47 protein-coding genes, 1 tRNA gene and 1 pseudogene (1 of these 49 running past the window's edge) are annotated in these 57671 nt (G+C 70.0%); 36 read left to right on the top strand and 13 right to left on the bottom strand.

What is annotated here, in order from left to right:
* From C6N31_RS14685 to C6N31_RS14705, 5 genes and pseudogenes are all read right to left on the bottom strand, one after another.
* Window positions 1–4060, bottom strand: a pseudogene (locus tag C6N31_RS14685) (type I polyketide synthase); the annotation flags it as partial.
* Window positions 4061–4146: 86 nt separating this feature from the next.
* Window positions 4147–5424 (bottom strand): type III PLP-dependent enzyme domain-containing protein, encoded by a 1278-nt coding sequence (locus C6N31_RS14690; RefSeq protein ID WP_138355990.1) that lies wholly within the window; start codon window positions 5422–5424, stop codon window positions 4147–4149.
* On the bottom strand, window positions 5421–6953 hold the full coding sequence (locus tag C6N31_RS14695) for an AMP-binding protein (protein ID WP_381586323.1): 1533 nt from the start codon (window positions 6951–6953) through the stop codon (window positions 5421–5423). The genes C6N31_RS14690 and C6N31_RS14695 overlap by 4 nt, the downstream gene beginning before the upstream one ends.
* Before the next feature lie 22 nt (window positions 6954–6975).
* Entirely contained in the window at window positions 6976–8649 is a 1674-nt protein-coding gene (locus C6N31_RS14700) for an AMP-binding protein (RefSeq protein WP_138355988.1), read from the bottom strand.
* Between the two features lies 1 nt (window position 8650).
* Window positions 8651–9544, bottom strand: coding sequence for an ACP S-malonyltransferase (locus C6N31_RS14705; protein ID WP_232485217.1), 894 nt, complete (start codon window positions 9542–9544; stop codon window positions 8651–8653).
* Between the two features lie 294 nt (window positions 9545–9838).
* Here C6N31_RS14705 and C6N31_RS14710 point away from each other — a divergent pair, with 294 nt between their 5' ends.
* Window positions 9839–11467 carry an acyl-CoA carboxylase subunit beta gene (locus C6N31_RS14710; RefSeq protein ID WP_187145015.1) on the top strand — a complete coding sequence of 543 codons (1629 nt, stop codon included), beginning with the start codon at window positions 9839–9841 and terminating at the stop codon, window positions 11465–11467.
* Window positions 11468–11517: 50 nt separating this feature from the next.
* Window positions 11518–11724, top strand: coding sequence for an acyl-CoA carboxylase epsilon subunit (locus tag C6N31_RS14715; protein WP_164607116.1), 207 nt, complete (start codon window positions 11518–11520; stop codon window positions 11722–11724).
* 216 nt (window positions 11725–11940) lie between these two features.
* On the opposite strand, the gene C6N31_RS14720 is transcribed toward C6N31_RS14715, so the two are convergent.
* Window positions 11941–12507: a hypothetical protein gene (locus tag C6N31_RS14720; protein WP_198357670.1), complete on the bottom strand. Its 567-nt coding sequence runs from the start codon at window positions 12505–12507 to the stop codon at window positions 11941–11943.
* Between the two features lie 211 nt (window positions 12508–12718).
* Between C6N31_RS14720 and metK the strand changes: the two genes are divergently transcribed.
* The 6 genes from metK to C6N31_RS14750 all read left to right on the top strand — a co-directional run bounded on the left by metK (window position 12719) and on the right by C6N31_RS14750 (window position 22593).
* A complete protein-coding gene (gene metK, locus C6N31_RS14725) occupies window positions 12719–13918 on the top strand; it encodes a methionine adenosyltransferase (protein WP_138355984.1) in 1200 nt (399 codons plus the stop codon).
* A 41-nt stretch (window positions 13919–13959) separates the two neighbouring features.
* Window positions 13960–14952 carry a carbohydrate kinase family protein gene (locus tag C6N31_RS14730; RefSeq protein WP_138355983.1) on the top strand — a complete coding sequence of 331 codons (993 nt, stop codon included), beginning with the start codon at window positions 13960–13962 and terminating at the stop codon, window positions 14950–14952.
* Window positions 14949–18437 carry a methionine synthase gene (gene metH, locus C6N31_RS14735; protein WP_438817421.1) on the top strand — a complete coding sequence of 1163 codons (3489 nt, stop codon included), beginning with the start codon at window positions 14949–14951 and terminating at the stop codon, window positions 18435–18437. The genes C6N31_RS14730 and metH overlap by 4 nt, the downstream gene beginning before the upstream one ends.
* 17 nt (window positions 18438–18454) lie before the next feature.
* Window positions 18455–19402 carry a methylenetetrahydrofolate reductase [NAD(P)H] gene (gene metF, locus C6N31_RS14740; RefSeq protein ID WP_381586206.1) on the top strand — a complete coding sequence of 316 codons (948 nt, stop codon included), beginning with the start codon at window positions 18455–18457 and terminating at the stop codon, window positions 19400–19402.
* A complete protein-coding gene (gene ahcY / locus C6N31_RS14745; RefSeq protein ID WP_138355981.1) occupies window positions 19380–20825 on the top strand; it encodes an adenosylhomocysteinase in 1446 nt (481 codons plus the stop codon). The genes metF and ahcY overlap by 23 nt, the downstream gene beginning before the upstream one ends.
* 85 nt (window positions 20826–20910) lie before the next feature.
* Entirely contained in the window at window positions 20911–22593 is a 1683-nt protein-coding gene (locus C6N31_RS14750) for a hypothetical protein (protein ID WP_198357672.1), read from the top strand.
* Between the two features lie 216 nt (window positions 22594–22809).
* Here the strand turns inward: C6N31_RS14750 and C6N31_RS14755 are convergent.
* Window positions 22810–22881 (bottom strand) — tRNA-Arg (locus C6N31_RS14755).
* Window positions 22882–23103: 222 nt separating this feature from the next.
* On the opposite strand from C6N31_RS14755, the gene C6N31_RS14760 reads away from it, so the two are divergent.
* From C6N31_RS14760 to C6N31_RS14880, 25 genes are all read left to right on the top strand, one after another.
* Complete coding sequence (locus C6N31_RS14760) at window positions 23104–23571, top strand: response regulator (protein ID WP_244809421.1); 468 nt, start codon at window positions 23104–23106, stop codon at window positions 23569–23571.
* A 113-nt stretch (window positions 23572–23684) separates the two neighbouring features.
* Window positions 23685–24704, top strand: coding sequence for an ArgS-related anticodon-binding protein NrtL (gene nrtL, locus C6N31_RS14765; protein ID WP_138355978.1), 1020 nt, complete (start codon window positions 23685–23687; stop codon window positions 24702–24704).
* 14 nt (window positions 24705–24718) lie between these two features.
* The gene (lysA, locus tag C6N31_RS14770) at window positions 24719–26110 is read left to right on the top strand and encodes a diaminopimelate decarboxylase (protein WP_138355977.1); all 1392 of its coding nucleotides are present in this window, start codon (window positions 24719–24721) and stop codon (window positions 26108–26110) included.
* A 112-nt stretch (window positions 26111–26222) separates the two neighbouring features.
* Window positions 26223–27515 (top strand): homoserine dehydrogenase, encoded by a 1293-nt coding sequence (locus C6N31_RS14775; RefSeq protein ID WP_138355976.1) that lies wholly within the window; start codon window positions 26223–26225, stop codon window positions 27513–27515.
* Between the two features lie 6 nt (window positions 27516–27521).
* A complete protein-coding gene (gene thrC / locus C6N31_RS14780) occupies window positions 27522–28613 on the top strand; it encodes a threonine synthase (protein WP_232485219.1) in 1092 nt (363 codons plus the stop codon).
* Between the two features lie 312 nt (window positions 28614–28925).
* Window positions 28926–29849 carry a homoserine kinase gene (gene thrB, locus C6N31_RS14785; RefSeq protein WP_138355997.1) on the top strand — a complete coding sequence of 308 codons (924 nt, stop codon included), beginning with the start codon at window positions 28926–28928 and terminating at the stop codon, window positions 29847–29849.
* A gap of 373 nt (window positions 29850–30222) precedes the next feature.
* Complete coding sequence (gene rho, locus C6N31_RS14790; protein WP_187145016.1) at window positions 30223–32331, top strand: transcription termination factor Rho; 2109 nt, start codon at window positions 30223–30225, stop codon at window positions 32329–32331.
* A gap of 229 nt (window positions 32332–32560) precedes the next feature.
* On the top strand, window positions 32561–33682 hold the full coding sequence (locus C6N31_RS14795; RefSeq protein ID WP_198357673.1) for an LCP family protein: 1122 nt from the start codon (window positions 32561–32563) through the stop codon (window positions 33680–33682).
* A 201-nt stretch (window positions 33683–33883) separates the two neighbouring features.
* The gene (gene rpmE / locus C6N31_RS14800) at window positions 33884–34111 is read left to right on the top strand and encodes a 50S ribosomal protein L31 (protein WP_138355974.1); all 228 of its coding nucleotides are present in this window, start codon (window positions 33884–33886) and stop codon (window positions 34109–34111) included.
* Between the two features lie 108 nt (window positions 34112–34219).
* Complete coding sequence (prfA, locus tag C6N31_RS14805; RefSeq protein WP_138355973.1) at window positions 34220–35308, top strand: peptide chain release factor 1; 1089 nt, start codon at window positions 34220–34222, stop codon at window positions 35306–35308.
* 56 nt (window positions 35309–35364) lie between these two features.
* Window positions 35365–36210, top strand: a complete 846-nt coding sequence (gene prmC / locus C6N31_RS14810; protein WP_138355972.1) for a peptide chain release factor N(5)-glutamine methyltransferase — start codon at window positions 35365–35367, stop codon at window positions 36208–36210.
* A 58-nt stretch (window positions 36211–36268) separates the two neighbouring features.
* On the top strand, window positions 36269–36916 hold the full coding sequence (locus tag C6N31_RS14815) for an L-threonylcarbamoyladenylate synthase (RefSeq protein ID WP_138355971.1): 648 nt from the start codon (window positions 36269–36271) through the stop codon (window positions 36914–36916).
* On the top strand, window positions 36913–37551 hold the full coding sequence (locus C6N31_RS14820; RefSeq protein ID WP_138355970.1) for an arsenate reductase/protein-tyrosine-phosphatase family protein: 639 nt from the start codon (window positions 36913–36915) through the stop codon (window positions 37549–37551). Before C6N31_RS14815 ends, C6N31_RS14820 begins: the two co-directional genes overlap by 4 nt.
* Before the next feature lie 128 nt (window positions 37552–37679).
* On the top strand, window positions 37680–38981 hold the full coding sequence (gene glyA / locus C6N31_RS14825) for a serine hydroxymethyltransferase (RefSeq protein ID WP_138355969.1): 1302 nt from the start codon (window positions 37680–37682) through the stop codon (window positions 38979–38981).
* 160 nt (window positions 38982–39141) lie between these two features.
* Window positions 39142–40446: an MraY family glycosyltransferase gene (locus C6N31_RS14830; protein ID WP_138355968.1), complete on the top strand. Its 1305-nt coding sequence runs from the start codon at window positions 39142–39144 to the stop codon at window positions 40444–40446.
* A 261-nt stretch (window positions 40447–40707) separates the two neighbouring features.
* Window positions 40708–41121, top strand: a complete 414-nt coding sequence (locus C6N31_RS14835) for a Cg1360 family ATP-synthase-associated protein (RefSeq protein WP_138355967.1) — start codon at window positions 40708–40710, stop codon at window positions 41119–41121.
* Window positions 41122–41328: 207 nt separating this feature from the next.
* Entirely contained in the window at window positions 41329–42159 is an 831-nt protein-coding gene (atpB, locus tag C6N31_RS14840) for a F0F1 ATP synthase subunit A (protein ID WP_138355995.1), read from the top strand.
* A 66-nt stretch (window positions 42160–42225) separates the two neighbouring features.
* The gene (atpE, locus tag C6N31_RS14845; RefSeq protein ID WP_138355966.1) at window positions 42226–42462 is read left to right on the top strand and encodes an ATP synthase F0 subunit C; all 237 of its coding nucleotides are present in this window, start codon (window positions 42226–42228) and stop codon (window positions 42460–42462) included.
* A gap of 33 nt (window positions 42463–42495) precedes the next feature.
* On the top strand, window positions 42496–43041 hold the full coding sequence (locus C6N31_RS14850; protein WP_138355965.1) for a F0F1 ATP synthase subunit B: 546 nt from the start codon (window positions 42496–42498) through the stop codon (window positions 43039–43041).
* On the top strand, window positions 43038–43853 hold the full coding sequence (locus C6N31_RS14855; RefSeq protein WP_138355964.1) for a F0F1 ATP synthase subunit delta: 816 nt from the start codon (window positions 43038–43040) through the stop codon (window positions 43851–43853). Before C6N31_RS14850 ends, C6N31_RS14855 begins: the two co-directional genes overlap by 4 nt.
* Window positions 43854–43977: 124 nt before the next feature.
* Complete coding sequence (atpA, locus tag C6N31_RS14860; RefSeq protein WP_138355963.1) at window positions 43978–45549, top strand: F0F1 ATP synthase subunit alpha; 1572 nt, start codon at window positions 43978–43980, stop codon at window positions 45547–45549.
* Between the two features lie 2 nt (window positions 45550–45551).
* Window positions 45552–46478, top strand: a complete 927-nt coding sequence (locus tag C6N31_RS14865) for a F0F1 ATP synthase subunit gamma (RefSeq protein ID WP_138355962.1) — start codon at window positions 45552–45554, stop codon at window positions 46476–46478.
* Between the two features lie 5 nt (window positions 46479–46483).
* Window positions 46484–47926 (top strand): F0F1 ATP synthase subunit beta, encoded by a 1443-nt coding sequence (gene atpD / locus C6N31_RS14870; RefSeq protein WP_138355961.1) that lies wholly within the window; start codon window positions 46484–46486, stop codon window positions 47924–47926.
* Between the two features lie 164 nt (window positions 47927–48090).
* Window positions 48091–48465 carry a F0F1 ATP synthase subunit epsilon gene (locus C6N31_RS14875; RefSeq protein ID WP_187145018.1) on the top strand — a complete coding sequence of 125 codons (375 nt, stop codon included), beginning with the start codon at window positions 48091–48093 and terminating at the stop codon, window positions 48463–48465.
* 97 nt (window positions 48466–48562) lie between these two features.
* Window positions 48563–49015 carry a DUF2550 domain-containing protein gene (locus C6N31_RS14880; RefSeq protein ID WP_138355959.1) on the top strand — a complete coding sequence of 151 codons (453 nt, stop codon included), beginning with the start codon at window positions 48563–48565 and terminating at the stop codon, window positions 49013–49015.
* Window positions 49016–49201: 186 nt separating this feature from the next.
* On the opposite strand, the gene C6N31_RS14885 is transcribed toward C6N31_RS14880, so the two are convergent.
* From C6N31_RS14885 to C6N31_RS14895, 3 genes are all read right to left on the bottom strand, one after another.
* On the bottom strand, window positions 49202–51223 hold the full coding sequence (locus C6N31_RS14885) for a glycoside hydrolase family 18 chitinase (protein WP_198357674.1): 2022 nt from the start codon (window positions 51221–51223) through the stop codon (window positions 49202–49204).
* Between the two features lie 150 nt (window positions 51224–51373).
* On the bottom strand, window positions 51374–52024 hold the full coding sequence (locus C6N31_RS14890) for a response regulator (RefSeq protein WP_198357675.1): 651 nt from the start codon (window positions 52022–52024) through the stop codon (window positions 51374–51376).
* Window positions 52021–53232, bottom strand: a complete 1212-nt coding sequence (locus tag C6N31_RS14895) for a sensor histidine kinase (RefSeq protein WP_198357676.1) — start codon at window positions 53230–53232, stop codon at window positions 52021–52023. Before C6N31_RS14895 ends, C6N31_RS14890 begins: the two co-directional genes overlap by 4 nt.
* A 154-nt stretch (window positions 53233–53386) precedes the next feature.
* Here C6N31_RS14895 and C6N31_RS14900 point away from each other — a divergent pair, with 154 nt between their 5' ends.
* Window positions 53387–53935, top strand: coding sequence for a hypothetical protein (locus C6N31_RS14900; protein ID WP_164293371.1), 549 nt, complete (start codon window positions 53387–53389; stop codon window positions 53933–53935).
* A gap of 219 nt (window positions 53936–54154) precedes the next feature.
* On the opposite strand, the gene C6N31_RS14905 is transcribed toward C6N31_RS14900, so the two are convergent.
* The 3 genes from C6N31_RS14905 to C6N31_RS14915 are packed head-to-tail and all read right to left on the bottom strand — an operon-like array spanning window position 54155 to window position 56297.
* On the bottom strand, window positions 54155–54727 hold the full coding sequence (locus tag C6N31_RS14905) for a cob(I)yrinic acid a,c-diamide adenosyltransferase (protein WP_138355954.1): 573 nt from the start codon (window positions 54725–54727) through the stop codon (window positions 54155–54157).
* Between the two features lie 14 nt (window positions 54728–54741).
* A complete protein-coding gene (locus tag C6N31_RS14910; RefSeq protein ID WP_138355953.1) occupies window positions 54742–55551 on the bottom strand; it encodes an ABC transporter permease in 810 nt (269 codons plus the stop codon).
* A 14-nt stretch (window positions 55552–55565) separates the two neighbouring features.
* A complete protein-coding gene (locus C6N31_RS14915) occupies window positions 55566–56297 on the bottom strand; it encodes an ABC transporter ATP-binding protein (protein WP_381586219.1) in 732 nt (243 codons plus the stop codon).
* Here C6N31_RS14915 and C6N31_RS14920 point away from each other — a divergent pair.
* Complete coding sequence (locus C6N31_RS14920; protein WP_244809423.1) at window positions 56202–56747, top strand: TetR/AcrR family transcriptional regulator; 546 nt, start codon at window positions 56202–56204, stop codon at window positions 56745–56747. The genes C6N31_RS14915 and C6N31_RS14920 overlap by 96 nt on opposite strands.
* 80 nt (window positions 56748–56827) lie before the next feature.
* Window positions 56828–57671 carry the 5' portion of a 3-hydroxyacyl-CoA dehydrogenase family protein gene (locus C6N31_RS14925; RefSeq protein ID WP_138355951.1) on the top strand. It continues 5 nt past the right edge of the window, so only the first 844 of its 849 coding nucleotides appear in the window; it begins with the start codon at window positions 56828–56830; its stop codon lies beyond the right edge, outside the window.

A 57671-nucleotide genomic window follows, 5' to 3' on the forward strand; every position in this document is an offset into this window, starting at 1 on the left:
CCTCACCCGGCAGAACAGCCACCGCACCCCGCGTCACCACCACCAAACGGCGGTCGTCGTCGAGGGCCAACAGCGTTTGCAGTTCGGTGAGTACGGCCGTCAGTGTCTCGATCGGCTCGACCCGCGCGGGCACGCGCACCAGCACCGTCTCGCCGGTGGATTCCGTTCCGCCGGCCCGGGGTGCGGACCACTCCACGTGGTAGAGGTTCCGCCCGCCCGTGGACTGGGAGGCCTTCAACTCGGCGGCCACGACCGGCCGCAGCACCAGCGCGCCGACATCGGCGACCGGACCGCCCTGAACGTCGGACAGGCGGAGCGAGTAGCCGGAGCCGGCCGGGGTGACGCGGACCCGGAGGGCGGTCGCGCCGGAGGCGTGCAGGACGACGTCGGTCCAGGCGAACGGGAGCTCGGCGTTCTCGCTGGGGCGGTCGATGCCGATGGCGTGCAGGGCGGCGTCGAGCAGGGCGGGGTGCAGGGCGTAGCCGGTGGCGTCGACACCTTCGGGCAGGACGACCTCCGCGAAGACCTCCTCGCCCAGCCGCCAGGCGGCGCGCAGGCCCTGGAAGGACGGGCCGTAGCCGTATCCCTGGTCGCGCATCCGGTCGTAGGCGCCCTCGACCTCGATGGTCTTGGCTCCGGCGGGCGGCCATGCGCTGTCGGCCGCCGGGATGACGGCAGCCGTGTCCTCGGACCGCAGCAGGCCTTCGGCATGCCGCGTCCAGAGCGAGTCGTCGGCGCCGGAGGGACGGGAGAAAATGCCCAGCGGCCGCTTGCCGTCCTGACCGGGTTCCTCCACGACCAGCTGGAATTCGACCGCGCCGGAACCGTCGAGCAGCAGCGGCGCCTGGAGCGTCAGCTCCTCCAGTACGGGGCAGCCGGCGCGGTCGCCGGCCTGGACGGCCAGTTCGACGAAGCCGGTGCCGGGGAGCAGCGCGGTGTCGCCCACCGCGTGGTCCGCGAGCCAGGGGTGCGTCTGCAGCGACAGCCGGCCGGTGAGCACCAGCCGGTCGGAGCCCGCCACCGCGACGACAGCGCCGAGCAGCGGATGCGGGGTGGCCTCGATCCCGAGGGCCGAGGGGTCGGCGGAGCCCGACACGTCGTCCAGCCAGTAGCGCTCCCGCTGGAAGGCGTAGGTGGGCAGATCCAGCAGCGGGGTGGTGGCACCCGTGCCGAAGAAGGCCCGCCAGTCGACCTCCGTGCCCTGCGTGTGCAGGTCGACGACGGACGACACGAGGGCCAGCGCCTCGTCCTGGCCGCGGCGCTGCGTGGCGATGAGGACGGCGTCGGTGACGCTCTCGGCACCCATGGCGGTGAGCACCCCGTCCGGGCCGAGTTCCAGGAATGTGGTGACGCCCTGGCCCTCAAGGGTGGTGACGGCGTCGGCGAAGCGCACGGCCTCGCGCACGTGCCGGACCCAGTACTCGGGGTCGGTCAGCTCATCGGTGGTCGCGGCCTGCCCGGTCAGCGTCGACACGATCGGGATGGACGGTGCCGAATACTCCAGGATGTAGGCGAAGCGCCGGAACTCGTCGAGCATCGCCTCCATGTGGACGGAGTGGAAGGCGTGGCTGACGGTCAGCCGCTTGGTCTTCCGTCCGATGCCATCGAAGTGCGCGATCACGGCAGCCACGGCGTCTTCGTCACCTGAGACGACGATGGACGTCGGGCCGTTGACGGCCGCGATCCCCACCCTGTCGGTGAGCTGGGGCAGGACCTCGGCCTCGGTGGCCTGGATCGCCGCCATCGCACCACCGGCGGGAAGTTGCTGCATCAGGCGGCCACGAGCCGCGACGAGCAGCGCCGCATCCTCCAGCGACCAGACACCCGCCACATGCGCTGCAGCCAACTCCCCGATGGAGTGGCCCGCCAGCACCTGCGGACGGATGCCCCACGACGTGAGCAGCCGGAACAGTGCGACTTCCAGCGCGAAGAGCGCGGGCTGGGTGCAGCCCGTCTCGTTCAGCCGGCTGTCGTCCGCAAAAAGGACATCCAGCAGCGGACGGTCCAGGTGCTCGTCGAACGCTTCCGCGACGGCGTCCAGTGCCTCCGCGAACACGGGGAACGCGGCGTAGAGCTCGCTTCCCATCCCGGCGCGCTGGCTGCCCTGGCCGGTGAAGAGGAACGCCAGGTCACCGGAGCCGGCCACAGCGGTCTTGGCCTCGCCGTCAACGACCGCGTCCAGAGCGTTCAGCAGGCCTTCACGGTCCGCCGCCACCACACCCGCACGTTGCGCGAAGCCCGCACGCGTGGTCGCCAGCGCCGAACCCACCGACACCGGATCCAGACCCGCATCGGCCAGCACGAACTCCCGCAACCGGGCCGCCTGAGCCTTCAACGCCTCCGGCGTCTTGCCCGACAGCACCCACGGCACCACCGGCAGCTCAACCGAAGCAACCGCATCCGTCACGACCTCGGCCGGAGCCTCTTCCACGATCACATGCGCGTTCGTCCCACTGATCCCGAACGACGACACACCCGCACGACGCGGACGCTCCCGCACCGGCCACGGCCGCGCCTCCGTCAACAACTCAACAGACCCCGCCGACCAGTCCACATGCGGTGTCGGTGTATCGACATTGAGGGTGGGCGGCAGCGTCTCGTGCCGCATCGCCTGCACCATCTTGATGATCCCCGCAACGCCCGCGGCGGCGGCCGTGTGGCCGATGTTGGACTTCACCGAGCCCAGCCACAGCGGGTGGTCGGCGTCGTGGCCCTGCCCGTACGTGGCGATCAGGGCCTGGGCCTCGATGGGGTCGCCGAGCTTCGTTCCGGTGCCGTGCGCCTCGACGGCGTCCACGTCGGCGGCGGTGAGCCCGCCGCTCGCCAGGGCCTGCTGGATGAGGCGCTGCTGGGACGGGCCGTTGGGGGCGGTGAGACCGTTGCTCGCGCCGTCCTGGTTGATCGCGCTACTGCGCACGACCGCCAGCACCCGGTGGCCGTTGCGCTGCGCGTCGGAGAGCCGTTCGACGACGAGGACGCCGACGCCCTCGCCCCAGCACGTTCCGTCGGCGGCCTCGGCGAACGGCTTGCAGTGTCCGTCCGGCGCGAGTCCGCGCTGCCGGCTGAACGCGGTGAAGGCGCCGGGGCTGGACATCACGGCGACGCCGCTCGCGAGCGCGAGCGAGCACTCGCCGGCGCGCAGCGACTGGACCGCGAGGTGCAGGGCGACGAGCGACGCGGAGCAGGCGGTGTCGACCGTCAGCGTCGGGCCTTCCAGGCCCAGGGTGTAAGCGACGCGCCCCGAGATCACGCTGGTGGCGCTGCCGGTGAGCAGATAGCCCTCGTAGCCCTCGGGCGCCTGGTGTAGCCGGGGCCCGTACTCCTGCGGTTCGGCCCCGACGAAGACGCCGGTCGCCGATCCCCGCAGCCCGGCCGGGTCGATGCCGGCCCGCTCGAACGCCTCCCAGGAGGTCTCCAGGGTGAGGCGCTGCTGCGGGTCCATGGAGGCGGCCTCGCGCGGGCTGATGCCGAAGAAGTCGGCGTCGAACTCGGCCGCTCCGTAAAGGAAACCGCCTTCCCGCGTGTACGTCTTGCCAGGCGCGTCCGGATCCGGGTCGTAGAGGCCCTCCACGTCCCAGCCGCGGTCGGTGGGCAGCGTGCCGATGGCGTCCCGGCCCGACACCACCAGGTCCCACAGCTGTTCGGGCGAGCTGATGCCGCCCGGGTAGCGGCACGCCATCCCGACGATCGCGATCGGCTCGTCGAAACCGGAGCCGGAAGCCGAGCCCACAGCAGGGTCGGCCTGACGCGAAGCGACCTCGCCCGCCGTACGGCCGTCGAACCGGACGCCGAAGATCTCCCACATCAGCTGCCTGGCCAGCGCGGTCGGCGTCGGGTGGTCGAAGGCGATGGTGATCGGCAGGTCGAGACCCGTCGCGTCGCTGAGCCGGCGGTGCAGATCGACGACGGCCAGCGAGTCGAAGCCGAGCTGCAGGAACGGCTGCGACAGGTCGAGAGGGAACTGCCCCTCCCGACCGGCCTTGCGCAGCGCCGCTTCCGCCTCCCTTCGGACCACCGCGAGAAGGCGTCGGTACTGCTCCGCCTCGGCCAGGCCGGCCAGTGCGGCCAGATCGACCAGCTCGGCCCGGTCGGCCGGATCGACGGCGGAGCCGTCTGCGGTGGACTCGTGGGATGCGGACTCGCTCATCACTGAACTCCAGTGTCGATTTCTGCGCGGGAAGAGATCAGGCGCGATGCCGACGTCACTTCACCGGCTCTGAGCAGGATTTCGGCCGGCGCGGGACGGCCGAGGAACAGCAGCAGGCTCGCGGTGGGCCCGTACGCGCCCACGTTGGGTACGGCGATCACGTCGCCGGGCCGCGGGAGGGGCATGCGGGCGGACCGGGAGAGCAGGTCACCGGGGGTGCACAGCGGCCCGGCGAGGGTCACGACGGTCTCCTCCGCCGCTTCGCCGCCGCCGTCCCGCCGGCCGGCCTTGGGCTCGACCGAGAGCGGTAGCAGCCGCCCCAGACCGGCCATGCCGCCGAGGGTGTTGATGCCCGCGTCCAGCACCGCGAAGGTCCGGCCGCGGCTCTGCTTGACGTTGGTGACCGTGGTCAGCAGCCGGCCGCTGTCGCCGACCAGATAGCGCCCCGACTCGCAGGCGATCTCCGGGACGCCCTGCCGCCACCGCGGGAAGTGCTCGTCGAGGGTCTCCTCCAGTGCGGCGCGCAGATTCCCGTAGACGGGCCGGCTCCCGGGCACCGAGTACGGGGCGGCGAAGCCCCCGCCGATGTCCAACAGGCTCAGTGGCGTGCCGAGTTCGGCCTCCAGGCGGGCCGCTCCGCGGATGGTCTCCTGGAACTCGGCGATGAGACTCGCCTCGTCCTTGGAGTTGCTGAGGGGGAAGAAGTGCGCGCCCGCGACACGGATCCCCTCCACCGCGCGGATCTCCGGCAGCAGGTCGGAGAGACCTTCCGCGTCGAAGCCGAACTGGGAGGGCGTACCGGTCATCCGGATGCTGGTGGTGGCCGCGGCCGCCGCGCTGTTGACGCGGATCAGGGCGTCGGCGGTGGTGCCGTGGAGTACCGCCTGCGCGCCCAGTCGTTGCAGGTCGCCGAGCGACTCGACGGAGAAGGTGCGGACGCCCGCGGTCAGCGCGACGGAGATCTCTTCCGCCGTCTTGCCGGGACCGGAGTAGAGGATCCGGTCGGCGCGGTGACCGGCTTCGAGCGCGGACGCCAGCTCGCCGGTCGAGCACACCTCGGCGCGGCACGCCCCGTCGCCCTCGCCGAGGGCGCGGACCAGCCCGGGGTGCGGGTTGGCCTTCAGGGAGTAGAAGAGGGTGAACTGCTCCGGCAGGGCGGCCCGCAGATCGTCGCGGGCGGCGATGACCCGGTCCAGGTCGTAGACGTAGAGCGGTGATCCGTAGCGCGCGACCAGCACCTCGTCCGTCACAACGGCCGTGGCCTCGGTGATGGTCATCCTGCGGCCAGCTCTTCCGCCACGAGCAGCGCCTCGAGCTGCTGCTTGGCGTTCTTGCCGTTGGCGGTCAGCGGGAAGTCGTCGATGACCTTGCACAGCGACGGGACCTTGACGGCCTCGAGCCGCTGCGCCAGCTCGCGCAGCACGGTCTGCGGCGGCAGGTCGGCGGCGACGAACAGCAGCAGGTCGCGGTCGGCGGTCGGCTTGAGGGCCGCGGCGTTCCGCACCCCCGGGATGTCCATGGCGGCGGCTTCGATCTCGATGGTGCTGACCCGCATGCCCTTGCGCTTGAACATGTCGTCGCGGCGGCCCTCGAAGTACAGATAGCCGTCCGCGTCCAGCGAGCCGTAGTCACCGGTGTGCAGGCGGGTGACGCCCGTCTCCGGGTCGGTGCGGAAGGTGCGGGCGGTGATCTCGGGCAGCCGCCAGTAGCCGGCCATGACGTTCGGTCCGGTGACGGTGATCTCGCCGCTGCCGCCGGCCGGGACCTCGTTGCCCTCCTCGTCGAGGATGGTCACCTGGGTGCCCGGGAGCGGGCGGCCGGACGAGCCGGGCCGCGTACGGTCCTCGTCGGGCGGCATGACGGTGATCCGCTTGCACTCGGAGATGCCGTACATCCGGACGACGCGGGCGTCGGGGAAGCAGCGCCACAGCCCGTCGATGATCCGCTGCTCCAGCGCGGCGCCGGTGCTGGTGAACATCCGCAGCTTGGTCGGGCGCGGGTCGCGCTCGGCGAGCCGGATCAGCGGGCCGCCGAGCGAGGGGACGAGCGGCAGGATGGTCGCGCCGGTCTCGCGGATCAGGATGTGCAGCTTGGGGTCGGCCTCCCCGTCGGCGAGGACGAGTTCGGCGCCGGACAGGCAGGTCAGCAGCACCTGGAACAGGCCGTAGTCGAAGGAGAGCGGGACGCGGCAGAAGACGACGTCGTCCCCGCGGTAGCCGAGCACCTGGTTGATGGCGTCGGCGGCGAAGGACATCTGCGCGTGCGGGCAGACGATGCCCTTCGGGGTGGCGGTGCTGCCCGAGGTGTAGATGAGGACGGCGGGGGAGTCGACCGATGTCGCCTCGGACGTGACGCGCACCTCCGTGTCGGTGGCGGCGGCCCAGAGGGCGCCCACCTCGTGCACGGGCACCTCCGTCAACGCCTGCACACCCTCGGCCAGGCCGTCCACGACCACGACCACGCGGGGCTCGCAGTTGGCGATGACGGCCTTGAGGTGGAACTCCTTCATCTCCGCGCTGATCGGCACGAGGGCCGCCCCGACGCGGGAGGCGGCGTAGAGCAGCGCCACCATCTCGCGGACGTTCGGCAGCCGGACGACGATACGGTCGCCCGGGCCCACCCCCTGCTCGCGCAGCCAGCCGGCCACGGTGTGGCTCTGCTGGACCAGGTTCTCCCAGGTCCAGGCGTCCCTGGAGTCGCGTACGGCGATGTTCCGGGGCCGCAGGGCCGCCGTCGTGTCCAGCAGTTCGTGCAGCAGCCGCCGGGTGTCGGCGGCGCGGTCGGTGTGGTCGCTCACGGTGTCCACGGTGGTCACGGTCATCTCCTTGTCAGCTGCGAATCCGGCCGCGGTCCAGCAGCGCCTCGGCGCGGGACCTGAGAGTGGACCGGTCGATCTTCCGGTTGGGGTTCATCGGGAACTCCTCCAGGTGCTGGAAGAGCCGGGGGACCATCGCCTTCGGCAGGTCCGCGGTCAACCGGCGGGCCAGGTCGGCCGATGCGGCGGGCTCACCGGTGTAGAACGTGACGAGCTCATGGCTGCCTCCGACGGCCGCGGCCACCGTGACGGCGTCCTCGACCCCCGGCAGCCGGCGCACGCTGTGGCTGACCTCGGAGAGCTCCACCCGCCAGCCCTGCACCTGCACCTGGTCGTCGGCCCGCCCCACGTAGGCGATCTCGCCGTCCGGGTACCGGCGTACGCGGTCCCCGGTCCGGTACCAGCGCCGTCCGTCGTGCTCCAGGAAGCGGCCCTTGTCCTCGGCAGGGTCGAGGTAGCCGGAGAACATCTGCGGCCCGGTGATGCACAGTTCGCCCTCAGCGGCCTCGCTCCCGCCACCGTCGGTTCCGGCGTCCACCGATCCGTCCGGAGCGAGCAGCAGCCGGCCGAGCGATTCGTGCACCGGGCCGATCGGGACGACGCCGTTGACGTACCGCTCGTCCGGGGTCCCGGGCGACAGCCGGTGCGCGGTGACGGTGATCGTCAGCTCCGTCGGCCCGTACAGGTTCTCGACCACGGACTGCGGTGCGGCCCGCAGCCAGTCCTCCGCGTCCTGCCGGTGCAGCGGCTCGCCCGCGAACAGGCTCCAGCGCAGCCCGGGCAGCGCGCCCGGCGACAGGGCGCCGGTGCGGCGGGCCAGCGCGATGCCGCCGGGGGTCGAGAACCACACCGTCATCCGCTGCTCGGCCAGGAACTCCGGCAGGTCCCGGTACGCCTGCATCGGGATCGGGACGACACAGCCGCCCGCGCCCCAGGCGCAGAACAGGTCGAACATGGCGCAGTCGAAGGTCAGGTCGAAGGTCTGCGAGAACACGTCGTCGGGTCCGAAGCCGTACCGCGCGTCCAGCGTGCGGAAGTAGCTGTCGGCCGCGCGGTGGCTGGTGGGCACGCCCTTCGGGCGGCCGGTCGAGCCGGACGTGAACAGGATGTACGCGGTGTCCTCGGCGTCGGCCGGCAGCGGCGCCGCGAGGGCGGTCTCCCGCGGGGTGGCCGTGATGACGTCCGGGCGCGGTTCCGCGCCCGGGACGAGCACGAGCAGCGGGCCGTCCGCGGCGTCGCGGTCGTCCTGGTCCGCCGTCAGGACGTCGAGGGCGGCCAGTCCGCGCCGGTCGGTGATCACCGCGTCGACGCCGGCCGCCGTGAGGATCGAACGGTTGCGGGCGGCGGGGAAGTCCGGGTTCACCGGGACGGCCACGGCGCCCAGGTAGAGGGCGGCCAGCAGTCCGATGTAGGCCTCAGGGGTCTTGGTGGCCAGGATGGCGACGACGCGCGGTCCTCCGGATCCAGCGGGAGCCGCGTGCCGGAGGGCACCCGCCCAGGCGAGGGCGCGCTCGTGGGCCTCGGTGTAGCTGACGTCCACGCCGCCGACCCGGAAGGCCGGGCGGTCGGGGGCGATCGCGAGGCCGCGCAGGAACCGGCCGTGCAGGGTGTGGTCGAGGGCGGCCGCCGTCGGTCCGGTGGATTCCGCCGCTGCGGTCGTCGATCCCGTCTCCGTGATGACGCTCATGTCAGACACCTGCCTTGGGACGCATCGCGTGCTTCGGATCGGCCAGGACGACGTCGAAGTTGCGCACCGCGCACTCGACCCGGCTGAACAGGGCGTCGGGGCCGGCCACCACGAGCCGCGTCACCCCGCGCCGGCCCAGCTCGGCGAGGACCGCCGGCCAGTCGACCGGCTTCACGAAGTGGTCCCGGAGCATCGTCCTGAGCCCCTCGGCGGTGTCGATGAGCCGGCCGTCCTGGTCGGCGAGCACCGGCAGATCGGGGTCGCGCAGCGGCAGGGCGTCGATGACCTCGACGGCCGCCCGGTCGCGCAGCCCGGTGAAGAGCGAGGAGTGCATCGGCGGGCGCATCGCGTACAGCGGCAGCGAACCGATCTTCCGCAACCGTCCGGTGAACGCCTCCAGATGCTCCTCGCGCAGCGAGATCATCTCGAAGCCCTTGTCCAGGCGGCAGGACAGGTCGTACCACTCGCCCCGCTCGTCCATCCCGGCGAGCAGCTCACGCAGCCCGTCGACGGGGGCCCGGACGAAGGACTGGGTGACCACGTCCCGGTGCTCGGTGGCGAAGTAGTCGGCGGTGCAACGGGCCAGCCGGGCCGTCATCACCACCGCGTCGGGGAAGTCCAGCGCACCGCAGAACGCCATCAGCGGCTTCTCGCCGAAGCTGGGTCCCGCGCAGATCTCGGCCTCGGCGCCCAGTTCGGCGCGGGCCCACTGGGCGAGCGCCGTGGAGGCAACCATGAAGGCGACCTGCGCCGCCTCCGAATAATCCTCGCCGGACTCGCGGAACCGGTCGAACACCGAGTAGCCCAGGGCCTCGTCGGCGATCGGCAGCAGATCTCGGGCAAAGGTATTCAGAAGCAGAAACCTGCCCAGGTCGGAGAAACGGGTGGGACCCATTCCTGGAAACACCATTGCCGTAGTCATCGCTGAAACCCGCCTTGTCGCGAACTGGCCTCGTCCGGTCTTTTCTACGGGCTGTCGCAAGGGGGAGTAACCCCTATGTCTCCCCGCCCGCGCCCCTTAGCAACACCCATACCGGACTGGGAATAGGGGTGGGCGGGCAGAGGGTAGGGGGTCGACGCTGTGGCACCTGCTTCGAAGCCACGGCTTCAATGAGGTTCAGGCTGTTTCCGAAATCGCTTCGATCGCCTGACCGAGTGGACCTGACCGAGTGGATGGGTGAACCGAACCATGACCATTGCCGAGGACATGACCTCGACCCGGCCGCAGACGCTGGCCCCGGTGACGGGACAGCTCCCGCCACCCCGCCAGGACCCGCGGTCCCGGGTCGCGCTGCTCAACCTGGTCAAACAGACGGTCAGGGACGGACCGGGCCCGCGTGCCACGGAGCAGCAGTGGGCCAAGGGCAAGCTGACCGTCCACGAGCGGCTGGAACTGCTCTTCGACGAGGGCACGTTCACCGAGATCGAACCGCTGCGCCGGCACCGTGCCACCGGCTTCGGCCTGGAGAACAAGCGCCCTTACACCGACGGTGTGGTGACCGGCTGGGGCGAGGTCATGGGCCGCACGGTCTTCGTCTACGCCCATGACTTCCGGATCTTCGGCGGCTCGCTGGGCGAGGCCCACGCCGAGAAGATCCACAAGGTGATGGACCTGGCCGAATCGGCCGGCGCACCACTGGTCAGCCTCAGCGACGGCGCCGGGGCCCGGATCCAGGAAGGCGTCACCGCACTCGCCGGATACGGCGGCATCTTCCGCCGCAACGTCCGCTCGTCGGGTGTCATCCCGCAGATCAGCGTGATGCTCGGCCCGTGCGCGGGCGGCGCCACCTACTCGCCGGCGCTCACCGACTTCGTCTTCATGGTGCGCGGCACCTCGCAGATGTACATCACCGGGCCCGATGTGGTGCAGGCCGTCACCGGCGAGAAGATCTCCCACGACCAGCTCGGCGGCGCCGACGTGCACGCGTCGATCTCCGGCGCGGCGCAGTTCGTCTACGAGGACGAGGCCGAGTGCCTCGCCGAAGTCCGCTATCTGCTCTCGCTGCTGCCCTCGAACAACCGGGAACTGCCGCCGGCCGTCGCGACGGCCGACCCGGCCGACCGCCGCAACGAGTCGCTGCTGGAACTGGTGCCGGCCGACGCCAACCGCGCCTACGACATCCGGCCGGTGATCGAGGAGATCGTCGACGACGGCGACTTCTTCGAGGTGCACGCCGCCTGGGCCACCAACATCGTCTGTGCGCTGGCGCGGCTGGACGGCCAGGTGGTCGGCATCGTGGCCAACCAGCCGGCTTCACTGGCGGGCGTCCTGGACATCAACGCGTCGGAAAAGGCCGCACGCTTCGTCCAGATGTGCGACTCGTTCAGCATTCCGCTGGTCACCCTCGTCGACGTGCCGGGCTTCCTGCCCGGCAGCGCGCAGGAGCACGGCGGCATCATCCGGCACGGCGCGAAGCTGCTGTACGCGTACTGCAACGCCACCGTGCCGCGCATCCAGGTCATCCTCCGCAAGGCCTACGGCGGTTCGTACATCGTCATGGACTCACGGTCCATCGGCACCGACCTGTCCTTCGCCTGGCCGACCAACGAGATCGCGGTCATGGGTGCGGAGGGCGCCGCCAACGTCGTCTTCCGGCGCGAGATCGCCGCGGCCGACGACCCGGACGCGGTCCGCGCCGAGCGCATCAAGCAGTACCAGGAGGAACTGATGCACCCCTACTACGCGGCGGAGCGCGGCCTCGTCGACGACGTCATCGACCCGGCGGAGACCCGTTCCGTGCTGATCCGCTCGCTGGCGATGCTCCGCACGAAGCACGCCACGCTCCCGTCCCGCAAGCACGGAAACCCGCCGGTGTGACGGCGATGACGACACCGGGCGCACCGGCCGCAGAGGAGCCGGCAGCAGACGTGGCCGCGGACGAACTGCTCATCCAGTTCGTCCGCGGCGAGCCGGACGACGAACAGGTGGCCGCCGCGACGGTCGCCCTGCTCGCGGTCCTCCGGCAGAAGGCCGTGGCCGACGACGACCAGGGCGGGCGCGGCGGCCAGAGCAGCCGGCCGCCGCGCTGGACCCCCGACAGCTACAGCCCGCCGGGCGCCTGGGCCTACGGCTGACAGCCACGAACTCTCCGCCTGTGCCCCGGATCCGCTGCGGATCCGGGGCACAGCCGTATGTCCACCGTATGGGTCCGCAGCGTGCGGTCCGCAGCGCTGAACTGCTGGGCCGGGCAACGGGCGGGCAAGGGCGGGCAACGGGCGGGCAACACTGAACCCACCGCCTCACTCACTGAGGCGGTGGGACGGTGGGGGGAGCGTTGGCGCGGGTTGGGGTCAGGCCGTCTGGTGCGCTCGGCGCGCGGCGACGGCTTTGGGGTAGCGGATCGTGAAGAGCACGGGAATCACGAAGCTGGCGACCTTGACGACGATCATGGGCGTCGTCGCGTGCGCGTCGGCGTGGATGATGAAGGCCAGCACGACGGCGGCGGCCGCGAAGGCGAGCCCCCACACCTGCGTGATGACGGCGTTGGTCCGGTAGAACGCCTCCGTGCGGGCGACCTTCTCCGGTACGAGTTTGCGTGCGATGCCGAGGGTGAACGGCCGACGGATGAGCAGCGAGCCCCAGGCGGTCAGGGCGAGCCATGCGTCGACAAGAGCCGGCCCGTAACGGACCAGATCCGAGTCCGGTTGCGCGTAGGACAGCCAGGCGATCCCCGCGAAGAACACGAACGCGCTGGTCTCGATCACCATCTCGTCCCAGTTCTTGCCGGACTTGCGATCGCGCCAGATCACCACTGTGGCGATCCCGAGCCCGACCAGTGCACCCTTGCGCCAGTCATCGCTTGTGGCGACGAAGGCATAGGCGATCCACGGGAGGAAGCTGATGAGGTAGCGGGTCATGGATAGCTCCTTTCTCGCATCCATTGCGACAGGCGGGACTAAAGCGCCCCTAAAGCGATCCACAGCCCGCAAGGGCATCAAAAAAGGCTACCCCCGTCGGGCGGGCCGTGCACAGGTTTCGCTTTAGCCGTCCGCAAGGAGCCGATCGCACGCTCTCGTGGATATCGCTCCACGGTCCACCGGAGCGTTGGATACGCATCTGGAGGAATCCATGGCCCGCCGCCTTTTCACGTCGGAATCGGTTACCGAGGGACACCCCGACAAAATCGCCGACCAGATCAGTGACTCCGTCCTCGACGCACTCCTCGGGCAGGACCGCACCGCCCGGGTCGCCGTCGAAACCCTGATCACGACCGGTCAGGTACATATTGCCGGTGAGGTCACCACGTCCGCGTATGCCGATATCCCGGCGATCGTGCGGCAGACGGTGCTGGATATCGGGTACGACTCCTCCGCGAAGGGGTTCGACGGGGCTTCGTGCGGTGTGTCCGTCTCGATCGGTGCACAGTCCCCGGACATCGCGCAGGGCGTCGACACCGCGTACGAGTCGCGGGTGGAGGGCGGCGAGGACGACCTCGACCGCCAGGGCGCCGGTGACCAGGGCCTGATGTTCGGCTACGCGTGCGACGACACCCCCGAGCTGATGCCGCTGCCCATCGCCCTCGCCCACCGCCTCTCCCGCCGGCTCTCCGCGGTTCGCAAGAGCGGCCGGCTGGCGTATCTGCGCCCGGACGGCAAGACCCAGGTCACCATCGAGTACGACGGCAGCAAGGCCGTCCGCCTCGACACCGTCGTGATCTCCAGCCAGCACGCGCCCGACATCAGCCTGGACTCCCTGCTCGCCCCGGACATCCGGGAGTTCGTCGTCGAGCCCGAGCTGGAAGCCCTCGGCCTCACGCTGTCGACGGAGGGCTACCGGCTCCTCGTCAACCCGACCGGACGGTTCGAGGTCGGCGGTCCGATGGGTGACGCCGGGCTGACCGGCCGGAAGATCATCGTCGACACGTACGGCGGGATGGCCCGGCACGGTGGCGGCGCGTTCTCCGGCAAGGACCCGTCCAAGGTGGACCGTTCCGCCGCCTACGCGATGCGCTGGGTCGCCAAGAACGTCGTCGCCGCCGATCTGGCGACGCGCTGCGAGGTGCAGGTCGCCTACGCCATCGGCAAGGCCGCCCCCGTCGGGCTGTTCGTCGAGACGTTCGGCACCGAGACCATCCCCGTGGCCCGCATCCAGGACGCCGTCAGCCAGGTCTTCGACCTGCGCCCGGCCGCCATCGTGCGTGACCTCGACCTGCTGCGGCCCATCTACGCGCAGACCGCCGCCTACGGCCACTTCGGCCGGACGGACGCCGACTTCACCTGGGAGTCCACCGACCGGGCGGCCAAACTCCGCCAGGCCGCCGGTCTCTGACAGCCGGCCGAGGAAGAGCACCGGAGGAGTGAGTGACTGAGATGCGCACCGCCATCACAGGATCCATCGCAACCGACCATCTGATGGTCTTCCCCGGTCGGTTCACCGACCACCTGGTCGCCGACCAGCTCCAGAACGTGTCCCTGTCCTTCCTCGCCGACACCCTGGAGGTCCGGCGGGGAGGGGTGGCGGCCAACATCGCCTTCGGCATGGGGCAGCTCGGCCTCGCCCCGGTGCTGGTCGGCGCGGTCGGCCCGGACTTCGCCGACTACCAGGTCTGGCTCAAGCAGCACGGCGTCGACACCGACTCCGTCCAGGTCTCCCACGAGCACCAGACGGCCCGCTTCGTCTGCACCACCGACTCGGTGCAGAACCAGATCGCCACGTTCTACGCGGGCGCCATGGCCGAGGCCCGCCGGATCGCCCTCGCCCCCGTCACGGAACGCGCCGGCGCCCTCGACCTGGTCGTCGTCGCGCCCAACGACCCCGAGGCGATGCTCCGGCACACCGCAGAATGCCGTGAGCTGGGCATTCCCTTCGCGGCCGATCCTTCGCAGCAACTCGCCCGGCTGGACGGGGAGCCGGTACGGCTGCTCCTCGATGGCCCACGCTTCCTCTTCAGCAACGAGTACGAGGCGGCGCTCCTCCAGGAACGCACCGGCTGGAGCGCCGACCAGGTGCTCCAGCACGTCGGCACCTGGATCACCACGCTCGGCGCCAAGGGTGTCCGCATCGAGCGCGCGGGCGAGGCACCGCTCCTCGTACCGGCCGCCCCGACCACCGGCGCCACCGAACCCACCGGGGTCGGCGACGCCTTCCGCGCCGGGTTCCTGGCCGGCGTCACCTGGGATCTCACCCTCCGGCGCTCGGCCGAACTGGGCTGCGCCCTGGCCACCGTCGTCCTCGAATCGGTCGGCACCCAGGAGTACCACCTGGACCGCACCGACCTCCTCACCCGGCTGCGGACCGGCTACGGCACCGAGTCCGCCACCGAGCTCGAACCGCGGCTGTCCTACCTGGCGAGGTCCCTGTGAGCGTGAGCCAGGAGAGGGTGCGGCTGCTGCGGGACGCGTTCGCGTCGCGGGTGGTGGTGGGCGACGGCGCCATGGGCACGATGCTCCAGGCGCAGGACCCGTCGATGGACGACTTCGAGAACCTGGAGGGGTGCAACGAGGTTCTGAACGTCACCCGGCCGGACATCGTCCGGTCGGTGCACGAGGAGTACTTCGCGGCGGGTGTCGACTGCGTCGAGACCAACACCTTCGGGGCGAACCTGGCGGCACTGGGGGAGTACGACATCCCCGGCCGCATTCATGAACTCTCGGTCTCCGGTGCCCGGTTGGCCCGCGAGGTGGCGGACGGCTTCGCCACGCCCGACCGGCCGCGCTGGGTGCTCGGCTCCGTCGGGCCGGGCACCAAGCTCCCGACCCTCGGCCACGCCCCCTACGCACTGCTGCGGGACGGCTACGAGGAGAACGTCGCCGGCCTCATCGAGGGCGGCGCGGACGCGATCCTGGTGGAGACCACCCAGGACCTGCTCCAGACCAAGGCCGCCATCGTCGGCGCCCGGCGGGCGATGAGCTCCGCGGGCATCCACCTGCCGCTGATCTGCCAGGTCACGGTGGAGACGACGGGCACGATGCTGCTCGGCTCCGAGATCGGCGCGGCGCTGACGGCGCTGGAGCCGCTCGGCATCGACATGATCGGGCTGAACTGCGCCACCGGCCCCGCCGAGATGAGCGAGCACCTGCGGTATCTTGCCCGGCACGCCCGTATCGCCGTCTCCTGCATGCCGAACGCCGGCCTGCCGGTGCTGGGCAAGGACGGTGCGCACTACCCGCTGTCGCCGGAGGAACTGGCGGACGCGCACGAGACGTTCGTGGGCGAGTACGGGTTGTCGCTGGTCGGCGGCTGCTGCGGCACCACCCCCGAGCACCTGCGCCAGGTCGTGGAGCGGGTGCGGGGCCTGGATGTCGTGCAGCGCAGCCCGCGCCCCGAGCCGGGCGCCGCCTCGCTCTACCAGACCGTCCCGTTCCGGCAGGACACCTCGTACCTCGCCATCGGTGAGCGGACGAACGCCAACGGGTCGAAGAAGTTCCGTGAGGCCATGCTCGAAGGGCGCTGGGACGACTGCGTCGAGATGGCCCGCGACCAGATCCGCGAGGGCGCGCACCTGCTGGACCTGTGCGTGGACTACGTCGGGCGTGACGGGGTCGCGGACATGGCCGAGGTCGCGGGCCGTTTCGCGACGGCGTCGACGCTGCCGATCGTGCTGGACTCCACCGAGGTCCCGGTGCTGCGGGCGGGGTTGGAGAAGCTGGGTGGTCGGGCGGTCATCAACTCCGTGAACTACGAGGACGGTGACGGTCCCGAGTCCCGGTTCGCGCAGATCACGGCGCTGGCGGCCGAACATGGTGCCGCGCTGATCGCGCTGACGATCGACGAGGAGGGCCAGGCCCGCACCCCGGAGCACAAGGTCGCCATCGCGGAGCGGCTCATCGAGGACCTGACCACCAACTGGGGCATCCTTGAATCGGACATCCTCGTCGACTGTCTGACCTTCACGATCGCGACCGGTCAGGAGGAGTCCCGCAAGGACGGGATCTCGACGATCGAGGCGATCCGTGAGCTGAAGCGCCGCCATCCGATGGTGCAGACGACGCTGGGTCTGTCGAACATCTCCTTCGGCCTGAATCCGGCCGCCCGTGTCGTGCTGAACTCGGTCTTCCTGAACGAGTGTGTGGACGCCGGCCTGGACTCCGCGATCGTGCACGCCAGCAAGATCGTGCCGAGCGCCCGCATTCCTGAGGAGCAGCGGGAGATCGCGCTGGATCTGGTCCATGACCGGCGTCGTGAGGGTTATGACCCGTTGCAGGCTTTCCTGGCGGCGTTCGAGGGCGTCGACATGAAGTCCGTCAAGGCCGGCCGTGCGGAGGAACTGGCTGCGCTGCCGCTGGACGAGCGGTTGCAGCGGCGGATCATCGACGGGGAGAAGAACGGTCTGGAGCAGGATCTCGATGAGGCGCTGACCGTTCAGTCGGCTCTGCGGATCGTCAATGACACGTTGTTGGAGGGTATGAAGGTCGTCGGTGAGCTGTTCGGTTCGGGTCAGATGCAGCTGCCGTTCGTGCTGCAGTCCGCGGAGGTCATGAAGACCGCGGTCGCCTACCTCGAACCGCACATGGAGAAGTCCGACGCCGACGGCAAGGGCACCATCGTGCTGGCCACGGTCCGTGGCGACGTCCATGACATCGGCAAGAACCTGGTCGACATCATCCTGTCCAACAACGGCTACAACGTCGTGAACCTCGGCATCAAGCAGCCGGTGGCGGCGATCCTGGACGCGGCGACCGAGCACAAGGCCGATGTGATCGGGATGTCGGGTCTCCTGGTGAAATCCACCGTGATCATGAAGGAGAACCTGCAGGAGCTCAACCAGCGCAAGATGGCCGCCGACTACCCCGTCATTCTGGGTGGCGCAGCATTGACCCGCGCCTATGTCGAGCAGGACCTGCACGAGATCTACGAGGGCGAGGTCCGCTACGCGCGGGACGCGTTCGAAGGCCTGCGGCTGATGGACGCGCTGATCGCCGTCAAGCGCGGCGTCCCCGGCGCCACCCTCCCGCCGCTCAAGCAGCGCCGCGTCGCCGCCGTGGACCGTCCCGCACGCGGCCCGGTGGCCCCGGAACCGCTGCCCGCCCGCTCCGACGTGGCCGCCGACAACCCCGTCCCGAAGGCGCCGTTCCTGGGGACGCGGATTGTGAAGGGCATTCCGCTCGCGGAGTACTCCTCCTGGCTGGACGAGCGGGCCACGTTCATGGGCCAGTGGGGCCTGAAGTCCGGCCGTGGCGGCGGGCCTTCGTACGAGGAGCTGGTCGAGACGGAGGGCCGGCCGCGGCTGCGGATGTGGCTGGACCGGCTGCACACCGAGAACATGCTGGAGGCGGCCGTGGTCTACGGCTACTTCCCCTGCGTGTCCAAGGGCGACGACCTGATCATCCTGGACGAGAAGACCGGCGGCGAGAGCCACCGCTTCACGTTCCCCCGCCAGCACCGCGACCGGCACCTCTGCCTGTCGGACTTCTTCCGCCCCGAGGGCAGCGGTGAGCCCGATGTCATCGCGCTCACCGTCGTGACCATGGGGAACAGGGTCTCCGAGGTGGCGAACGAGCTGTTCGCCGCCAACGCCTACCGCGACTATCTCGAACTGCACGGTCTCTCCGTCCAGTTGACCGAGGCGCTGGCCGAGTACTGGCACGCCCGGATCCGCACCGAACTGGGGATCGCGGGCGCCGACCCGGACAACCTGGACGCGATGTTCCGCACCGAGTACCAGGGCTGCCGCTACTCGCTCGGCTACCCGGCCTGCCCGGACCTGGAGGACCGCGCCAAGATCATGGACCTTCTCAAGCCGGAACGTATCGGCGTCGTCCTGTCCGAGGAGTTCCAGCTGCACCCGGAGCAGTCCACCGACGCGATCGTCATCCACCACCCGGAAGCCAGCTACTACAAGGCGTGAGGAGGACCGTCCCCGCTATGACCACCGCATTGACCACCGCTATGACCCCCGTTGTGAATGCGCCGACGACCAGTAACAACCTGCGCGATGTCCTCGCCGCCGGGCAGCGCACGTTCTCGTTCGAGTTCTTCCCTCCGAAGACGGACGCGGGCGAGCGCGTCCTGTGGGACGCGGTCCGCCGTATCGAGGCCGTCGGTCCCACCTTCGTGTCCGTCACCTACGGCGCCGGCGGCTCCTCGCGCGACCGGACCGTGGACGTCACCCGGCGGATCGCCACCGAGACGACGCTGCGCCCGGTCGCCCATCTGACCGCGGTCGGCCACACGGTGGCGGAGCTGCGGCAGATCGTCGGCCGGTACGCGGACGCCGGGATCCGCGACGTCCTCGTCCTGCGCGGCGACCCGCCGGGCGACCCGCGCGGCCCGTGGCAGCGGCATCCCGGAGGCCTGGACCACGCGGCGGACCTCGTCGAACTCGTCCGTTCCATCGGCGACTTCAGCATCGGCGTGGCGGCCTTCCCCGAACGCCACCCCCGCTCCCTGAACTGGGACGACGACATCCGGCACTTCGTCGACAAGTGCCGGGCGGGCGCCGACTACGCCATCACCCAGATGTTCTTCGACGCGGACGACTACCTGCGGCTGCGCGACCGGGTGGCCGCCGCGGGATGCGACACCCCGATCATCCCGGAGATCATGCCCGCCACCGACGTCCGGCAGATCCGGCGCTTCGCGGAGCTGAGCGACGCGACCTTCCCGCCGGCGCTGGCCGAGCAGCTGGCGGCGGCGCAGGACGCCCCGGCGACCGCCCACCGGATCGGGGTGGACCACGCGACGCGGCTGGCCCAGCGCCTGCTCGACGCCGGTGCCCCCGGCCTGCACTACATCACCCTCAACCGGTCCACCGCGACGCTTGAGATCCACCAGAACACAAGGAGCGCAGATGCCGTCCCTCACCGCCGCTGATTTCAAGGTCGCGGACCTCTCCCTCGCCGCTTACGGCCGCAAGGAGATCATCATGGCCGAGCACGAGATGCCCGGTCTGATGTCGATCCGCGCCGAGTACGCGGCGTCCAAGCCGCTGGCCGGCGCGCGGATCACCGGCTCGCTGCACATGACGATCCAGACCGCCGTCCTCATCGAGACCCTGGTCGCGCTGGGTGCGGAGGTCCGCTGGGCGTCGTGCAACATCTTCTCCACCCAGGACCACGCGGCGGCGGCGGTCGCGGTCGGCCCGACCGGCACGCCCGAGGACCCGCAGGGCACCTCCGTCTTCGCCTGGAAGGGCGAGACGATGGAGGAGTACTGGTGGTGTGCCGAGCAGGCCGTCACCTGGCCCGACGGCGGCCTGAACATGATCCTGGACGACGGCGGCGACGTCACGCTGCTGATCCACAAGGGCGTCGAGTTCGAGAAGGCCGGCGCGGTCCCGGACTCCGCCGAGGGCGACTCCGAGGAGTACGGCTACATCCTCGACCTGCTGCGCCGCACCCAGGCGGAGAGCCCCGGCAAGTGGACCACCACGGCGGCCCTCATCAAGGGCGTCACCGAGGAGACCACGACCGGCGTCCACCGGCTCTACGAGATGCGGCGCGACGGCGGCCTGCTCTTCCCCGCGATCAACGTCAACGACTCCGTCACCAAGTCGAAGTTCGACAACAAGTACGGCTGCCGCCACTCGCTCATCGACGGCCTCAACCGTGCCACGGACGTGCTGATCGGCGGCAAGGTCGCCGTCGTCCTCGGCTACGGCGACGTCGGCAAGGGCTGTGCGGAGTCGCTGCGCGGCCAGGGCGCCCGGGTGATCGTCACCGAGATCGACCCGATCTGCGCACTGCAGGCGGCGATGGACGGTTACCAGGTCACGACCCTGGAGGAGGTCGTCTCCGAGGGTGACATCTTCGTGACGACGACCGGCAACAAGGACATCATCATGGCCGCCGACATGGCGAAGATGAAGCACCAGGCCATCGTCAGCAACATCGGCCACTTCGACAACGAGATCGACATGGCGGGCCTCGCCAAGGTCCCCGGCATCGTCAAGGACGAGGTCAAGCCCCAGGTCCACACCTGGAAGTTCCCCGACGGGCACACCATCATCGTGCTGTCCGAGGGCCGCCTGATGAACCTCGGCAACGCGACCGGCCACCCGTCCTTCGTGATGTCGAACTCCTTCGCCAACCAGACGATCGCCCAGATCGAACTCTTCACCAAGACCGCCGATTACCCCATCGGTGTCTATGTGCTCCCCAAGCACCTGGACGAGAAGGTCGCCCGCCTCCACCTCGACGCCCTCGGGGTGAAGCTCACCGCCCTGCGCCCGGAGCAGGCCGCCTACCTCGGCGTCCCGGTCGAAGGCCCGTACAAGGCGGACCACTACCGCTACTGACACCACTCCTGATATCGCCACTGATCCACCCGGTACCGGTGGGTGGAGGGCGTGACGTGACGGGCGCTGCGGGGTTCATCTCCATGTGAACGGAACCTCGCAGTCCTGGCTGCCGCGCTTCAACCTCCTCGTCCCTCTCGTGAGGTCGCTCGCCGATCCGGCCGCGGTCCTGGCGGGCGCCGTCCTCGTCGGGGTGCAGGCGCTGCGGCTCGGGCAGTGGATCGTCGACGACGCGGCCATCACGTACGCCTACGCGCGCAGCATCGACGAGGGGTACGGCCCGGCCCAGCAGGCCGGTGCCCCGCCGGTGGAGGGGTACTCCAACCCGGCGTGGCTGGCGCTGCTGGTGGCCGGGCGGCGGCTGCGGCTGTTCGACCACGGGGCGCTGTTCGGGGTCTCGGACCTCGTGTGGTTCCCCAAAGCGCTGGCGCTGCTGTGCGTGATCGGCATGCTGGCCGCGGTTTCGTTCGCGGCGCGGGCGGTGCTGCCGGGGCGGGGGTGGACCGTGACGCTGCTCGCCGGTGCGGCGATGGCCGGGAACGTCTCGCTGGTGGTCTGGCTGTTCTCCGGACTGGAGAACCCGCTGTACGGCCTCGCCGTCACGACCCTCGCGGCCCTGCTGGCCCGGTCCGTCGCCCGCGACGCCCTGCTGCGGCCGGGCACCGCCGTCGTGGCCGGCCTCCTCGCGCTGCTCGCCGCGCTCACCCGCCCGGACGGCATCATCTACGCGGCCGCGTACCCCCTGACGACGCTGCTGCTCGCGCGCCGGCGGCGCATGGCTCGTGCGATCGCTTTGTCGACAGCGACCATCGCTCTCCCTTACGCGACTCATCTGCTCTGGAGGCATGCGGAGTTCGGCCGCTGGGTCCCCAACACCGCGGTCGCGAAGGCCCAGCGGGCACCGGACCTGGCCGGCCTCGCCCGCACCACCGAGCTGCTCTCCTTCGCGGGCTGGACCCTGGTCCTCGCCGCGCTGGGCTGCACGGCCGCCGCACTCGCCCGCCCGGGTCCGGGCCGCCGAGCGCTGCTCGCCGTGCTCGTCCCGCTCGCCCTTGCCCTGACCGCCTACGGGACGCTGCAGCGCGACTGGATGGCCCTCTACCGCTTCGCGACCCCGGTATGGACGCTCGCGGCCTTCGCCGGCGCGCTGGCCGCCGTCACCGTATGGGACCGTGAACGGCCGCGCGGACGCGCGGTCCTGGCGTCGGCGCTCCTCGTCGGATCCGTCCTGTCACTGGCCGGACAGCGGCCCCGCGCGGCGGAGTTCCAGGCCGACCCGACGCTGTCGATGTGCTACGTCGCCGACCGCTACGGACGGTTGTTCAACACCTACGCAGACCGGCTCGCCCTGCCACCCGACGCCGGCCTCCTGCTCCCCGACCTCGGCGGCACCCTCCTGACCAGCCGGCTCCGCATCACCGACCTCGCGGGCCTCACCGACCCGGCCATCGCGGACGCCTACGCGGCGAACGACACGAGCCGCCTGCGCAGCTACGTCTTCGACACCGTGCGCCCCACGTTCATCCACGTCCACCACCCCTGGCCGGCCATCTCCGGCCTCACCCCCGCAGCCCTCACCGCCCACGGCTACGTGCCGCTCTCCACCCGGACGGACACCGGCGACTGGATCCGCCGCGCCGCCGTCCCCGACCCCACCCGCCTCACGGCCCTCCAACACACCACCCTCCCCGCCATCCCCCGCTCCACCCACCTCCGCGCCACCACCCCCACCCACCCCTGCGGCCCCCGCCTCACTCCGACGCCCTGACCATGAACACCCAGGCCCCGACGGCTCCCGCCGGACATCCGGAATGCCGATCGCTATCCGCCTCCTGGCGCCGCCCGCATGACGCAACGACAGCTCGCCCGCTGGCGACACAGGTCTGCCCGGAAGGGCGTTCGGCGGGATACGGCTGGGGATACGCGAAGACCCCGTCCCCAGCGTTTCCGCTGGTTACGGGGTCCTCGGACACTTCTTGCGAAGTGCCCCCGGCAGGATTCGAACCTGCGCACCCGGCTCCGGAGGCCGATGCTCTATCCCCTGAGCTACGGGGGCGTGTCGTCCGCAGTAGCGGTGACGGGTGAAACCCTACCAGCTTGTGCATGGTGCCTGGGTACAGGGTTTTGGGGTGTTGGCCCGAAGGGGGTGGGGGTCGTAGGGGAGGGCTTTAGCGCATGGGGTGCGGTGGGCGGGGGCGGGTTCGGAAAGCTCCCTCTCACGGGGAAGAAGTGGGCAAAACGCGGACGGATCGCGATGGCCCCGCCTACTCTTCGAGATGTGCCGGGCGTGTCCGGCCGGGTCCTTGTGGTCGACGACAACAAGGTCATCCGGCAGCTGATCAGGGTCAATCTCGAGCTGGAGGGCTTCGAGGTCGTGACCGCGGCTGATGGTGCCGAATGCCTGGACATCGTCCACCGGGTGCAGCCCGATGTGATCACGCTCGATGTGGTGATGCCGCGGCTGGACGGACTGCGTACGGCGGCCCGGCTGCGGTCCGACGCGCGGACACGGGACATACGGATCGCGATCGTCAGCGCGTGCACCCAGCTCGAGGTCGAGCGCGGCGTGGCGGCCGGGGTGGACGCGTTCCTGGGGAAGCCGTTCGAGCCCTCCGATCTGGTGAACATGGTGCGGCGGCTGGCCCATGGCGCACCGGGCGCCCCCGGCGCTCCCGGTGGTGAATCGTCCGCCGGCGCGCCCACCGAGGGCCAGGCGGCCGCGGCCCCCGGTACCGGTTGCGGCTGACGTTGCGGGTGGGGTGACGCCCGCCCCGTCCGGCGCCTTCACCGCTCGCGAAAGAGTGGAGGGCGGCGAAACCCGGTCGCATGGGCACCCCCCTCCTCGCCTACCCTTTCCGTGTGACCCCCGCTGAGCTCTCCCGTGCTGTTCTGAGCACGGTTCGCCGCGCCGTCGCGGCCGATGAGCTGCGGGTGACGGTGCCGGACCGGATCAGCGTGCAGCGTCCACCCCGGCCCGGGTGCGGCGACTACGCGACGAATGTCGCGCTGCAGCTCGCGGGCGCCGCGGGGTGCCCCCCGCGGGAGGTCGCGGAGGTGCTGCGCAAGCGGCTGGCGACGGAACCCGGTATCGCTCAGGTGGTGATCGCGGGCCCCGGCTTCCTGAACATCACGCTCGACGCGGCGGCCTACGGGGACGTGGTGCGCAAGGTGCTGGAGCGGGGCGCGGCCTACGGCCACGGCGACTCCCTCGCCGGCACGAACGTGACACCCGTCCATGACGGCGAGCCCCGCGCGGCGGTCACCGCCGAGGCGCTGGAGCGGCTGCTGCGTTCCTGCGGTGCCAATACCGGGGCTGAAGGCCCCACCGAACCCGCACCCCCCGAACCCGTCTCCGTCCGTCCCGCCGGCGCCACCGCCGCCCAGCTCTGCGAGCTCCTCGGCCCCGACGCCGCCCGCTGGGCGCTACTGCGCCCCCCGGCCGACGACACACCGTCCCTGGATCCCGCCGTCCTGCTCTCTCAGCGCTCCGGCAATCCGCTCTTCCGGGTCCGTTACGCGCACGCCCGCAGCCGGGCACTGCTCCGCAACGCCCACGATCTGGGCATCGAACCCTCCTCAGACGCTTCGGACGGTACGTTTCACCATCCCGCGGAGACGGACCTCCTCGGCCTGATCGCCGACTACCCCCGTGTCGTAGAGACCGCTGCCCGGCACCGCGCCCCCGATCGGGTCGCCCGCCATCTGGAACGGCTCGCCGACGCTTTCCTCCGCTTCCACGACGAGTGCCCGCCGCTGCCGCGCGGCGACGAGAAACCCTTGGCCGCCCACCGTGTCCGGCTGTCGCTCGCCGAAGCGACCGGCACGGTGCTGGCAGGCGGCCTGGACCTGCTCGGCATCAGCGCGCCAGAACACCTCTGAGGAGACAGAGCCCCGTGAGTAGATCCGCCCACCCCGCCGGGCCCCGCTACGCCGACGTCATGCCCGAGGGGCATTACACCGCGCCCCCCGCCGACCTGAACGTCCTCGATCCGCGCGTGTGGGCCCGTACGGTCACCCGCAACACGGACGGTGCGGCCGAGGTCGGCGGCCTGGACGTGCGCGATCTCGCCGAGGAGTTCGGCACGCCCGCCTACTTCCTCGACGAGGAGGACTTCCGGGCCCGCTGCCACGCCTGGCGCGACGCGTTCGGCGAGGGCGCGGACGTGTTCTACGCGGGGAAGGCGTTCCTGTCGCGGGCGGTCGTGAAGTGGCTGTTCGAGGAGGGGCTCAACCTCGACGTGTGTTCCGGCGGCGAGCTGGCGGTGGCGCTGTCGGCGGGGATGCCGGCCGACCGCATCGCGCTGCACGGCAACAACAAGTCGCTGGAGGAGATCGAGCGCGCCATCGAGGTGGGTGTCGGGCGGATCGTCCTGGACTCGTTCCAGGAGATCGTCCGGGTCGCGCACGTCGCCGAGCGGCTCGGAAAGCGCCAGCGGGTGCAGATCCGGGTGACCGTCGGTGTCGAGGCGCACACGCACGAGTTCATCGCGACGGCGCACGAGGACCAGAAGTTCGGGCTGGCGCTCGCCGGCGGGCAGGCGGCCGAGGCGGTGCGCCGGGTCCTGAAGCTCGACGCGCTGGACCTGGTCGGCATCCACTCGCACATCGGATCGCAGATCTTCGACATGGCCGGCTTCGAGGTCGCCGCGCGCCGCGTGGTGTCGCTGCTCGCCGAGGTCCGTGACGAGCACGGTGTGGAGCTGCCCGAGATCGACCTGGGCGGCGGCCTCGGCATCGCCTACACCTCGGAGGACGACCCGGCCGAGCCGCACGACATCGCCAGGGCGCTGCGGGAGATCGTCACCCGTGAGTGCGAGGCGAACCGGCTGGGCGTGCCGCGGCTGTCCGTGGAGCCGGGCCGGGCGATCGTCGGCCCGACGGCGTTCACGCTGTACGAGGTGGGCACCGTGAAGCCGCTGGAGGGTCTGCGGACGTATGTGAGCGTGGACGGCGGGATGTCCGACAACATCCGCACCGCGCTGTACGACGCCGAGTACAGCGTCTCCCTGGTGTCCAGGACGTCCACGGCCGAGCCGATGCTCGCGCGGGTCGTCGGCAAGCACTGCGAGTCCGGCGACATCGTCGTCAAGGACGCGTTCCTGCCCGCCGACCTCGCGCCCGGCGATCTGCTCGCGGTTCCGGCGACCGGGGCGTACTGCCGTTCCATGGCGAGCAATTACAACCATGCTCTGCGGCCGCCCGTGGTGGCCGTGAATGATGGCGGGGCGCGGGTGATCGTGCGACGGGAGACGGAGGACGATCTCCTGCGTCTTGACGTCGGCTGACGTGAAATCTCAAAAATAGCGGGGCTGATCTCACACACCGGACACGGGATGGATTCTCGCGTCCGGTGCGTGAGACTGGTCCCACCCCGAGAGCTGTGAGAAACGAGGTCGGATGATGCGTACGCGTCCGCTGAAGGTGGCGCTGCTGGGCTGTGGTGTGGTCGGCTCAGAGGTGACGCGCATCATGACGACGCAGGGCGCCGATCTCGCCGCGCGGATCGGAGCCCCGGTCGAGCTGGCCGGCATCGCGGTGCGGCGCCCCAACCGGGTGCGCGCCGGAGTGCCCGCCGAGCTGCTCACCACCGACGCCACCGCCCTGGTCAAACGGGGCGACATCGACGTCGTCATCGAGGTGATCGGCGGCATCGAACCGGTCCGCACCCTCATCACCACCGCCTTCGAGCACGGCGCGTCCGTGGTCAGCGCCAACAAGGCGCTGCTCGCCGCGGACGGCGCGACGCTGCACGCCGCCGCCGCCGCGCACAAGGTCGACCTCTACTACGAGGCCGCCGTGGCCGGTGCCATCCCGCTGATCCGCCCGCTGCGCGAGTCGCTGGCCGGCGACAAGATCAACCGGGTGATGGGCATCGTCAACGGCACGACGAACTTCATCCTCGACAAGATGGACTCCAGCGGCGCCGGCTACTCCGAGGCGCTCGACGAGGCCACCGCACTCGGCTACGCCGAGGCCGACCCGACCGCCGACGTGGAGGGCTTCGACGCCGCCGCCAAGGCCGCGATCCTGGCCGGGATCGCCTTCCACACCCGCGTGACCATGGACGATGTGTATCGCGAGGGCCTCACCGAGGTCACCGCCGCCGATATCGCGTCCGCCAAGCGGATGGGCTGCACCGTCAAGCTGCTGGCCATCTGCGAGCGCAGCGTCGACGGCAGGTCCGTCACCGCCCGGGTCCACCCGGCGATGATCCCGCTCAGCCACCCGCTGGCGAGCGTCCGTGAGGCGTACAACGCGGTCTTCGTCGAGGCGGAGGCCGCGGGTCAGCTCATGTTCTACGGTCCCGGCGCGGGCGGCGCACCCACCGCCTCCGCCGTACTCGGCGACCTCGTGGCCGCCTGCCGCAACAAACTGGCAGGCACCACAGGCGCCGGCGAGTCCGCGTACACGCAACTGCCGGTGAGCCCGATGGGCGATGTGGTCACCCGCTACCACATCAGCCTTGACGTGGCGGACAAACCGGGTGTTCTCGCCCAGGTCGCCACCGTTTTCGCGGAACACGACGTGTCGATCGACACGGTCCGCCAGCAGGGCAAGGACGGCGAAGCGTCCCTCGTCGTCGTCACTCACCGTGCGCCCGACGCCGCCCTGTCGGCGACCGTCGGAGCACTGCGGAAGCTCGACACCGTGCGCGGTGTCGCCAGCATCATGCGCGTGGAAGGGGAGTAACCCACTATGAACGCTGTCACCGACCACCCCCGAATGTCCGGCACCCACCAGTGGCGCGGCATCATCGAGGAGTACCGCAGCCGGCTGCCGGTCTCGGCGGACTCCCCGGTCGTCACGCTCCTGGAGGGTGGCACTCCGCTCGTTCCCGCCCAGCTGCTCTCCGAGCTGACCGGCTGCGACGTGTTCCTCAAGGTCGAGGGCGCCAACCCCACCGGCTCCTTCAAGGACCGCGGGATGACCATGGCGATCACCCGGGCCAAGGAGGAGGGTGCCAAGGCCGTCATCTGCGCCTCCACCGGCAACACCTCCGCCTCGGCGGCCGCCTACGCGGTGCGCGCCGGAATGGTCTGCGCGGTCCTGGTGCCGCAGGGCAAGATCGCACTCGGCAAGATGGGCCAGGCGCTGATCCACGGCGCGAAGATCCTGCAGGTCGACGGCAACTTCGACGACTGCCTGGACCTGGCCCGCGGACTGTCGGAGAAGTACCCGGTGGCGCTGGTCAATTCGGTCAACCCGGTACGTATCGAGGGCCAGAAGACAGCGGCGTTCGAGATCGTTGACGCGCTCGGCGACGCGCCCGACATTCACCTGCTTCCGGTGGGCAACGCGGGCAACATCACGGCGTACTGGCGCGGCTACCGCGAGTACGCGGCCGACGGCATCTCCACCCGCAAGCCGCGCATGTGGGGCTTCCAGGCGTCCGGTTCCGCTCCGATCGTCAACGGCGCTCCGGTGCGCAGCCCGCAGACCATCGCGACCGCGATCCGGATCGGCAACCCCGCCTCCTGGCAGTTCGCCGAGGAGGCGCGGGACGAGTCCGGCGGTCTGATCGAAGCGGTGACCGACCGTCAGATCCTCTCCGCGTACCGACTGTTGGCCGCCAAGGAGGGCGTCTTCGTGGAGCCCGCCTCGGCCGCTTCCGTCGCGGGTCTGCTCAAGGCGCTCGAAGAAGGCAAGGTCGACCCGGGTCAGCGGATCGTCTGCACCGTGACCGGCAACGGCCTCAAGGACCCGGACTGGGCGGTCGCCGGAGCGCCCCAGCCGGTCACCGTGGCGGTCGACGCCGACGCCGCGGCCGAGAAGCTCGGGCTGGTCTGACGCGGCGCCGTGGCGAAGGGGCGCACGAAGAAGCTCGCGACACGCATCACGCGCTGTTCGTGCGCCCTATGTCGCAGCAGAACCTTCCTTCGATAGGCTGACCCCAGCGGCGCCGCAGTGCGCCGATCCGGCTCATGCCACAGGCATTGCCGCTCCTGCCGCACACCGCAGCCCCGCCGTACACCGCCGATGGCTGGCATTCCGGGGCAGAACCGCCCTTCGCACCGGAACAAGCACCTGCACAACAGGCACCAGCGCAACGAGCACCACCTGCACCAGAACAAGCACCAGCACAAGGAGAATCGTCGAACGATGGCCGGTCCCGCGTTCCGCGCCGCCGCGGTCCGAGTGCGCGTCCCCGCGACCAGCGCCAACCTCGGGCCCGGCTTTGACGCCTTCGGCCTGGCGCTGGGCCTGTACGACGATGTCGTGGTCCGGGTCGCCGACTCCGGGCTGCATGTCGACATCGCCGGCGAGGGCGCCGAGAATCTGGCCCGCGACGAGAAGCACTTGGTCGTGCGCTCGATGCGGACCGCCTTCGATCTGCTCGGCGGACAGCCGCGCGGCCTCGAGGTGGTCTGCGCCAACCGCATCCCGCACGGCCGCGGCCTGGGCTCCTCGTCCGCCGCGATCTGCGCCGGGATCATGGCCGCCCGCGCCGTGACGATAGGCGGCCCCGAGCGTCTCGACGACGCCGCGCTGCTGGAACTGGCCACCGAGATCGAGGGCCACCCCGACAACGTCGCCGCCTGTCTGCTCGGCGGCTTCACCCTCGCCTGGACCGAGTCCGGTGCCGCCCGCGCGATCCGGATGGATCCGGCGGCCTCCGTCGTCCCGGTGGTGTTCGTACCGTCCAAGCCGGTACTGACCGAGGTCGCCCGCGGCCTCCTGCCGCGCACCGTCCCGCATGTGGACGCCGCGGTGAACGCGGGCCGCGCGGCGCTGCTGGTGGAGGCGCTCACCCGCCGTCCCGAGCTATTGCTGCCCGCCACCGAGGACCGGCTGCACCAGGACTACCGTGCTCCCGCCATGCCCGAAAGTGTGGCTCTGGTGAACCGGCTGCGTGCCGACGGCGTCCCTTCAGTCATCTCGGGAGCGGGGCCCACGGTCCTCGCGCTCACCGAGGAAGGCGCCGCGGACAAAGTCTCCCGGCTCGCGGGCGAGGGGTGGGCGGCGAACCGTCTGGCCCTCGACGCGGCAGGGGCCTGTGTACTGCCCCTGGCAGTGGGGCAGTGACACGATTGCCGGTTGGAGAGAGGGGGAATGTTTGTTGGATCCGGTAGTGTTAATGTCAAGCCTGCACTCGACGGCCCATGCATACGAATGGTGCCGAAGTGCACGCAGAAGTGATCTGTGTCCCTTCTGGGGACCGCCACTCTTCCGGGAGCCTCCCACACTGCCTGAGCATCCTGCCTAAGCAGTGTCGAGCACGCTCCGGAGTCGGCGCGAATTATCTCCTTGAACCTTCGCGCCGGAACCATGTAGGTATTTCTGCCGCCATCAGGCGGACCATCGCCCCGGCTCTGAGCAGCGGAAACGCCCAGATCCGGACAGCACAACCGGTCGCCGAGCCAGACAGGCCGACGTCCGCTCCAGGGAAGGACCCTTCGTGAGCGACACCACCGATCTGATGGGCGTGCGTGCAGACGCCGCGCCCGCTCCGGACGCCGCTGCCGCGCCTGCCACCGGTGCTGCCCCCAAGCGCCGCCGGTCGGGGACCGGCCTCGACGGCATGGTCCTGGCAGAGCTGCAGCAGCTTGCCTCCGGTCTCGGTATCAAGGGCACCGCGCGGATGCGCAAGAGCCAGCTGATCGAGACGATCAAGGAGACGCAGGCCGGCAAGGGTGCGGCCACCAGCGCTCCCAAGGCCGCCGCGGTAGCCGGGACGGCGACCGCCGAGCCCGTTGCCGAGAAGCCGAAGCGCCGGGCGACCTCCCGGGCCCGCACGGTGGAGAGCTCCGAGCCCGCTGTCGCGGCTCCGGCCGCCGCCGCGCCGTCCGAGGCGAAGCAGATCGAAATTCCCGGCCAGCCCGCCGGTGAGCAGCCCAAGGCTGCCAGGAACGAGCGGGCCGGCGAGCGCGCCGAGGCCGCAGTTGACGGTGCCGAGGGCAAGCCCGCCGCCGACGGCAGGACCGCGGCCGGCGAGGAGCGCCAGGACCGCCAGCGCGGCCAGCGCGGCGACCGGCAGAACGACCGCCGCGAGCGGCAGGAGCGGCAGCGCGAGCGCCGCAACAACCGTGGCGACGAGAACGGCGCGGCCGCCGCGGGCGGCGGCGCGGAGGGCGGCAACCGCCAGAACCGCGGCAACCAGGGCGGCGGCCAGGGCCAGAGCCCGCAGGGCCAGAGCCAGGGCGGCCAGAACCAGGGCCAGGGCCGCGACCAGGGCCAGGGCCGCGACCAGGGCCAGGGCGGCCAGGGTCAGGGCCGTGACCAGAGCCAGGGTCAGAACGCGCAGGACGACGACGAGTTCGGTGACGGCCGCGGCCGCCGTCGGGGCCGTTACCGCGACCGCCGCGGGCGGGGCAGCAACCGCCGCGATGAGCAGCAGCAGTTCGGCAACGAGCCGACGGTCAACGACGACGACGTCCTGATCCCCGTCGCGGGCATCCTGGACATTCTCGACAACTACGCGTTCATCAGGACGTCCGGCTACCTGCCGGGTCCGAACGACGTGTACGTCTCGCTCGCCCAGGTCCGCAAGAACGGTCTGCGCAAGGGTGATCACGTCACCGGCGCCGTCCGCCAGCCCAAGGACGGCGAGCGCCGCGAGAAGTTCAACGCGCTGGTCCGGCTGGACTCGGCGAACGGCATGGCGGCGGACTCCGGCCGCGGCCGTCCGGAGTTCCAGAAGCTGACCCCGCTGTACCCGCAGGACCGGCTCCGCCTGGAGACCGACCCGGGTGTGCTGACGACCCGGATCATCGACCTGGTCGCGCCGATCGGCAAGGGCCAGCGTGGTCTGATCGTGGCCCCGCCGAAGACCGGTAAGACCATGATCATGCAGGCGATCGCCAACGCGATCACCGTGAACAACCCCGAGTGCCACCTGATGGTCGTCCTGGTCGACGAGCGTCCGGAAGAGGTCACCGACATGCAGCGGTCGGTGAAGGGCGAGGTCATCTCCTCGACCTTCGACCGTCCCGCCGAGGACCACACCACCGTCGCCGAGCTGGCCATCGAGCGCGCCAAGCGTCTCGTCGAGCTGGGTCACGACGTGGTCGTCCTGCTGGACTCGATCACCCGTCTGGGCCGCGCGTACAACCTCGCGGCGCCGGCCTCCGGCCGCATCCTGTCCGGTGGTGTCGACTCGACCGCGCTCTACCCGCCGAAGCGCTTCTTCGGTGCGGCGCGCAACATCGAGGACGGCGGCTCGCTGACCATCCTGGCCACCGCGCTGGTCGAGACCGGCTCGCGCATGGACGAGGTGATCTTCGAGGAGTTCAAGGGCACCGGCAACATGGAGCTCAAGCTCGACCGCAAGCTCGCCGACAAGCGCATCTTCCCCGCGGTGGACGTCGACCCGTCCGGTACCCGTAAGGAAGAGATCCTGCTCGACCGCGACGAGCTCGCGATCGTCTGGAAGCTCCGCCGGGTGCTGCACGCGCTCGACTCGCAGCAGGCGATCGAGCTGCTGCTGGACAAGATGAAGCAGACGAAGTCGAACGCCGAGTTCCTGATGCAGATCGCCAAGACGACCCCGGGCAACAGCAACGACTGACCCGGGCTCGGGACCCTTCCGAGACGTATGTCACAGAAGGGCCTCAGGAGGCTCGGAACGGGCTCTCAGGCTCCCCGGAAGGGGTCCCTGGGAGCCCGTTCTTATGTGCGGCGTGCACACTCGCCAGGAACCGCGTCGGGCGGTTCGCCGTCTGACATACAAGACAAGCCACGCCTGAGCGACACAGCTGGGGGTAGCAGCACACCGACGACGGACGAGGACTGAGGCCATGGCGGACGACACGAGCGATACGCGGGGGACGAACGGCGGCTCCCAGCACGCCTCCGGCCGCCGCCGGCGGACGGCCCCGCGCCGCCGCCTGCTGCGAATAGCCGTCTGGGCCGTGGCGGGACTGGTCGTCGTGGGCGGTGCGGGCGCCGGTTACCTGTACTTCAAGCTCAACGGCAACATCAAGGGCGTCAACATCAACCAGGCGCTCGGTGACGACCGGCCGGAGCAGGTCGACAACGGCTCGGAGGACATACTCGTCCTCGGTTCCGACTCCCGCGCCGGCGCGAACGACAAGTACGGCACGGACGAGGGCAGCGCCCGCTCCGACACCGCGATGATCGTGCACCTCTACGAGGGCCACAAGACGGCCAGCGTGGTGAGCATCCCGCGCGACACCCTGATCACCCGCCCGGAGTGCGCCAGGACCGGCGGCGGCACCTCGCCCGAGGTGAACAAGGTGATGTTCAACGAGTCGTACTCGGTCGGTGGCCCCGCGTGCGCGGTCAAGACCGTCGAGTCCATGACCGGGATCCGCATGGACCACTACATCGAGGTCGACTTCACCGGCTTCAAGGGCCTGATCGACGCCCTGGGCGGGGTCCCCGTCACCACGAGCAAGGCGATCCACGACACGTCCAGCCACCTGGACCTCGCGGCCGGCACCCACACGCTCAACGGCGAGCAGTCGCTCGGCCTGGTCCGCACCCGGCACGCGGTGGCCGACGGCAGCGACCTGGGCCGCATACAGCTGCAGCAGGCGTTCATGAAGGCGCTCATGGACCGGGTGAACGGCCTGGGCCTGCTGTCGAGCCCCACGCGGCTCTACAAGGTCGCGGACAAGGCCACGAAGGCCATCACCACGGACTCGGACCTGGCCTCCATCAGTGGTCTGAAGAGCCTGGCGGGGAGCCTCAAGGGCCTGAAGTCCGAGAACATCAACATGGTGACGCTGCCGGTCCAGTACGCCAAGAGCGACGCGAACCGCGTCGAGCCGATGGACTCGCAGGCCGCCCTGGTCTGGCAGGCGCTCAAGGCGGACCTGCCGATACCGGCCGCCGCCACCAAGGGCTCCGCCGCCGACGAGACCGATGCCAAGGGCGTCGTCGGAACCGGTTCCTGAAGCCGTTCCCGAACCCCTCGAACGGGTTCCCGCACCGGTTCCGGGCCTTTTCCGGACCGTGCGGGGCCGTCGGGAATGAAATCCGGCCGCCTCTCGTTTTGGGAGATGCGGCCGGTGCTGGCAGACTGGACCGCTGGCCCCGGTTCACGTGACGCAAACCCGCTCCACGACCCGGCGCCCTCCCGAACCTAGGAGCGTCCCTTGAAGCGCGAAATCCACCCCGAGTACGTCGAGACCCAGGTCACCTGCACCTGTGGCGCGTCGTTCACGACCCGCAGCACCGAGAAGAGCGGCGTGATTCGCGCCGACGTCTGCTCCGCGTGCCACCCGTTCTACACGGGCAAGCAGAAGATCCTCGACACCGGTGGCCGCGTGGCCCGCTTCGAGGCCCGCTTCGGCAAGAAGGCCGCCGGGTCCGCCCAGAAGTAGCGACCCGAAAGCGCCGGTTCTCGGTCTCCCGACACCTCGGGGGACCGGACCGGCGCTTTGTCGTCCGGTACCGATAGCAGTCCAGGGTTGTTCAGGAGAGGCACAGCAATGTTCGAGGCAGTCGAGGAACTGATCGGCGAGCACGCCGACCTCGAGAAGCGGCTCGCCGATCCCGCGGTGCACGCGGATCAGGCCAATGCCCGCAAGCTCAACAAGCGCTACGCCGAACTGACGCCGATCATCGGCACCTACCGCTCCTGGAAGCTGACCGGCGAGGACATCGAGACCGCCCGTGAGTTCGCCCAGGACGATCCGGACTTCGCGGCCGAGCTCAAGCTGCTGGACAAGCAGCGCGCCGAGCTGACCGAGAAACTGCGGCTGCTGCTCGTACCGCGCGACCCGCACGACGAGAAGGACGTCATCCTCGAGGTCAAGGCCGGAGAGGGCGGCGAGGAGTCCGCGCTGTTCGCCGGCGACCTGCTGCGGATGTATCTGCGGTACGCCGAGCGCGTCGGCTGGAAGACCGAGATCATCGAGGCGAACGAGTCCGACCTCGGCGGCTACAAGGACGTCCAGGTCGCGGTGAAGACCAAGGGCGGCAACGGTGCCACCGAGCCCGGCCAGGGCGTCTGGGCCCGGCTGAAGTACGAGGGCGGCGTGCACCGCGTGCAGCGGGTGCCCGCCACCGAGTCGCAGGGCCGGATCCACACCTCCGCGGCCGGCGTGCTCGTCACGCCCGAGGCCGAGGAGGTCGAGGTCGAGATCGGCCCGAACGATCTGCGCATCGACGTGTACCGCTCGTCGGGCCCCGGCGGCCAGTCCGTCAACACCACCGACTCCGCGGTGCGCATCACGCACCTGCCGTCCGGTCTGGTCGTCTCCTGCCAGAACGAGAAGAGCCAGCTCCAGAACAAGGAGTCGGCGATGCGTATCCTGCGTTCCAGGCTGCTCGCCGCCGCGCAGGAGGAAGCCGACCAGGAGGCCTCCGACGCGCGCCGCAGCCAGGTCCGCACGGTGGACCGCTCCGAGCGGATCCGGACGTACAACTACCCCGAGAACCGCATCTCGGACCACCGCGTCGGCTTCAAGGCGTACAACTTGGACCAGGTCCTCGACGGGGACCTCGACGCGATGATCCAGGCGTGTGTCGATGCCGACTCCGCCGCCAAGCTGGCCGCGGCCGGCGACGCCGGCTGACACCAGCCGAAGCGCCGGCTGACCAGCCACAGCGCGAGCTAACAGGAGGGCAATCAGTGAACGTGCTGCTCGCCGAGGTGGCGCAGGCCGCCCAGCGGCTGGCCGACGCCGGCGTGCCGTCCCCGCGTTTCGACGCGGAGGAACTGGCCGCGTACGTGCACGGCGTCAAGCGCGGCGAGCTGCACTCGGTCGCCGACTCCGAATTCGACGCCCGTTACTGGGAGGCGGTCGCCCGCCGCGAGGCCCGCGAACCGCTCCAGCACATCACCGGGCGCGCCTTCTTCCGGTATCTGGAGCTCCAGGTCGGGCCGGGCGTCTTCGTCCCCCGCCCCGAGACGGAGTCGGTCGTCGGCTGGGCGATAGACGCCGTACGGGCCATGGACGTGGCCGAGCCGCTGATCGTCGACCTGTGCACCGGCTCCGGCGCCATCGCGCTGGCCCTGGCCCAGGAGGTGCCGCGGTCGCGCGTGCACGCCGTGGAGCTGTCGGAGAAGGCCCTGGAATGGGCCCGCAAGAACATCGAAGGAAGCAAGGTCCAGCTGGAGCACGGCGACGCGCTCAGCGCGTTCCCCGAGCTCAACGGCCAGGTGGACCTCGTCATCAGCAATCCGCCGTACATCCCGCTCACCGAGTGGGAGTACGTACAGCCCGAAGCGCGTGACCACGACCCCGAACTTGCCCTCTTCTCGGGTGAGGACGGCCTCGACACCATCCGCGGCATCGAGCGCACGGCGCACCGGCTGCTGCGGCCGGGCGGCGTCGTCGTGATCGAGCACGCGGACTCCCAGGGCGGTCAGGTTCCGTGGATCTTCAAGGAGGACGCCGGCTGGGCCGACGCCGCCGACCACCCCGACCTGAACAACCGGCCCCGCTTCACCACGGCCCGCAAGGCGACGCCATGATGACGCGGGTCAACTGCACGCACGGCGCCGCAGCGGCGCACAGCCTGGAGGTCAGCTAATGGCACGGCGTTACGACTGCTCGGACGCGACCGACCGCGCCGCCGGACTGCGCGAAGCGACGTCCGCCATCAAGCGTGGTGAGCTCGTCGTGCTGCCCACCGACACCCTGTACGGCATCGGCGCGGACGCGTTCGACGCACAGGCCGTCGGCGATCTGCTGGAGGCCAAGGGCCGGGGCCGCAACATGCCCTCCCCGGTGCTGGTCGGCTCCCCGAACACGCTGCACGGCCTGGTCACGGACTTCTCCGAGCAGGCTTGGGAGCTCGTCGACGCCTTCTGGCCCGGCGCGCTCACCCTCGTCGCCAAGCACCAGCCGTCCCTGAACTGGGACCTCGGCGACACCCGCGGCACCGTCGCGGTCCGGATGCCGCTGCACCCCGTCGCGATCGAACTGCTGACCGCCACCGGCCCGCTCGCGGTGTCCAGCGCCAATCTGACCGGCCACCGTTCCCCCGAGGACTGCGACGCCGCCCAGGAGATGCTCGGCGACTCCGTCGCGGTGTACCTGGACGCCGGGCCGACGCCCGCCACCGTCCCGTCGTCCATCGTCGACGTGACCGGCAAGATCCCGGTGCTGCTGCGGGCCGGCGCGATCAGCGCCGACCAGCTCCGAGAGGTCGTACCCGACCTGGAGGAGCGCAATTGACCGCGCCCGAAAGGCGTGGCATACCGGGTCAGCGCGATGACCGCTTCCGCATCCTCCACGTCTGCACCGGCAATGTCTGCCGCTCGCCGATCGCCGAGCGGCTGACCCGCCATGAGCTGACGCTGCGCCTCGGTGACGGTGCCGACGGGATCCTCGTCGAGTCCGCCGGCACCTGGGGGCACGAAGGCGCGCCCATGGAGGCGCACGCCGCCGCCGTCCTCACCGAGTACGGCGCCGACGCGTCCGGGTTCATCGGCCGTGAGCTGCTCGACGACCACGTCATCGACGCCGACCTGGTGCTGACCGCGACCCGCGACCACCGCGCGCAGGTCATCTCGATGGGGCACGCGGCGGGGCTGCGCACCTTCACGCTGAAGGAGTTCACCCGGCTGGTGCGGGCGATAGATCCCGCGACCCTCCCCGAGGGCAGTGTGTCCGACCGTGCCCGCGCGCTGGTCCGTGCCGCCGCCGCGCTGCGCGGCTGGCTGCTGGCCCCGAGCGCCGAGGCCGACGAGGTCTACGACCCCTACGGCGCCCCGATCGGGTTCTTCCGCAGCATCGGCGAGGAGATCCACAGCTCCCTCGACCCGGTCGTCACCGCGCTGACCGGAATCCGTACCCCGACCCCCCGGTAGGGCCCCGAGCCCCCCGGCAGGCCGGGCGCGGCCGGATCCGGCACGTGATGCTCCGCTCGCCGGGCGCCGCGGCGGCGGCGCCCCTACAGTTGGGTGCAGTAACCCGACCCTCCTGCGGGAGTCCAGCCATGCCGGTCGCCGAAACGACTTCACCCACCCCGCTGCGGCCCGCCGCCCAGACGTGGCAACCGGACTTCGACGCGCTGCGTCGGCAGGACCCGGAGCTGGCGGGTGTGCTGCTCGCCGAGCTGGAACGGCAGAGCACCACGCTGCAGTTGATCGCGGGGGAGAACTTCACCTCGTCCGCCGTCCTCGCCGCGCTCGGCTCGCCGCTCGCCAACAAGTACGCCGAGGGTTATCCCTCCCGCCGTCACCATTCCGGGTGCGAACTGGTCGACGTGGCGGAGCGGCTGGCGGTGGAGCGTGCCACCGGCCTGTTCGGCGCCGCGCACGCCAACGTGCAGCCGTACTCCGGGTCCTCGGCCGTCCTGGCCGCGTACGCGGCGCTGCTGGTCCCCGGTGACAAGGTGCTCGCGATGGCGCTGCCGCACGGCGGCCACCTCACGCACGGCTCGCAGGCGAACTTCTCCGGCCGCTGGTTCCGCTTCGTCGGCTACGGGGTGACGCCGCCCGGTGCCCCGGACGGCGGCGGACTGATCGACTACGACCAGGTACGGGCGCTGGCCCGGGAGCACCGTCCCAAGGCGATCGTGTGCGGCGCCATCGCGTACCCCCGGCACATCGACTACCGGACGTTCCGGGAGATCGCCGACGAGGTCGACGCGTATCTGATCGTGGACGCCGCGCACACCCTGGGCCTGGTCGCCGGCGGTGCCGCGCCCAGCCCCGTGCCGTACGCGGACGTGGTGTGCGCCACCACCCACAAGGTGCTGCGCGGACCGCGCGGCGGGCTGATCCTGTGCGGCGCCGATCTCGCCCAGCGCATCGACCGGGCGGTCTTCCCGTTCTCGCAGGGCGGCCCGCATCTGCACTCCATCGCCGCGAAGGCGGCGGCCTTCGCCGAGGCCGCGACCCCGGCGTTCGCCGCGTACGCCCACCAGGTCGTCGCCAACGCGCGGCTGCTGGCCGACGCGCTCGCCGCCGAGGGGATGACGATCACCACCGGCGGTACCGACACCCATCTGATCACCGCCGATGTCACTCCGCTGGGTGTCACCGGAGTACAGGCGCGAGGACGCTGCGCCGCCGCCGGAATCGTCCTCGACAAGTACGCGCTGCCGTACGATCCGCAGCCGTCCGACATCGCGTCCGGCATCCGGATCGGTACCGCCGCGGTGACCACCCAGGGCATGGCGGAACCGGAGATGTCGCAGGTCGCACCCCTGATCGCCCGGGCGCTGCGCGAGGAGCAGGGGCTCGCCGCCGAGGTCGCGCAGTTCGTCGGAGGCTTCCCGCCGTACCCGGCGTGACCGGCCGTCCCGCGACACTGGAACCGCGGGCCGGTATCTGTGAGTCTTCGCAGATGTTCGCAGCTGGGAGTACGACGCCACTAAGGTGTGACGCTGTGAGGACCTGCCCGACGCCCCTGAAGCACCGCTTCGTCCGGCCGACCCTGCCGGAGGCAGCCCTGTGCGCGAGTATCTGCTGACGCTTTGTGTGACCGCCGCCGTTACGTATCTGCTGACGGGCCCGGTGCGGAAGTTCGCGATCGCGGCCGGCGCCATGCCGGAGATCCGTGAGCGGGACGTGCACCGGGAGCCGACACCCAGGCTCGGCGGGATCGCGATGTTCGGCGGGCTGTGCGCGGGTCTGCTGGTCTCCTCCCATCTGTGGAACCTCAGCAGCGTCTTCGAGCTGTCCAACGAGCCGCGGGCGCTGCTCTCCGGAGCGGGCCTGATCTGGCTGCTGGGCGTGCTGGACGACAAGTGGGGCGTGGACGCGCTGATCAAGCTCGGCGCCCAGATGATCGCCGCGGGCGTCATGGTGCTGCAGGGTCTGACGATCCTGTGGCTGCCGGTCCCCGGTGTGGGCACCGTCTCACTCTCGCCGATCCAGTCCACGCTGCTCACCGTCGCGCTGGTCGTGATCACCATCAACGCCGTCAACTTCGTCGACGGCCTCGACGGCCTGGCGTCCGGCATGGTCGCCATCGCCGCCATCGCGTTCTTCATGTACGCCTACCGCATGTGGTACGGCTACGGCGTCGAGGCGGCCGCCCCCGCGACGCTGTTCAGCGCGATCCTCATCGGGATGTGCCTGGGCTTCCTGCCGCACAACCTGCACCCGGCCCGGATCTTCATGGGCGACTCCGGCTCGATGCTGATCGGCCTGGTCCTCGCCTCGTCCGCGATCTCCATCACCGGCCAGGTGGACCCGGACGCCATCACCGACATGACGGGGTCCACCCGGGAGACCGTGCACTTCATGGTGCCGGTCTACATGCCGCTGCTGCTGCCGCTCACCCTGATCGCGATCCCGGCCGCGGACCTGGTGCTGGCCATCGTGCGCCGCACCTGGAACGGGCAGTCGCCGTTCGCCGCCGACCGCGGACATCTGCACCACCGGCTGCTGGAGATCGGCCACTCGCACAGCCGGGCCGTGCTGATCATGTACTTCTGGTCGGCGTTGATCGCGTTCGGCGCGGTCGCCTTCTCGCTCAACTCCTCCAGCCTGTGGATCGTGCTGGTGATCATGGTCCTCAGCGCCGTCGGCCTGGTCGTGCTGCTGCTGCCGCGGTTCCGGCCGCGCGCACCGCGCTGGGCCGAGGCGTTCGTGCCGCCGCGCTACCGCCGCAAGCGCCGGACGACGCAGGCCGCGCAGCTCGCCGCCGAGCAGCTGATCCGCGCCGGCGGAGCGGCCGGCGTGCACGGTTCGACGGCCATCGGCGACCGCTCCCGGCTGCCCGACCGACGCCCGGTCGACAGCCGCAGGTAATCGGCTGTGCGCCTCTACCAGACGCCGAGTTGGACGTCAGCCGGACGACACGCCGACTACTCCTTCCGTGTGACAGGCAGCACACTTACAAGGTAAAGACCGCATCAAATACTTTGTGATACCGTTCACGAAACCCGGGAAACAAGCCGAAAGACCCTAGTGCGACGGTCTTCCGGCGTGAGGCACGTCCTCGGTCCGGGTCTACGCTCGTCTCCGACGACCAGCCGCTTTCCCCCAACTCCCGCCGGAGGAGCTGCCACCATGCAGTCCAACGACGTCCGAACGTTCCTTCACTGCGCTGTCCCCACCGTTGCGGCCGGCGTCATCGCTGTCGCTGTCGGTGGCATGGTCACCGGTGGCAAAGGAGCGATCGGCGGCGCCCTCGGTGCTGTGATCGTCATGATCTTCATGGGTATTGGCTTGTTCGCGCTGCAGCGGACCGCGAGGTCCCTGCCACATCTGTTCCAGGCCATGGGCCTGATGCTCTACACGACTCAGCTGTTGGTGCTCGCGATCATCCTTGCGCTGTTCAAGCACACCACGCTGTTCGACCTGCCGACTTTCGCCTTCTCGGTGCTCGCTGCGTCCCTGGTCTGGATCCTTGCCCAGGCTCGCGCTCATATGAAGGCCAAGATCTTCTACGTGGACCCGGATTCCGCAGGGTCCACGTCGTGAATGGTAGGGGCGCGGTAAAGGCGTCGCCGCTCATTTGCTATCGTCCGGTCTCAACTGCGGCAGAGCTGGCGCGGGCGGCGAGATTGCCTGCTCAGCCTCTCGGCTCGAAGCCGATGCGCCGCCCCCACATCTGCAAGACCAGTCCAGTGCCGTTCCGTGGCTGCACGCCGCGCCGACACATCGAGGTTGCCCTACCCATGTGCCACGCTGAAGGAGCTCGCGGTGAGTGCTGACCAGGTTCTCGCCTTCGAGACCGACTGCCACATCTTCGACTCGAGCCACTGCGGCTTCCCCTCCCCGGGTCTGCACTCCTTCGTCTTCGAACCGATCTTCAGTATCGGCAGCTTCGACTTCAACAAGCCGATGCTGCTTGCTCTGCTGAGCACGGTCGTCGTCGTCGGATTCTTCTGGGCGGCCTTCAACCGGCCGAAGCTGGTCCCGGGCAAGCTGCAGATGATCGGCGAGGCCGGATACGACTTCGTGCGTCGCGGGATCGTCTACGAGTCGCTCGGCAAGAAGCAGGGCGAGAAGTACGTTCCGCTGCTGGTCTCGCTGTTCTTCATGGTCTGGATCATGAACCTGTGGTCGATCGTTCCGGTCGCCCAGTTCCCGGTGACATCGATCATCGCCTTCCCCGCAGGGATGGCAGCGATCGTCTACGTCACCTGGATGACGCTGACCTTCAAGACGCACGGCTTCGTCGGCGGACTGAAGAACATCACCGGCTACGACAAGTCGCTCGGCGCGGTGCTCCCCATGGCCGTCGGCATCGAGTTCTTCTCGAACGTCCTTGTGCGTCCTTTCACGCACACGGTCCGGCTCTTCGCGAACATGTTCGCCGGCCACCTGCTGCTGCTGATGTTCACCATTGCCAGCTGGTACCTGCTCAACGATGTCGGTATCGCCTACGCCGGTGTCTCGTTCGTGATGGTGATCGTGCTGACCGCCTTCGAGCTCTTCATCCAGGCAGTCCAGGCCTACGTCTTCGTCGTCCTGGCCGCCAACTACATCCAGGGCGCGCTCGCCGAGCACCACTGAGCCCATCCCACCCAGACGTCCGGTGGCCAACCCCCACCGGCTTGTGAAAGAGAAGGAAGAAACAGCATGTCCGCTGTGGAGAACCTCGCTGCCGTCTCCGGCTCCCTCGGCTCGATCGGCTACGGCCTCGCGGCCATCGGCCCCGGCATTGGTATCGGCATCATCTTCGGTAACGGCACGCAGGCCCTGGCCCGCCAGCCCGAGGCCGCCGGCCTGATCCGTCAGAACCAGATCCTCGGCTTCGCGTTCTGTGAGGCACTCGCGCTGATCGGCATCGTCATGCCGTTCGTGTTCGGCAAGTAATCAGCCGACGCATCTTCGACGAAAGGCACTGATGTGAACCCCCTGGTTCAGCTCGCTGCGGAGGAGGCGGAAAACCCCCTCATCCCGCCGATCCCCGAGCTCATCATCGGGCTGATCGCCTTCGCCATCGTCTTCATTTTCCTTGCCAAGAAGCTCCTCCCGAACATCAACAAGGTTCTGGACGAGCGCCGCGAGGCCATCGAAGGCGGCATGGAGAAGGCCGAGGCCACCCAGGCCGAGGCGCAGCAGACGCTCGAGCAGTACCGCGAGCAGCTCTCCGAGGCCCGGCACGAAGCCGCGCGACTGCGCCAGGAGGCGCAGGAGCAGGGCGCCGCGCTCATCGCCGAGATGCGCGCGGAAGGCCAGCGGCAGCGCGAGGACATCGTCACGGCCGGCCACGCGCAGATCGCGGCCGACCGCAAGGCCGCCGCGCAGGCGCTGCGCCAGGACGTGGGCAAGCTCGCCACCGACCTGGCCGGCAAGCTCGTCGGCGAGTCCCTCGAGGACACCGCCCGGCAGAGCCGCACCATCGACCGTTTCCTCGACGAGCTCGAGGAGAAGGCCGAGGCCACGCGATGAACGGCGCGAGCCGCGAGGCACTGGCCGCCGGACGCGAGCAGCTCGACGCGCTGACGGACAACACGTCCGTCGACGCGGCGAAGCTCGGGGAAGAGCTGGCCTCCGTCACGGGGCTGCTCGACCGCGAGGGATCGCTGCGGCGTGCCCTGACCGACCCGGCGAAGACCGGCGAGGCCAAGGCAGGACTGGCCGAGCAACTGCTCGGCGGCCAGATCGGCGGAGAGACCCTCGACCTCGTGTCGGGCCTGGTCCGCTCCCGCTGGTCCCGGTCGCGTGACCTGACGGACGCGGTGGAGGAGCTTTCCTACGCCGCGGACCTGGTCGCCGCCCAGCGCGCGGGCGCTCTCGACGACGTCGAGGACGAGCTGTTCCGCTTCGGCCGGATCGTCTCCGGCAGCAGCGAGCTGCGGGCCGCGCTGACCGACAAGGTCGTGGTGACCTCGGCCAAGGCCGAGCTGCTGCGCTCACTGCTCGACGGCCGGGTCAGCCCGGTCACCGAGCGACTGGTCGCCCGGCTTGTCACCCACCCGCGGGGACGTAGCCTGGAAGCAGGGCTCGAAGCCCTGTCCAAGCTGGCAGCCGCCCGCCGTAATCGGATGGTCGCGGTGGTGGTCTCGGCCGTACCGCTGACCGACCAGCAGAAGCAGCGCCTCGGCGCCGCGCTGGCCAAGCTGTACGGCCGGCAGGTGCACCTGAACCTCGACGTGGACCCCACGGTCCTCGGCGGGATCACGGTGCGCGTAGGCGAAGAGGTCATCAACGGCACCATCGCCGACCGTCTCGAAGAGGCGGCCCGGCGGATGGCCGGCTGAGACCAGCCACCAACTCAAGAGCATGACCGCGGCCCGAGTTGGGCCGTAGCGAGGTGCCTGCCGGGGACGACCCCCAGGCACCCGCAGGAAACTTCGGGCCCAACAAGGAGAGCAGGGAACCCAGATGGCGGAGCTCACGATCCGGCCGGAGGAGATCCGGGACGCGCTGGAGACCTTTGTCCAGTCGTACCAGCCGGACGCCGCCTCGCGCGAGGAGGTCGGCACGGTCAGCGAGGCCGGTGACGGCATCGCGAAGGTCGAGGGTCTTCCCTCGGCCATGGCGAACGAACTGCTGAAGTTCGAGGACGGGACCCTCGGTCTCGCGCTGAACCTCGAAGAGCGCGAGATCGGCGCTATCGTCCTCGGCGAGTTCAGCGGTATCGAGGAGGGCCAGCCGGTGCGACGCACCGGAGAGGTCCTGTCCGTCGCAGTCGGCGAGGGTTACCTGGGCCGGGTCGTCGACCCGCTCGGCAACCCGATCGACGGCCTCGGCGAGATCGAGACGGACGCCCGTCGCGCCCTGGAGCTGCAGGCTCCCGGCGTCATGGCGCGTAAGTCGGTGCACGAGCCGATGCAGACCGGCCTCAAGGCCGTCGACGCGATGGTGCCGATCGGCCGCGGTCAGCGTCAGCTGATCATCGGCGACCGCCAGACGGGCAAGACCGCCCTGGCTGTCGACACGATCATCAACCAGCGTGACAACTGGCGTTCCGGCGACCCGAAGAAGCAGGTCCGCTGCATCTACGTCGCCATCGGCCAGAAGGGCTCCACCATCGCGTCCGTGCGCGGTGCGCTGGAGGAGGCGGGCGCTCTCGAGTACACGACGATCGTCGCGGCTCCGGCGTCCGACCCGGCCGGCTTCAAGTACCTCGCCCCGTACACCGGCTCGGCCATCGGCCAGCACTGGATGTACCAGGGCAAGCACGTCCTGATCGTCTTCGACGACCTGTCGAAGCAGGCCGACGCCTACCGCGCCGTCTCCCTGCTGCTCCGCCGCCCGCCGGGCCGCGAGGCGTACCCGGGTGACGTGTTCTACCTGCACTCGCGTCTGCTGGAGCGTTGCGCGAAGCTCTCCGACGAGATGGGCGCCGGTTCGATGACCGGTCTGCCGATCGTCGAGACCAAGGCGAACGACGTGTCGGCGTTCATTCCGACCAACGTCATCTCCATCACCGACGGCCAGTGCTTCCTGGAGTCCGACCTGTTCAACGCGGGCCAGCGCCCGGCGCTGAACGTCGGTATCTCGGTCTCGCGAGTCGGCGGCAGCGCGCAGCACAAGGCCATGAAGCAGGTTTCCGGCCGACTGCGCGTGGACCTCGCCCAGTACCGTGAGCTGGAGGCGTTCGCCGCCTTCGGTTCCGACCTGGACGCGGCGTCGAAGAGCATGCTGGAGCGCGGCAAGCGCATGGTCGAGCTGCTGAAGCAGGGCCAGTACGCGCCGTACCCGGTCGAGGACCAGATCGTCTCCGTCTGGGCCGGCACCACCGGCAAGATGGACGACGTCCCGGTCGAGGACATCCGCCGCTTCGAGCGGGAGCTCCTCGACTACATGGGCCGCGAGCACAAGGGCCTGATGAACAGCATCGTCGAGGGCGGCAAGATGTCCGACGACACGCTGCAGGCGCTTGCCGAGTCCGTTGCCACCTTCAAGCAGCAGTTTGAGACGTCGGACGGCAAGCTCCTGGGTGAGGGCTGAGCATGGGAGCCCAGCTCAGGGTCTACAAGCGTCGCATCAAGTCGGTAACCGCGACCAAGAAGATCACCAAGGCGATGGAGATGATCGCCGCCTCGCGCATCGTCAAGGCGCAGCGTCAGGTGGCGGCATCGGGTCCGTACGCGACCGAGCTCACCCGCGCGGTGACCGCGGTCGCCACGGGCTCCAACACCAAGCACGCCCTGACCACCGAGGTCGAGTCGCCCACCCGGGTCGCGGTTCTGCTCATCACGAGCGACCGCGGCCTGGCCGGCGGGTACTCGTCCAACGCGATCAAGGCTGCGGACCGGCTCACCGAGCGGCTTCGCTCGGAGGGCAAGGAGGTCGACTCGTACCTCGTCGGCCGTAAGGCCGTCGCGTACTACAACTTCCGTGAGCGGAAGGTCGTGGAGTCCTGGACGGGCTTCACCGACCAGCCGTCCTACGGGGACGCCAAGGCGATCGCCGCACCGCTGATCGCGGCGGTGCAGCAGGACACGGCCGAGGGCGGTGTGGACGAGATCCACATCGTGTTCACCGAGTTCGTCTCGATGATGCTGCAGTCGCCGGTGGAGAACCGCCTGCTTCCGCTCAGCCTCGACACGGAGGCGCTGAAGGCGCAGGAGGAGTCGCACGGCAAGGGAGAGATCCTGCCGCTGTACGACTTCGAGCCGTCGGCCGAGGGCGTCCTCGACGCCCTGCTGCCGCGGTACGTCGAGAGCCGGATCTACAACGCACTGCTGCAGGCCGCCGCTTCCGAGCACGCTGCCCGCCGTCGCGCGATGAAGTCGGCGACCGACAACGCCGGAGACCTCGTCAAGAAGCTCTCCCGGCTTGCCAACGCGGCCCGCCAGGCCGAAATCACCCAGGAAATCAGCGAGATCGTCGGTGGCGCGAGCGCCCTCGCCGACGCTAGCGCGGGGAGTGACTAACCACTATGACCACCACTGTTGAAACGGCCACGGCTACTGGCCGCGTCGCTCGGGTCATCGGCCCGGTCGTCGACGTGGAATTCCCCGTCGACGCGATGCCGGAGATCTACAACGCTCTGCACGTCACGGTCGCTGACCCGGCCGAGGACGGCAAGCTGAAGACGCTGACCCTGGAAGTCGCCCAGCACCTGGGTGACGGCCTGGTCCGCACCATCTCGATGCAGCCCACCGACGGTCTGGTCCGCCAGTCCCCGGTGATTAACACGGGCTCGGGCATCACCGTCCCCGTCGGCGACGTCACCAAGGGCAAGGTGTTCAACACCCTCGGTGAGATCCTGAACGTGGACCCGTCCACGGTCGAGATCACGGAGCGCTGGCCGATCCACCGCAAGGCCCCGGCCTTCGACCAGCTCGAGTCCAAGACCGAGATGTTCGAGACCGGCGTCAAGGTCATCGACCTGCTGACCCCGTACGTCAAGGGCGGCAAGATCGGTCTGTTCGGTGGTGCCGGTGTCGGCAAGACCGTGCTGATCCAGGAAATGATCTACCGCGTCGCCAACAACCACGACGGTGTGTCGGTGTTCGCGGGTGTCGGTGAGCGTACCCGTGAGGGCAACGACCTCATCGAGGAGATGACCGAGTCCGGCGTCATCGACAAGACCGCGCTGGTCTTCGGCCAGATGGACGAGCCCCCGGGCACCCGTCTTCGCGTGGCGCTTGCCGGTCTGACCATGGCGGAGTACTTCCGCGATGTTCAGGGCCAGGACGTGCTCTTCTTCATCGACAACATCTTCCGGTACACCCAGGCGGGCTCGGAGGTGTCCACCCTGCTCGGCCGTATGCCGTCCGCGGTGGGTTACCAGCCGAACCTGGCCGACGAGATGGGCATCCTGCAGGAGCGCATCACGTCGACCCGCGGTCACTCGATCACCTCGATGCAGGCGATCTACGTCCCCGCGGACGACCTGACCGACCCGGCCCCGGCGACGACCTTCGCCCACCTGGACGCGACGACCGTTCTGTCGCGTCCGATCTCGGAGAAGGGCATCTACCCGGCGGTCGACCCGCTGGACTCGACGTCCCGGATCCTGGACCCGCGCTACATCGCGCAGGACCACTACGACTGCGCCATGCGCGTCAAGGGAATCCTGCAGAAGTACAAGGACCTCCAGGACATCATCGCGATCCTCGGCATCGACGAGCTGGGTGAAGAAGACAAGCTCACCGTCTTCCGCGCCCGTCGGATCGAGCGCTTCCTGTCGCAGAACACCCACGTGGCGAAGCAGTTCACCGGTGTGGACGGCTCCGACGTGTCGCTCGAGGAGTCGATCACGGCGTTCAACGCCATCGCCGATGGTGATTACGACCACTTCCCCGAGCAGGCGTTCTTCATGTGCGGCGGTATCGAGGACCTGGTGCGCAACGCCAAGGAGCTCGGCGTCAGCTGAGTCCGGCGGCACGACGCGCGGGGGGTGGACGGTGCGTACGACAGCACCTTTCACCCCCTGCGCACCCGCGGGAGCGGGTCCTTGGCGGTAACGCCGGGGAAACCTCCACTATTCTTTGACCCAACACCCGCCGGAAGCGGTGGGTGCCGAACCGAGGAGCCGTCTTGGCTGAGCTGCACGTCGAGCTGGTCGCAGCGGACCGCAGTGTCTGGTCCGGCGAAGCCACCATGGTCATCGCGCGCACGCCGTCCGGTGACATCGGCGTCATGCCGGGACACCAGCCGCTGCTGGGTGTGCTGCTGTCCGGTCCCGTGACGATCCGTACGAGCGACGGTGGCACCGTGGTCGCCGCCGTACACGGTGGATTCCTCTCCTTCGCCGACAACAAGCTCTCGGTGCTCGCCGAGATCGCGGAGCTCGCCGACGAGATCGATGTCGCGCGTGCCGAGCGGGCTCTGGAGCGTTCCAAGGCCGACACCGACGCAGCCGCCGAAAGGCGCGCCGAGGTCCGGCTGGCCGCCGTTTCGAGCGGTCACTGAGCGGATATACCTGGATGCCGCGGACAGCCCATGGGGCGGTCCGCGGCTCCGGCACAGTAAGGGCAGTAGCCATTCCTAGGCGAGGAGGTCGGTGGGCGTGATCCTCGCTTTTCAGGTGTGTGGCGGGATTGTGGCAGCGGCGCTGCTGGGACTGTTCGTCTTCGGGCTCCGCCGGCGGCTGATCCAGCGCCCCGGCGGCACCTTCGACTGCAGTCTGCGACCGGCCCCGGCCGACGGGGAAGAGGTCGAGTCCACCGGCAAGGGCTGGGTCTACGGTGTGGCCCGGTACAGCGGTGACCGGATCGAGTGGTTCCGGGTCTTCTCGTACTCGCCGCGGCCGCGGCGCGTGCTGGACCGTCCCGCGATCGAGGTGCTCAGCCGTCGGCCCCCGCAGGGCCAGGAGGAGCTGGCACTGCTCTCCGACGCCACCGTGCTGCTGTGCGCGCACCGCGGCACCCGGCTGCAGCTGGCGATGAGCGAGGACGCCCTGACGGGCTTCCTGGCCTGGCTGGAGGCCGCACCTCCCGGCCAGCGAGTCAATGTGGCTTAAATAGAGGGGCCTCGCTGTATGGGGGCACCCCCGGACGGAGTCTGGGGGAGGGTCAATGTGGCTTAGTGCTTTTGCCCTCGAGCGCCGGGCGGGCTGAATGATCAGCCCGCCCGGCGCTTGAGGGTTTTTCTGTGTGTCCCCGGCCGGGGACGACGGGCGGCGTGTCGGGCCCCGGCCGGGGGGCTTCTACTTGAGCCCGCTGTCCACGGACGTCATGAGGGTTCCGGTGTCACCGGACATCTCCCAGATCATCGCGCCGAGCAGGTTCTTGGACTTGATCCAGGCGCTCTTCTTGCCGATCGACCAGGTGTCGTCGAAACTCCACCACTGGCCGTTGGCGCCGGTGTAGCCGTACGTCGCCACGGACTGTTCGTCGTGGTAGACGGTGAGGCCGCCGACCGAGGCGATCAGGTTGCTGTAGCCGCGGGTGCCGGACTCCTCGGGGAACTGGCCGGGCGCGGCCCCGTTGGCCGCCTGCCATTCACCGTGCACGCCACCGTCGGTGACCTGCTGCCAGCCGCGCCCGTAGAAGGCGAGGCCGATGGTGAGCTGGCGCGGGCTGACGCCGGCGCCGAGGTACTTGTTGACGGCGCCCTCGACGCTGAAGTGCGTGGTGTACGGGTCCTGGGTGTCGGGATAGAGGTTGGCCTGGTGGCCGGTGCGGAGCGGTTCCCAGCTGTTGTCGCTGCCGGAGCCGTGGAAGTCGTACCCCTGGACGTTGGCGAAGTCCATCGACTTGAAGATGCCGTTGGCGCTGATGTCCCAGCCGAGGTCGACCTTGGCCGGGTCGGCCGGGGTGAACGCGGTGAGCAGGTACTTCTTCCCGGTGGTCGTGGTGAGCGCGTTCATCTGGGTGCGGAACTCGGCCAGCAGAGCGGTGAGGTTGGCCTTGTCCGCGGTGGAGTAGTGGTTGCCGGGGTGCCCGTCGGGCGAGCCCGGCCACTCCCAGTCGATGTCCACGCCGTCGAAGACACCGGCCGCGGAGCCGGGGCCGCCGCGTCCGTTGCTGACGGGCAGATTGCCCTTGAGGTACATGTCGATGCAGGACTGCACGAACTTCTGCCGCGAGGCCGCGGTCCTGGCGGCGTCCGAGAAGTACTTGCTGTAGGTCCAGCCGCCGATCGAGATGTTGACCTTGAGGTTCGGGTACTTGGCCTTGAGCTGCTTGATCTGGTTGAAGTTGCCGGCCAGCGGCTGGTCCCAGGTGTCGGTGCTGCCGTTGACGGACTCGCCGGCGCTGAAGCCCTTCTCGTAGTCCGCCCAGGAGTCACCGGCGCCGTCCCCCTGGTTGGGGTCCTCCGGGTTGCTGGTGGTGGCCTTGGTGACGCCGTTCATGCAGGTCAGGTTGGTCGGGTCGATGTTGGAGAAGGCGTAGTTGATGTGCGTGAGCTTCGCCGCCGCGCCCGTGCTGACCAGGGACTTCACGGTGTAGCCGCGGCCGTAGATGCCCCACTGCACGAAGTAGCCGACCTTGGCGTACGTGCTGCCGGGGTCGCCGCCGCCTCCGCCGGTGGTGTGCACGATGGTCGCGTTGCCGGCCGGGCCGGTCTGGTCGATGGTGTCGCGGGCCTTGACGGTGTAGATGTAGTCGGTGCCCGCGGTCAGACCGGTGTTGGTGTAGGTGAGGCCGGTGACGGTCGCCACGGTGGTGCCGTCGCGGATGACGTCGTAGTTCTTGACGCCCTTGTCGTCGGTCGCCGCCGTCCAGGACAGGGTGGCGGAGGTGTTGGTGATGCCGCTGGCCGTGGGGGCGCCAGGGGCGGAGGGCGGGTTGTCGCCCGGCACCGTACCGCCGTCACAGGAACCGCCGTTGACCTTGCAGCCGCTCGGGCTGCCGGAGCCCGCGCCGTTGAAGCCGAAGCTCGCGCTGGCGCCGGGGGCGAGGGTGCCGTTCCAGCCCACGTTCTTGGCGGTCCAGTGGTTGGCGGTGTGGGTGACGGTCGCGTCCCAGAAGGAGGTGACCGAGGTGCCGGTCGGGTAGTCCCATTCGACGGTCCAGGAGGTGATCGTCGTCGTGCCGGTGTTCTTGATGGTCCAGCCGGCACCGAATCCGGTGCCCCAGTCGGACGATTTGGCGTAGGTCGCGGTGGCGGCCGCGGCCGCGCTCGCCTGGGTGGCCAGGCCCACGATCGCGGCCAGCGGGAGCAGCAGCGCGGTGGCGACCGCCGCTGATCTGCGCCGGATGAGCTGTGCGGTTCCTGTTCTCAAGGGTGCTCCTCGAGGTTGGGGGGAAGGGGGGAACCTGCGCCGCCCGGAGAGCACGCCCGACAGTCATTCCGACGGTGTTTCATCGCGTGATTGTCATGGTCCGCTCACCATCTGTTGTGTGAGTGAGCGTAGAAAGGTCTGGACCATAGGTCAAGAGGTCTGGACCATACCCAACTCCTGTGCCAGTACCGCCGCTTGGACCCGGCTGCGCATCTCCAGCTTCGCCAGGATCCGGCTGACGTGCGTCTTCGTCGTCGCCTCGGCCATCTCCAGCCGCACCGCGATCTCGGCGTTCGACTGCCCGCTGCCGAGACACGCCAGCACCTCGCGCTCACGGGGGGTCAGAACGTCCAGAACGGCGGGGTCGACGGACCGCTTCGCCGGTTGCCCGGCGAACGCTCCGATGAGTCGCCGGGTGACCGCCGGGGCGATCATCCCATCGCCGCGCGCCACCAGCCGCACCCCCTCCAGCAGCCGCTCCGCGTCGGTGTCCTTGAGCAGGAAGCCGGCGGCGCCCGCGCGCAGCGCTCCGAAGACGTACTCGTCCAGGTCGAAGGTGGTCAGCACCAGGACGTCCGCGAGCTGCTCGGCGACCACCCGCCGAGTGGCCTCGACGCCGTCGAGACGTGGCATCTGGATGTCCATCAGCACCACGTCAGGGCGCAGTTCACGGGCCAGCAGCACCGCTTCCTCGCCGTCGGCGGCTTCGCCGACCACCTCGATGTCGGGGGCGGAGCGCAGGATCATCACCAGCCCGGCGCGCACGGCACTCTGGTCCTCGGCGACCACCACACGGATCATCCTGCTCGTCCCCCGCCGTCGAAGGGCAGGACCGCCCGCACCCGCCACACCTTGCCGTCACTGTCCGCGGCCTGCTCCAGGCCCGCCTCGAAGGAGCCGCCGAGCAGCTCCGCCCGCTCCCGCATACCGATCAGACCCGAACCGGAACCGGGCGCGCGCGGACCGTCCCGGTCGCCGAACGGGCTGCTGACGGTGGCGGTGAGGGCCCGTTCGTCCTGCTCCAGCACGACCAGGACCTCGCCGGGCGCCGCGTGCTTGAGCGCGTTGGTCAGCGACTCCTGCACGATCCGGTACGCCGCCAGCTCGACGGGGGTCGACAGCGGGGGAGCGTCGTGCGGGCGGTCGTCCCGCAGGGCGAACGTCTGCCCGCTCTCGGCGCCGCCCACGCGGGCGTGTTCCAGCAGCGCGTCCAGCGCCTTCAGCGTGGGCGCGGCGGCCGGCGCCGCGTCCCCCTCGGTGTCCCGGAGCAGCCCGATCAGCCGGCGCATCTCGGAGAGTCCCTGGACGCTGTTCTCCCGGATCACCCCGAGCGCGTCACGCGCCGGGCCCTCGCGCTTGTCGATCGACAGCGCGGCCGTGGAGTGGATGGCGATCGCGGAGAGGTGGTTGGCGACCATGTCGTGCAGCTCCCGCGCCATCCGGGCGCGCTCCGCCGTCACCGCCTGCTGCCGGTCCAGCTCGGCCAGCAGCGTCGTCTGCTCGGCCCGCAGCGTCGCCGCGTCCGCGGTGTCGCGGTGCTGGCGGACGATGATCCCGCTCCAGGCCGGGGCCACCGAGATCAGCGCGCAGATCAGGCCGCCGGAGAGCGCCTGCGCGTTGCGCTGGGTCAGCGCGAGGGTGATGGTGATCGCCGTCGTGATGACGATGCTCACGGCGGGCACCGACCGCGTCATGCGCTTCGGGCCGTACAGCACGGCCGCGTAGACGACGTCGGTGAACATCAGCACCGTGACCAGCAGCGAACCGATGATTATGTCGGCGGTCAGGGCGACGACGCCGGTGATGATCGCCACCAGCGGGGCGACCCGGCGCAGCAGTTCGCAGCCGGCCATGAGCGCCAGCGGCAGCAACGTCCCCCAGGCCGGGACCTGCGGCGCCCGGCCCGAATGCGTGTAGAGGCCGAACGACCACATCACCAGCCCGCCGAGCAGCCCGGCGGCGGCGATCCGCACATCGACCGGGTGCGGGCGGGGGAGGGCGAGCGGCATGCCTCCATCACAGCATGCCGCGGGGGGTCCGGGCGTCGTCCGCCGGTCGTAGACCGGTACATCGAAGGATGCAGACGCGGATCGTCAGGCGCGACGACGTAACCGGGCGGGACGCCCGCGAGGCTGGAGGAAATCGAGGGAAAGGTGTCAGGTAATGATCATCACCGTGATCGTCGCGTGCGAGATCGGCTTCTGGCTGGTGCTGGCGGCCGGGCTCGTCCTGCGCTATCCGCTGCGGCGGCCGAAGGCCGGTGCGGTGGTCCTGGCCTGCGTGCCGCTGGTGGACGTGGTGCTGCTCGCCGCCACCGTCCTCGACCTGCGCGCGGGCGCCACCGCCGACTGGAAGCACGGGCTGGCCGCCGCCTACATCGGCTTCTCGATCGCCTACGGCCACTCCATGGTGACGTGGGCCGACGGCCACTTCGCCCACCGCTTCGCCGGCGGACCGAAGCCGGCCGGGGCGCCCAAGTACGGCAGGGCGCGCGCTGTCCACGAGTGGCGGATCCTCGCCCGCACGGCGCTCGCGGCGGTCATCGCCGTGGTGCTGTTGCAGGCGGCCGTCCGGGCGGTCGGCGACGCGGACCGGACGGCCGCGCTGACGCAGTGGCAGCTGCGGATGGCGATGATCACCGGCATCAACCTGGTCATCGCCGCCAGCTACACGATCTGGCCGAAGCGCGAGCGCGCCGCGATCCGCGGGTGAGCTCTCACCCTTCGGCACTCTCCGCCCGTGACCAGATGCCGGCCGCCGTTTCCCGCTCCCGGTCCGCGAACGGACCGTGGTCCCTCTCGTAGGCGGCGCGGTGGCGCGAGGTCATGCGGTCGCGCAGTCGGGCCTCTTCCGCGGCGCTGGGCACCGTGTGCCCGTAGGTTGCAGGAGCTTGGTCGGGGTCTGCCTCATCGCCGCCGCCTCCCACGGCGGTCAGCGCTCGCCGCCTGGCACCCACAGCACGTCGCCGTGCTCCTTGTTGGCCGTCCGCGCCAGGATGAACAGCAGGTCCGACAGCCGGTTGAGGTACGTCGCGGTGAGCGGGTTCATGATCTCGCCGTACTGCTCCAGCGCCACCCACGTCGAGCGCTCCGCGCGCCGGACCACCGTGCAGGCGGCGTGCAGCAGGGCCGCCCCCGCCGTCCCGCCGGGCAGGATGAAGCTGCGGAGCTTCTCCAGCTCCTCCAGGAAGCGGTCGCAGTCGCCCTCCAGCTTGTCGATGTACGACTGCTCGACGCGCAGCGGCGGGTACTTCGGGTCCTCGGCCACCGGCGTGGCGAGGTCCGCACCGACATCGAAGAGATCGTTCTGCACTCGGGTGAGGACCGCGGAGACCTCCGCCGGCAGTGAGCCCAGCGCGATGGCCACCCCGATGGCGGCGTTCGCCTCGTTGGTGTCCGCGTAGGCCGAGATCCGTACATCGGTCTTGGCGGTGCGGCTCATGTCACCGAGGGCGGTCGTGCCGGTGTCCCCGGTGCGGGTGTAGATGCGCGTCAGATTGACCATACGGCCGAGCGTAGTCACGCACCGGCTCTGGTGAAGACCCGTGTGCCCACCGTCACGGACACCACCGCGAACGCGACGGCGACCAGCGCGCCCACGCCGACCGTGCCCGTCCAGTAGTCGCCGACGAAGGCGGCCCTGACGGCGTCCACGAGATAGCGGAACGGCACGAAGTGCGAGACGACGTTCAGCCACTGGGGAGCCAGCGACATCGGGAGCAGCAGGCCGGAGAGCAGCATCGCGGGCATGTTGACGGCGTTGATGACCGGGGCGAACTCCTGCGGGGTGTTGACGCGCATCGCGAAGGCGTACGACAGCGAGGCCAGCGAGATCGTCAGCAGCCCGGTGAACAGGAAGCCGACGACCGCGCCCAGGACCGGGGTGCGCAGCCCCAGCGCCACCGCGGCCAGCACCAGGACCAGCGACTGGACGAGCAGCAGGAGCACGTCCTTCAGAGTGCGCCCCAGCAGCAGCGCGAGCCGGCTGACCGGTGTGACCCGCATCCGCTCGACGATCCCGTTCTGCTTCTCGATCAGGATGGCGAATCCGCAGAACGCGGCGCTGAACAGGCCGAGTTGGATCATCAGGCCGGGTACGAGGGTCTGCCAGGCGTCGCCCTTGCCGCCGAGCGGCAGGTCCCGCAGCAGGGGCCCGAAGAAGAACAGATAGAGCAGCGGCATGAGCAGACCGAAGACCAGCCCGAGACGGGAGCGCACGGTCTGCCGGAGATAGCGGTTGAAGATCAGCGCGGTGTCGGACAGCAGATGGGAGAGCCGGGCGGTGGGGCTGGTCGTGGGGGCGGGGGCGGTGACGGTGGTGGACGACATGGCGGGGCTCCGGATCAGACGGCGACGGGCGTGGTGTCCTGGGGCGCGCTGCGCCCGGTGATGGCGAGGAACGCGTCCTGCAGCGTCGCGCCGGGCGAGCCGGCGTACTCGGCCTTGAGGGCCCGCGGGGTGCCCTCGGCGACGATCCGTCCGTGGTCGACGACCACCAGCCGGTCGGCGAGCGCGTCCGCCTCGTCGAGGTAGTGGGTGGTGAGGAAGACCGTCGTGCCGTGCTCGGCGCGGATGGTGCGCACCAGGTCCCACAGGTCGGCCCGGCTGCCCGGGTCGAGTCCGGTGGTCGGCTCGTCGAGGAAGAGGATCTGCGGCCGGTGGGTGAGTCCCATGGCGATGTCCAGCCGGCGGCGCTGACCGCCGGACAGGGCGGCGCACTTGCGGTCGAGCAGCCCGTCGAGGCCGAGTTGGCCGGCGAGCTCCGTGGCGCGGGCGGTGGCCTCGTCCTTGGCCAGCCGGTACATCCGGCCCTGGGTGACGAGCTCCTCGCGGACCGAGATCGCCGGGTCGACGCCGCCGGCCTGGGCGACGTAGCCGATCCGCTCACGCACCCCCGAGGGGTCGCGGGCGAGATCGCGGCCGGCGACCGTGGCGCTGCCGCCGGTGGGGGCGAGGAGCGTGGTGAGCATCCGCAGGGGGTGACGATCGCCGAGATCGCCGACGCGGCCGATGTGTCGGTCAACACCGTCTACAACTACTTCCCCGACAAGGCGGACCTGTTCTTCGACCGGCACGACGCGGTCGTGGAGCGGCTCTCCGGCATCGTGCGCGGCCGGCGGCCCGGCGAGTCCGCGGCCGGAGCCGTCGTCCGCGCGCTGCGCGACGAGCTGGTCATGGTCTCGCCCTCGCTCGGCCTGATCCCCGGTTACGCCGGCTTCATGCGGATCTGCCACTCCTCGCCCACGCTGATGGCCAAGGTCTGGCGGATGCAGAACCTCGCGCAGGACGACCTGACCCGCACCCTGGAGCGGGAAACCGGCGCGGACCGGGGCGATCTGATGCCCGAACTGGTAGCCGGTCAGATCGCCTGGCTGCAGAACACGGTGATGCGCGGCATCGGCCGCGCGATGGCCGACGGCGGCGAGCCCAACGAGGTCTCGCGGGCGGTTCTGGTCAAACTGGACGCCATGGAAGCCCTGCTGAGCGACGAGATCCTCAACTATGCGACGAAAGACACAGAGTGACCCGCCTCTCTTCCTACTGCGCCGGGGTGTGAGCGGGCGTTAAGGTCCGGCCAGAATCCCCGAACGTAAAGGTGTGTGTCGTGGCGAAGAAGCTCGCCGTCATCGGAGCCGGTCTCATGGGCTCCGGCATCGCCCAGGTATCGGCGGCAGCCGGTTACGACGTGGTGCTGCGTGACGTCACGGACGAGGCGCTCGCCCGCGGTCTGAGCGGTATCCAGGCCTCGTACGGGAAGTTCGTCGCCAAGGGGAAGATGACCGCCGAGGACGCCGAGGCGGCGCTCGCCCGGATCACCGCCACCACCGAGCTGGAAGCCGTCGCCGACGCCGACATCGTCGTCGAGGCGGTGTTCGAGAAGATCGAGGTCAAGCAGGAGATCTTCCGGGCGCTCGACAAGATCGCCCGGCAGGACGCCATCCTCGCCTCCAACACCTCCGCCATCCCGATCACCAAGATCGCGGCGGTCACGGAGCGCCCGGAGCGCGTCGTCGGCACCCATTTCTTCTCGCCGGTACCGCTGATGCAGCTGTGCGAACTCGTGCGCGGCTACAAGACCAGTGACGAGACGCTGGCCGCCGCCAAGGCCTTCGCCGAGGAGATCGGCAAGACCTGCATCGTCGTCAACCGCGATGTGGCGGGCTTCGTCACCACCCGGCTGATCTCGGCGCTCGTCGTCGAGGCGGCCAAGCTCTACGAGTCCGGGGTCGCGTCGGCCGAGGACATCGACATCGCCTGCAAGCTCGGCTTCGGCCACGCGATGGGTCCGCTGACCACCGCGGACATGACCGGCGTCGACATCCTGCTGCACGCCACCGGCAACATCTACGCCGAGTCGCAGGACGAGAAGTTCGCCGCACCGGAGATCATGCGCCGCATGGTCGACGCCGGCGATCTGGGCCGGAAGAGCGGACAGGGCTTCTACACGT

Origin of the sequence: Streptomyces fildesensis (assembly GCF_016107395.1) — a bacterium.
Lineage (GTDB): Bacteria > Actinomycetota > Actinomycetes > Streptomycetales > Streptomycetaceae > Actinacidiphila > Actinacidiphila fildesensis.

What these genes read in the sequence shown, in the direction of transcription:
- C6N31_RS14690 (WP_138355990.1), bottom strand. Translation starts at nt 5,424, where the DNA reads ATGACCATCACCGAGGCCACGGCCGTTGTGACGGACGAGGTGCTGGTC.
- C6N31_RS14700 (WP_138355988.1), bottom strand. Translation starts at nt 8,649, where the DNA reads ATGAGCGTCATCACGGAGACGGGATCGACGACCGCAGCGGCGGAATCC.
- C6N31_RS14705 (WP_232485217.1), bottom strand. Translation starts at nt 9,544, where the DNA reads ATGGGTCCCACCCGTTTCTCCGACCTGGGCAGGTTTCTGCTTCTGAAT.
- C6N31_RS14710 (WP_187145015.1), top strand. Translation starts at nt 9,839, where the DNA reads ATGACCATTGCCGAGGACATGACCTCGACCCGGCCGCAGACGCTGGCC.
- C6N31_RS14720 (WP_198357670.1), bottom strand. Translation starts at nt 12,507, where the DNA reads ATGACCCGCTACCTCATCAGCTTCCTCCCGTGGATCGCCTATGCCTTC.
- metK (WP_138355984.1), top strand. Translation starts at nt 12,719, where the DNA reads ATGGCCCGCCGCCTTTTCACGTCGGAATCGGTTACCGAGGGACACCCC.
- C6N31_RS14730 (WP_138355983.1), top strand. Translation starts at nt 13,960, where the DNA reads ATGCGCACCGCCATCACAGGATCCATCGCAACCGACCATCTGATGGTC.
- metF (WP_381586206.1), top strand. Translation starts at nt 18,455, where the DNA reads ATGACCACCGCATTGACCACCGCTATGACCCCCGTTGTGAATGCGCCG.
- ahcY (WP_138355981.1), top strand. Translation starts at nt 19,380, where the DNA reads ATGCCGTCCCTCACCGCCGCTGATTTCAAGGTCGCGGACCTCTCCCTC.
- C6N31_RS14775 (WP_138355976.1), top strand. Translation starts at nt 26,223, where the DNA reads ATGATGCGTACGCGTCCGCTGAAGGTGGCGCTGCTGGGCTGTGGTGTG.
- thrC (WP_232485219.1), top strand. Translation starts at nt 27,522, where the DNA reads ATGAACGCTGTCACCGACCACCCCCGAATGTCCGGCACCCACCAGTGG.
- thrB (WP_138355997.1), top strand. Translation starts at nt 28,926, where the DNA reads ATGGCCGGTCCCGCGTTCCGCGCCGCCGCGGTCCGAGTGCGCGTCCCC.
- C6N31_RS14795 (WP_198357673.1), top strand. Translation starts at nt 32,561, where the DNA reads ATGGCGGACGACACGAGCGATACGCGGGGGACGAACGGCGGCTCCCAG.
- prfA (WP_138355973.1), top strand. Translation starts at nt 34,220, where the DNA reads ATGTTCGAGGCAGTCGAGGAACTGATCGGCGAGCACGCCGACCTCGAG.
- C6N31_RS14815 (WP_138355971.1), top strand. Translation starts at nt 36,269, where the DNA reads ATGGCACGGCGTTACGACTGCTCGGACGCGACCGACCGCGCCGCCGGA.
- glyA (WP_138355969.1), top strand. Translation starts at nt 37,680, where the DNA reads ATGCCGGTCGCCGAAACGACTTCACCCACCCCGCTGCGGCCCGCCGCC.
- C6N31_RS14835 (WP_138355967.1), top strand. Translation starts at nt 40,708, where the DNA reads ATGCAGTCCAACGACGTCCGAACGTTCCTTCACTGCGCTGTCCCCACC.
- atpE (WP_138355966.1), top strand. Translation starts at nt 42,226, where the DNA reads ATGTCCGCTGTGGAGAACCTCGCTGCCGTCTCCGGCTCCCTCGGCTCG.
- C6N31_RS14855 (WP_138355964.1), top strand. Translation starts at nt 43,038, where the DNA reads ATGAACGGCGCGAGCCGCGAGGCACTGGCCGCCGGACGCGAGCAGCTC.
- atpA (WP_138355963.1), top strand. Translation starts at nt 43,978, where the DNA reads ATGGCGGAGCTCACGATCCGGCCGGAGGAGATCCGGGACGCGCTGGAG.
- C6N31_RS14865 (WP_138355962.1), top strand. Translation starts at nt 45,552, where the DNA reads ATGGGAGCCCAGCTCAGGGTCTACAAGCGTCGCATCAAGTCGGTAACC.
- atpD (WP_138355961.1), top strand. Translation starts at nt 46,484, where the DNA reads ATGACCACCACTGTTGAAACGGCCACGGCTACTGGCCGCGTCGCTCGG.
- C6N31_RS14890 (WP_198357675.1), bottom strand. Translation starts at nt 52,024, where the DNA reads ATGATCCGTGTGGTGGTCGCCGAGGACCAGAGTGCCGTGCGCGCCGGG.
- C6N31_RS14895 (WP_198357676.1), bottom strand. Translation starts at nt 53,232, where the DNA reads ATGCCGCTCGCCCTCCCCCGCCCGCACCCGGTCGATGTGCGGATCGCC.
- C6N31_RS14900 (WP_164293371.1), top strand. Translation starts at nt 53,387, where the DNA reads ATGATCATCACCGTGATCGTCGCGTGCGAGATCGGCTTCTGGCTGGTG.
- C6N31_RS14905 (WP_138355954.1), bottom strand. Translation starts at nt 54,727, where the DNA reads ATGGTCAATCTGACGCGCATCTACACCCGCACCGGGGACACCGGCACG.
- C6N31_RS14910 (WP_138355953.1), bottom strand. Translation starts at nt 55,551, where the DNA reads ATGTCGTCCACCACCGTCACCGCCCCCGCCCCCACGACCAGCCCCACC.